This window comes from Bradyrhizobium rifense (assembly GCF_008123425.1).
GTDB classification, from domain to species: Bacteria; Pseudomonadota; Alphaproteobacteria; order Rhizobiales; family Xanthobacteraceae; genus Bradyrhizobium; species Bradyrhizobium rifense.
The window spans coordinates 107,655-165,325 of record NZ_VSSS01000061.1; the positions used below are offsets into that span (position 1 = coordinate 107,655).

The 57,671-nt window shown below is 63.8% G+C and carries 40 protein-coding genes (2 of these 40 cut by a window edge); 31 read left to right on the forward strand and 9 right to left on the reverse strand.

Features of this window, described 5'->3' with window-relative positions:
• From FXB40_RS36120 to FXB40_RS36180, 13 genes are all read left to right on the forward strand, one after another.
• Positions 1-1,006, forward strand: the 3' portion of a protein-coding gene (locus FXB40_RS36120; protein WP_148777049.1) for a type II secretion system F family protein. It extends 212 nt beyond the left edge of the window; the window shows 1,006 of its 1,218 coding nt (coding positions 213-1,218); its start codon lies off the left edge, out of view; its stop codon occupies positions 1,004-1,006.
• 16 nt (positions 1,007-1,022) lie between these two features.
• The gene (gene gspG, locus FXB40_RS36125; RefSeq protein ID WP_148777050.1) at positions 1,023-1,493 is read left to right on the forward strand and encodes a type II secretion system major pseudopilin GspG; all 471 of its coding nucleotides are present in this window, start codon (positions 1,023-1,025) and stop codon (positions 1,491-1,493) included.
• Positions 1,438-1,953 carry a prepilin-type N-terminal cleavage/methylation domain-containing protein gene (locus tag FXB40_RS36130; protein WP_148777051.1) on the forward strand — a complete coding sequence of 172 codons (516 nt, stop codon included), beginning with the start codon at positions 1,438-1,440 and terminating at the stop codon, positions 1,951-1,953. The genes gspG and FXB40_RS36130 overlap by 56 nt, the downstream gene beginning before the upstream one ends.
• The gene (locus FXB40_RS36135; protein ID WP_148777052.1) at positions 1,919-2,326 is read left to right on the forward strand and encodes a prepilin-type N-terminal cleavage/methylation domain-containing protein; all 408 of its coding nucleotides are present in this window, start codon (positions 1,919-1,921) and stop codon (positions 2,324-2,326) included. Before FXB40_RS36130 ends, FXB40_RS36135 begins: the two co-directional genes overlap by 35 nt.
• Positions 2,323-3,024, forward strand: a complete 702-nt coding sequence (locus FXB40_RS36140; RefSeq protein WP_148777053.1) for a PulJ/GspJ family protein — start codon at positions 2,323-2,325, stop codon at positions 3,022-3,024. The genes FXB40_RS36135 and FXB40_RS36140 overlap by 4 nt, the downstream gene beginning before the upstream one ends.
• Before the next feature lie 75 nt (positions 3,025-3,099).
• Positions 3,100-3,957 carry a type II secretion system minor pseudopilin gene (locus tag FXB40_RS36145; protein WP_246208187.1) on the forward strand — a complete coding sequence of 286 codons (858 nt, stop codon included), beginning with the start codon at positions 3,100-3,102 and terminating at the stop codon, positions 3,955-3,957.
• A complete protein-coding gene (locus FXB40_RS36150) occupies positions 3,954-5,027 on the forward strand; it encodes a PilN domain-containing protein (protein WP_148777055.1) in 1,074 nt (357 codons plus the stop codon). The genes FXB40_RS36145 and FXB40_RS36150 overlap by 4 nt, the downstream gene beginning before the upstream one ends.
• Positions 5,024-5,581 carry a type II secretion system protein GspM gene (gspM, locus tag FXB40_RS36155; RefSeq protein ID WP_246208190.1) on the forward strand — a complete coding sequence of 186 codons (558 nt, stop codon included), beginning with the start codon at positions 5,024-5,026 and terminating at the stop codon, positions 5,579-5,581. The genes FXB40_RS36150 and gspM overlap by 4 nt, the downstream gene beginning before the upstream one ends.
• A 139-nt stretch (positions 5,582-5,720) precedes the next feature.
• Positions 5,721-6,482: a general secretion pathway protein GspN gene (locus FXB40_RS36160; protein ID WP_148777056.1), complete on the forward strand. Its 762-nt coding sequence runs from the start codon at positions 5,721-5,723 to the stop codon at positions 6,480-6,482.
• 396 nt (positions 6,483-6,878) lie between these two features.
• On the forward strand, positions 6,879-7,091 hold the full coding sequence (locus tag FXB40_RS36165; protein ID WP_148777057.1) for a hypothetical protein: 213 nt from the start codon (positions 6,879-6,881) through the stop codon (positions 7,089-7,091).
• Between the two features lie 361 nt (positions 7,092-7,452).
• Entirely contained in the window at positions 7,453-8,631 is a 1,179-nt protein-coding gene (locus tag FXB40_RS36170) for a polysaccharide biosynthesis/export family protein (protein WP_246208191.1), read from the forward strand.
• 267 nt (positions 8,632-8,898) lie between these two features.
• Positions 8,899-9,243: a hypothetical protein gene (locus FXB40_RS49540; protein ID WP_246208192.1), complete on the forward strand. Its 345-nt coding sequence runs from the start codon at positions 8,899-8,901 to the stop codon at positions 9,241-9,243.
• Positions 9,243-10,118, forward strand: coding sequence for a lytic transglycosylase domain-containing protein (locus FXB40_RS36180; RefSeq protein WP_347339797.1), 876 nt, complete (start codon positions 9,243-9,245; stop codon positions 10,116-10,118). The genes FXB40_RS49540 and FXB40_RS36180 overlap by 1 nt, the downstream gene beginning before the upstream one ends.
• 62 nt (positions 10,119-10,180) lie before the next feature.
• On the opposite strand, the gene FXB40_RS36185 is transcribed toward FXB40_RS36180, so the two are convergent.
• A complete protein-coding gene (locus tag FXB40_RS36185) occupies positions 10,181-10,378 on the reverse strand; it encodes a FecR/PupR family sigma factor regulator (protein ID WP_187437387.1) in 198 nt (65 codons plus the stop codon).
• A 16-nt stretch (positions 10,379-10,394) separates the two neighbouring features.
• The gene (locus FXB40_RS36190; RefSeq protein WP_148777059.1) at positions 10,395-11,054 is read right to left on the reverse strand and encodes an RNA polymerase sigma factor; all 660 of its coding nucleotides are present in this window, start codon (positions 11,052-11,054) and stop codon (positions 10,395-10,397) included.
• 411 nt (positions 11,055-11,465) lie between these two features.
• Here FXB40_RS36190 and FXB40_RS36195 point away from each other — a divergent pair, with 411 nt between their 5' ends.
• The 9 genes from FXB40_RS36195 to FXB40_RS36235 all read left to right on the forward strand — a co-directional run bounded on the left by FXB40_RS36195 (position 11,466) and on the right by FXB40_RS36235 (position 34,611).
• Positions 11,466-13,124 carry a ShlB/FhaC/HecB family hemolysin secretion/activation protein gene (locus tag FXB40_RS36195; RefSeq protein WP_246208193.1) on the forward strand — a complete coding sequence of 553 codons (1,659 nt, stop codon included), beginning with the start codon at positions 11,466-11,468 and terminating at the stop codon, positions 13,122-13,124.
• Positions 13,125-15,080 (forward strand): DUF2341 domain-containing protein, encoded by a 1,956-nt coding sequence (locus FXB40_RS36200; protein ID WP_148777060.1) that lies wholly within the window; start codon positions 13,125-13,127, stop codon positions 15,078-15,080. It begins immediately after the preceding gene.
• Between the two features lie 4 nt (positions 15,081-15,084).
• Positions 15,085-15,489 (forward strand): ExbD/TolR family protein, encoded by a 405-nt coding sequence (locus tag FXB40_RS36205; RefSeq protein ID WP_148777061.1) that lies wholly within the window; start codon positions 15,085-15,087, stop codon positions 15,487-15,489.
• Positions 15,490-15,510: 21 nt separating this feature from the next.
• On the forward strand, positions 15,511-16,224 hold the full coding sequence (locus FXB40_RS36210; protein ID WP_148777062.1) for an energy transducer TonB family protein: 714 nt from the start codon (positions 15,511-15,513) through the stop codon (positions 16,222-16,224).
• Between the two features lie 77 nt (positions 16,225-16,301).
• Positions 16,302-18,107: a putative porin gene (locus FXB40_RS36215; protein WP_246208194.1), complete on the forward strand. Its 1,806-nt coding sequence runs from the start codon at positions 16,302-16,304 to the stop codon at positions 18,105-18,107.
• Positions 18,108-18,109: 2 nt separating this feature from the next.
• A complete protein-coding gene (locus FXB40_RS36220) occupies positions 18,110-18,703 on the forward strand; it encodes a hypothetical protein (protein ID WP_148777064.1) in 594 nt (197 codons plus the stop codon).
• The gene (locus FXB40_RS36225) at positions 18,700-19,710 is read left to right on the forward strand and encodes a peptidylprolyl isomerase (RefSeq protein ID WP_148777065.1); all 1,011 of its coding nucleotides are present in this window, start codon (positions 18,700-18,702) and stop codon (positions 19,708-19,710) included. Before FXB40_RS36220 ends, FXB40_RS36225 begins: the two co-directional genes overlap by 4 nt.
• Positions 19,711-20,078: 368 nt before the next feature.
• Positions 20,079-33,584, forward strand: a complete 13,506-nt coding sequence (locus tag FXB40_RS36230) for a filamentous hemagglutinin family protein (RefSeq protein ID WP_187437388.1) — start codon at positions 20,079-20,081, stop codon at positions 33,582-33,584.
• A gap of 40 nt (positions 33,585-33,624) precedes the next feature.
• Positions 33,625-34,611, forward strand: a complete 987-nt coding sequence (locus FXB40_RS36235) for a glycosyltransferase family 2 protein (RefSeq protein WP_187437389.1) — start codon at positions 33,625-33,627, stop codon at positions 34,609-34,611.
• A gap of 195 nt (positions 34,612-34,806) precedes the next feature.
• Here FXB40_RS36235 and FXB40_RS36240 read toward each other — a convergent pair whose 3' ends face one another.
• The 3 genes from FXB40_RS36240 to FXB40_RS36250 all read right to left on the reverse strand — a co-directional run bounded on the left by FXB40_RS36240 (position 34,807) and on the right by FXB40_RS36250 (position 38,517).
• Positions 34,807-35,829, reverse strand: coding sequence for an NAD-dependent epimerase/dehydratase family protein (locus FXB40_RS36240; RefSeq protein ID WP_148777068.1), 1,023 nt, complete (start codon positions 35,827-35,829; stop codon positions 34,807-34,809).
• Positions 35,826-36,971 carry a glycosyltransferase family protein gene (locus tag FXB40_RS36245; protein ID WP_148777069.1) on the reverse strand — a complete coding sequence of 382 codons (1,146 nt, stop codon included), beginning with the start codon at positions 36,969-36,971 and terminating at the stop codon, positions 35,826-35,828. The genes FXB40_RS36240 and FXB40_RS36245 overlap by 4 nt, the downstream gene beginning before the upstream one ends.
• Positions 36,972-37,062: 91 nt before the next feature.
• Complete coding sequence (locus tag FXB40_RS36250; protein ID WP_148777070.1) at positions 37,063-38,517, reverse strand: sugar transferase; 1,455 nt, start codon at positions 38,515-38,517, stop codon at positions 37,063-37,065.
• Positions 38,518-38,964: 447 nt separating this feature from the next.
• Here FXB40_RS36250 and FXB40_RS36255 point away from each other — a divergent pair, with 447 nt between their 5' ends.
• Together FXB40_RS36255 and FXB40_RS36260 are read left to right on the forward strand one after the other, a co-directional pair.
• A complete protein-coding gene (locus tag FXB40_RS36255; RefSeq protein ID WP_148777071.1) occupies positions 38,965-40,761 on the forward strand; it encodes a carbamoyltransferase family protein in 1,797 nt (598 codons plus the stop codon).
• 118 nt (positions 40,762-40,879) lie between these two features.
• Positions 40,880-41,902 (forward strand): methyltransferase domain-containing protein, encoded by a 1,023-nt coding sequence (locus FXB40_RS36260; RefSeq protein WP_187437390.1) that lies wholly within the window; start codon positions 40,880-40,882, stop codon positions 41,900-41,902.
• 76 nt (positions 41,903-41,978) lie between these two features.
• Here FXB40_RS36260 and FXB40_RS36265 read toward each other — a convergent pair whose 3' ends face one another.
• Positions 41,979-43,205: a glycosyltransferase gene (locus tag FXB40_RS36265; protein ID WP_148777073.1), complete on the reverse strand. Its 1,227-nt coding sequence runs from the start codon at positions 43,203-43,205 to the stop codon at positions 41,979-41,981.
• A gap of 212 nt (positions 43,206-43,417) precedes the next feature.
• On the opposite strand from FXB40_RS36265, the gene FXB40_RS36270 reads away from it, so the two are divergent.
• Complete coding sequence (locus FXB40_RS36270; protein WP_148777074.1) at positions 43,418-44,506, forward strand: thioesterase domain-containing protein; 1,089 nt, start codon at positions 43,418-43,420, stop codon at positions 44,504-44,506.
• Between the two features lie 190 nt (positions 44,507-44,696).
• Here FXB40_RS36270 and FXB40_RS36275 read toward each other — a convergent pair whose 3' ends face one another.
• Positions 44,697-46,304, reverse strand: coding sequence for a substrate-binding domain-containing protein (locus FXB40_RS36275; RefSeq protein WP_187437391.1), 1,608 nt, complete (start codon positions 46,302-46,304; stop codon positions 44,697-44,699).
• 761 nt (positions 46,305-47,065) lie between these two features.
• Between FXB40_RS36275 and FXB40_RS36280 the strand changes: the two genes are divergently transcribed.
• Entirely contained in the window at positions 47,066-48,007 is a 942-nt protein-coding gene (locus FXB40_RS36280) for a peptidylprolyl isomerase (RefSeq protein ID WP_187437392.1), read from the forward strand.
• 83 nt (positions 48,008-48,090) lie between these two features.
• Here FXB40_RS36280 and FXB40_RS36285 read toward each other — a convergent pair whose 3' ends face one another.
• On the reverse strand, positions 48,091-48,438 hold the full coding sequence (locus tag FXB40_RS36285) for a hypothetical protein (protein ID WP_148777077.1): 348 nt from the start codon (positions 48,436-48,438) through the stop codon (positions 48,091-48,093).
• 87 nt (positions 48,439-48,525) lie between these two features.
• On the opposite strand from FXB40_RS36285, the gene FXB40_RS36290 reads away from it, so the two are divergent.
• The 4 genes from FXB40_RS36290 (at position 48,526) to FXB40_RS36305 (ending at position 54,041) form a co-directional block, all read left to right on the forward strand.
• Complete coding sequence (locus FXB40_RS36290) at positions 48,526-49,509, forward strand: polysaccharide biosynthesis protein (RefSeq protein WP_148777078.1); 984 nt, start codon at positions 48,526-48,528, stop codon at positions 49,507-49,509.
• Positions 49,506-50,918 (forward strand): hypothetical protein, encoded by a 1,413-nt coding sequence (locus FXB40_RS36295; RefSeq protein ID WP_148777079.1) that lies wholly within the window; start codon positions 49,506-49,508, stop codon positions 50,916-50,918. The genes FXB40_RS36290 and FXB40_RS36295 overlap by 4 nt, the downstream gene beginning before the upstream one ends.
• Positions 50,919-51,175: 257 nt before the next feature.
• Positions 51,176-51,805, forward strand: a complete 630-nt coding sequence (locus FXB40_RS36300; RefSeq protein WP_148777080.1) for a class I SAM-dependent methyltransferase — start codon at positions 51,176-51,178, stop codon at positions 51,803-51,805.
• 43 nt (positions 51,806-51,848) lie between these two features.
• Positions 51,849-54,041, forward strand: a complete 2,193-nt coding sequence (locus FXB40_RS36305) for a glycosyl hydrolase family 28-related protein (RefSeq protein ID WP_148777081.1) — start codon at positions 51,849-51,851, stop codon at positions 54,039-54,041.
• A 79-nt stretch (positions 54,042-54,120) separates the two neighbouring features.
• Here the strand turns inward: FXB40_RS36305 and FXB40_RS36310 are convergent, their stop codons facing one another.
• The gene (locus FXB40_RS36310) at positions 54,121-55,422 is read right to left on the reverse strand and encodes a hypothetical protein (RefSeq protein ID WP_148777082.1); all 1,302 of its coding nucleotides are present in this window, start codon (positions 55,420-55,422) and stop codon (positions 54,121-54,123) included.
• A gap of 410 nt (positions 55,423-55,832) precedes the next feature.
• Between FXB40_RS36310 and FXB40_RS36315 the strand changes: the two genes are divergently transcribed.
• Positions 55,833-57,671: the 5' portion of an AAA family ATPase gene (locus tag FXB40_RS36315; RefSeq protein WP_210352217.1), read on the forward strand. Its footprint extends 348 nt past the window's final position; 1,839 of the gene's 2,187 nt are visible here — the first part of the coding sequence; its start codon is at positions 55,833-55,835; the stop codon falls past the right edge of the window.

The following is a 57,671-nucleotide window of genomic DNA, read 5'->3' on the forward strand; positions in this document are numbered from 1 at the left end:
CACCCGCGATCTTGCCTTATTGTTGAAAGCGGGCGCGCGCCTCAACGATGCGCTCGAACTGCTCGCCAATGACATGGATGTCGGCCGGCTGCGGCCTGTCATCAACGACATCAAGAATGCGATCATGTCCGGCGAGAGCTTTGCCGAGGCGCTCGGGCGCGAGCCGACGCTGTTTCCGGCAATGTATGTCGCCCTCGTCAGGGTCGGGGAGATGTCCGGCGGGCTCGATCACATCCTGGAGACGATCGGGATCGAGCGCACGCGGGCCGAGGCCTTGCGTCGCAAGGTGACAGGGGCGTTGCAATATCCTGCTTTCGTGCTGCTCGCGGCCGGCGGTGTCCTGATTTTCTTCGTCACATTCGTATTGCCGCAGTTTTCCGCGGTGCTGCGCGACTTCAACGCGAAGACGGACCCGGTCATCGAGGTTTTCCTTGCGCTGTCTGACGTGCTGCGCGGCCATGGCCCGGAGGTCGGCGCCGTGGTCGGCATCATCGTGATCGGCGGCTGGCTCGCCTGGCGCAGGCCAGCCGTGCGTGCGAGTGTCGTGACGCAGCTGGCGCGGCTTCCCGTGATCTCGACGGTCGTGGAATTTCATCGCGCCGCGCTGTTCTCGCGCAATCTTGGCATCCTGCTCGGCAGTGGCGTGACGCTGACCGCCACGCTACGCATCCTGATCGACATCATGACGGCCACCGGCGAGGTGCCGGCCTGGGCGGCGATGGCCGACCGCGTGCGTCATGGCGGCAGGCTTGCGGACGCTTTGGCCGCCTCGGCCGTTTTGCCGCCGGTCGCGGTGCGCATGCTGCGGCTCGGTGAGGAGACCGGCCAGCTGCCGACGTTGTCGGGCCGGGTCGCGGAATTCTACGAGGAGAAGCTGCAACGCCAGCTCGATCGTGTCGTGGCCATCATTGGCCCTGCGGCTATCATCCTCATCAGCGTCGTCGTTGGCGGATTGATCGTGTCGGTCATGACGGCGCTGCTGTCGGTCACGCAAGTTGTCGGATGAGCAAGGGAGGGCACGCATGATCCGCTTTTCGAGGAGGAGCCTGTTCGCTCCGCCGCGGCGGCGTCGACGCCGTCGCGGGGAAGAAGGTTTTACGCTGGTCGAGATGCTGGTCGTGATCACCATCATCGGCATGATCATGGCGCTGGTCGGCCCGCGCGTGCTCAACTATCTCAGCGAGTCCCGCGTGAAGGCTGCAAAAATCCAGATCCAGAGTTTTGGCAGCGCGCTCGACCTGTTTTACCTCGATGCCGGCCGCTTTCCGACGAGTTCCGAGGGGTTGGGTGCGCTCGCCCACGCGGTGAGCGGCGTGACGTCCTGGAACGGACCCTATGTGAAGGGCGCTAGCGTTCCCAACGATCCATGGGGCAATCCTTATGTCTACAAGCAGCCAGGGGAGAAGGACCCTTACGAAATCCGTTCGCTCGGTTCGGATGGCCAGGAAGGCGGGACGGGAACGGCGGGCGATATCACCTCGGCTGCGAAGTAGCGACGAGGCGGGTTTCACGCTGCTGGAGATGGTCTGCGTGCTTGCGATCATGGCACTGCTCGTTGCCATTTCGCTGCCGCGCATGCCGATATCGACGTCGCGGCCGAAGCTGGAAGCCTATGCGATCCAGATCGCGACCTTGCTCAAGGCCGATCGCAATGCGGCGCTCGGGCGACGGCTCGCGTTTGGCGCCGTCGTCGATGCGCCGGGACGAACCATCCGGGCCGGTTCGAGCGCGCGCTTCGTCAGGGTCCCTGATGACGTCGAGTTCGATGCGCTGCTGCCGCAGCGCTGCAATGGGCGCGACGTGCCGTCGACCATCACGTTTCTGCCGAGCGGGATGTCCTGCGGCGGAGCGATACGGCTGACGCGGTTCGGCAGCGGGTTCGATGTACGGGTGAACTGGTTGACGGGAGGGGTAGACATTGTCGCGCAGGATATCGTCCAGGCGTCACAGTGAAGCCGGCTTCACGATGATCGAGGCGGTGGTCGCGCTCGCGCTGGTGTCGATCGTGCTCGCCGCGATCGGCTCGCTCGTCGCCAGGAACGTGCGCGGCGCGCAGCAGCTCGAGCAACATACCGCATTGATGCAGACGGCGCGGCTGATCGCATCCCGTCTGCCGCAGGGCGGTCAGCCGCTTCCGACCGAGCTTGCGGGCAGGGAGGCCGGCTATCGCTGGCAGATGCGGATATCGCCGTTCGTGGATGACGAGACGGCGATTCCGGATTCGCCGTTCATTCCGCGCCGCATCGAGCTTCGCGTGCAATCGCCGACCGGTGCGATCGTCTCGCTCGAGACCCTGCGCCTGCAATACCGCGAGGAACGCCAATGAGGCCGCTCTGTCGCCGGGTGTGGAAATCGACTGCCGGCTTCACCATGTTCGAGGCCCTCGTCGCCATTGCGCTGATGGGACTGGTCCTCGGCGCGCTGGCGAGCGTGACGGGAGAATGGCTGCCGCCCTGGAGCCGCGGATTGGTCCAGGTTCAACGCAACGAGCAGGTCACGATCGCGCTTGACCGCCTGGCGGCCGACCTGTCTGCGGCCGAGTTCGTCATGCCGAACCGGGCGAGCACCGCTGCGCTGTTTCGCGGCGATCAATCGTCGGTCATCTTCGTGCGCTCGGCGCTCGGCCCCAACAATCGTGCGGGGCTGGAGATCGTGCGGATCGCGGAAGTGACTGATCGCGCCGGGAGGGCGCTGGTGCGGAGCCGCGCGCCGTTCGTTCTCCTTCCGAGCGGGGATCCCGCGATCGACCCGATCCCGTTTGCGGATCCGGTCGTGCTGCTGCGTGGCCCGCTTCGGATCACGTTTGCCTTTGCCGGCCCGCGTGGCGGGTGGACCGGCAATTGGCCCAACTGGGCGAGCCTGCCTGCCGTGGTCCGCTTCGACCTCCACGACGCCGAAGGCAAGGTCGTGCTGTCGACCGCGACGCGGGTCCGTGCCGACACCGGCCCGCCGCAATCCGAGCAGGCCAATGACGCGCCGCCGCCGGACACTCAGGCGCGCAACAGCAACGGGACCGGGGGTTAGGTGATTATGACCTATCCGAGGGCAGGCGGTTCGCGCGCAGGCGAGCGCGGATTCATCGTGGTTGCAGCCCTGTGGATGCTTGCCGCGCTGGCCGCACTCACCTTGGTGGGCTCGGTGTACATGACCCAATCGGCCATCGCGCTCTCCGCCTTCGATGCGACGACGCAGCTTCAGATGGTCGAGATGGCCGGCATCGAAATGGCGGTCTACCAGCTGTCTGGCGCAGCACCAGGCGCGCGCCCGAGCCATGGCAGTCTTGCATTCAGGCTGTCGAATGCGCGGGTGGCGGTCGAGTACCAGTCGGAGGCCGCCCGCATCAATCTCAACATGGCGCCACGGTCCATGATCGCCGGCTTGTTTGCGGCCCTCGGCATCGAGTCCGACGCCGCGAGCCAGCTCGCCGACAGGGTGGTGGCATGGCGGAGCGCGCCACGATCGAATGCGCAGGATGACGAAAACTCTCTTTACACATCCACGGGTCTGAACTATCTGCCCCGCCGCGCGCCCTTCAACAGCGTCGACGAGCTCTCGCTGGTGGTGGGCATGCCCGCGGCGCTGATGGAGCGGGCGCGGCCCTTCCTGACGCTGTACAGTGGCATCGCCGGGATCAACGTGCTGGAGGCGGCGCCCGAGGTCATGGCCGCGTTGCCCGACATGACATCGGTGAAGCTCGATGCATTCCTGAACCAGCGAGACTCGCTGCCGTCAACCGATCCGGAATTTGTCCTCGGCATCCTCGGCGGTAGAACGCTGGGTGCGACGGTCGCCGGGAGCGATGCCTACCGCATCCGCATGCGCGTCGTCCTTGCCGACGGAAGAGACAGCCGGTCGGAAGGCGTCATCATGCTTCCCGTAGCTGGGGTGAAGACCGCCTACCGCGTGTTCACCTGGCGGGACGAGATCGATCCATCGACAGGAGCGGCGCAGAGATGAGCATAGTGAGTGATATGACGGCCGCGCTGTCCTTGTGGATCGACACTGTGACCGGTGTCGTCAGCACCCGGCTGGCGCATGTAAAGCCGGTTCGACGGATCGAGGTCGCCGAGGATGAGACCGGCGTCTTCGCGATGCGCCTCGCGCCGACAACGAAAACTGCGGACGGCGATCTCGCGCCCTGTCGCGTCGATGTTGCCGATGGAGCGATCGCCAACGAGCTTTCTCCGCAATGGGCGGCCGCGGTTCGCGGCGGCATGGTCGAATTGCTGCTCCAGCCGTCCCGCTTCATCCTTCGCCCCATCGAGCTGCCGGGGCGCGCCGCCGAGTTCCTCGACGGGATCGTTCGGGCGCAGATCGATCGCATCACCCCCTGGTCTGCGAGCGATGCACTGTTTCACTGGACCCCGCCACATGACATTGGCGGCGATCGCATCGAAACCACCGTGATCACGACCGGGCGAGCGGCGGCGGCCTCGTTGGTGCAGGCGTTTTCGGATCTGGGAGCCGCTGGTGTCGAGATCTCAACGGTGACACCCGATCATGGTCGGATCGTCGTGCTGGATCAGCGCAGCGGCAAGCAGGCGGAAAACCGCAGACTGCGGACTGGGCTGGTCGCGGCGCTCGCGTCGACCGGCCTGCTCGCGATGCTTTCGTTCGGCTTCGGTGGGTTCGTCGCCGATTCCTATGATGCGCAGCAGCAGCAGATCCAGCAGCGGATTTCGGAGCGGCGCGCGATCATGCGCGGCAATGAGCCCGGCGCAGGCGGCAGCCCGCTCGAGCTATTGATCCGCCGCAAGCAGAGCTCGCCTGCCAGCGTGATCATCATCGAAGCGCTGTCGGCGTTGCTTCCCCAGGATACCTATGCGACCGAAGTCCGGATCGAGGGGGATAAACTGCAGATCGTCGGCGTCACCCGCGATGCGCCGTCGCTGATTTCGATCCTGGAGCAGTCGCCGCACTTTTCCAGTGCGGGCTTCTTCGCGCCGACGACACACGCCGCCAACGAGCCTGGCGAGCGCTTTCACATCGAAACCAAGCTCAAGCCATATTTCGGGTCCGGCACATGATCAGCATGCAAAGGGTCGAGGCTCTTCTCAAACGGTTTCCGATCGCGGCGGCGGCCGCCTATGTCGCGCTGATCGCCTTGTTTCTGTTTGTCACGATCGGCACGACGCTCGATATGTTGGAACGGCGCGGCGCGGTGGGGGCGGCCTCCGAGATCCTCGATCGCCTCGAGGCGCGCGGCCCGGAGCGGGCGCCGGCCCCGCAGGCCAATGTCAATGTCCCGCCTGGCTCACCCTTCCTCGAGGGGGGCAGCGCCTCGCTCGCTGGAGCCGCGCTACTCCAGCGCCTCGCGGCCGCGACCAAACGGGTGAACGGCAACACGCTGTCGTCGCAGGTCGATCTGCTCGGACCGAAATCCAAGGCGGGCTTCATCACGGCGACCTCGAGCTTCGAGATTGATCCTGTCCAACTGCAGCCGCTCCTGTACGACCTCGAGGCGGGCATGCCGTTTCTGTTCGTCGACGAGCTGGTTATCCAGGCGCCTTCGGCATCGACGCAGGGCGGCAAGCTGCGCGTCGTGCTTGGCGTGTCCGGACAGCGGCAGAGTCAGAAGTAGAGCGCGCGACCTGCACGCCGTTGCGATCATGTCACACTTGATCGAACCGCAACGATAGCATTAGTATCATTTCGTCACAGTTCCGAGAGATGCGAACGTTATTGCTCGCCTTCATGTCGATTCGGGGAAATGCGTGGGAATGCGCGCTCTTGCACTGCTGATTGGTTCGTTGCTGACCGGCAATGCCGAGGCGCTTGCCGCGAACACGCCGCTGACTGTGGATGCGCAGACCATCGATCCCGGTGGCGGTGATTTGTTTGCGCCGAGGCAAGCGGATCCGGCGCCGGTTGCGGCCGCGCCGGCCGCGGTGCCACCGGTCGCAGCGACGACCGCGCCGCCAGTCGAGCACATCACGAGCGGCAATCCGCTCTGGTCAATTCCCATGGTGCGTTTGTCCGCGACCCGCGATCAGCCGTTGTTCGCGCCTTCGCGACGGCCTGCGCCGCGCCCGGAACTGCTGGCGCGACCCGCCCCGGCGGTGGTTGTTGCGCCACCGCCGCCACCGGAGCCGGAGAAACCGCAGCTGTCGTTGTTAGGTACCGTTGCCGGATCGGGGGAAAGGATCGGATTGTTCATCGACTCCACCAGCAAGGCGGTGCTGCGGCTGAAGCGGGGCGAGAACCATCAGGGATGGACATTGCGCGATGTGCGGCCCCGTCAGGTCGAACTGGCGAAGGGGTTGGACAATACCGTTCTCGAGATGCCGTCTCCCGACATGAAGCCGGGACCGCCTGCGGCGCTCGCTGCGGCACCGCCACCGCCGCCACCGGCTGCGCTTGCCGTCAGTGCGAAGGCAGCCGGTGTGCTTCCGACGCTGACGAATGCGAACGTGCCGCGCGGACCGCAGCCGGCCCAGCCCGCCAATTTCGTAAACCCGTTCGCGCAGCAGAGGCCACGCTAGTCAGGCGAGCCAATTCGCATCGATGATGCTCGCCGCGCATCTTCGTGTGATCTGCGAGCGATCATTGCGCCGATCATGAATGGCATCGCGGCTGTCGCGGTGACGGGGAACATGACAGCCATACGCCGAACGAATGATATGGAACCGTCGCTACTTCCTTGCGCTCGGAGTCGGCGGCAAATCAATCGGAATTGGCGCCGTTGCCACGCAATGACCGCTTTTCGTCCAACATAACGATCGCTTTTCTTCGCAAATCTGAAATTGTTTTTAACATTGGTCACAGCAACGATAAGAAACATTCTTACAAGAATGGCAAATAAGCGTCGCTTGGCAGTGGGCTGCTGTTCTTGTGAACGCTCGAAGGCGAGCGTGTGTTTTTTGTTTTGGGGGGTTGAAATGCGCGCGACAAATGCGTTCGATCTGGCTTGTCTCAAGTCCGCGCAGCACGATTCAAACGAGAACGTGTACAATCTCGGCCTGAAGCAAGACGAAACCAGCCGGCTTCGCCGCATCGAAGACCTCAAGCGCGAGAATGCACTCCTGATGCGCATGGTCGAGGAAACCCAGTTGGAAGTCGTGCGCCTGCGCAAGCTGCTGTCATCTACGTGAAAATCGCGGCCGTTGCCGCCAGTCGATGCGCATCTAGCCGTGCGCATGAGCCGCCGCCATGATCGAAAATGGCCGGCCGCTGAGCTGATCGGAACGATCTGATGCTTGCAAGTCGGCGGTGTGGAGAGCACCGCCGGCTTCCCGCTGCCTCCGCCGATCTCCGTCCCACGGCTACGTCCTGAACGTCCTCCGACCCATTCTCCGAGCAATATCGCGCGCCTTGTTTTCGTAGTCGCCGCAGCAGCGGCGTCTATGAAGCAGGAACCACAAGCTGATCCGCGGTTGGTTGCGGAAAGTGTGCAGGCGCGCGCCGCGCCGTGCAGGCTTTGCGAGCGGTATGTGAGCTGAGTGCGAAACGATCATGCGATTGAGAAATTATTTGGCGATCGCATGCTCTCTCGCCTGCTCCTTTCTGCTCGGCGGCTGCGGGTTCATCTCGATGTCGGGGCCGGCGAGCGTCGACGTCAAGGCCGAGAATACCACTGTGCTGCCATTCGCCGTCGTCAAGCTCACACCCGACATCGTCCGCCAGCTCGAGAAGTTCGAGCCCAACGGGATGCCGGGCGCGCTTGCGGATAGCCGTCCACCCTCCAGCATCCGCTTCGGCATCGGCGACATCATCAGCGTCACGATCTTCGAGGCTTCGGCGGGCGGCTTATACGTCCCGATCGAAGCCGGTGTGCGGCCGGGCAACTTCGTGAGCCTGCCTGACCAGGCCGTCGACAACGACGGGAACATCACGGTGCCCTATGCCGGCAGGATCCGCGCCGCGGGCCGCACCAACGTGCAGATCCAGGACGACATCCTGGCGCAGATCAAGAAGCGTGCGATCGATCCGCAGGTCGTCGTCACATCCAGCCAGCAGCGCTCGTCGCTCGTCAGTGTGTTCGGCGAAGTGAGGACGCCGGTGCGCTTCCCGATGCCGGCTGCCGGCGCGCAGGACAGGATTACTGACGCGATCACGCGCGCCGGCGGCATCAGCGGCGCCGGCTGGGAGACCTGGGTAGTTCTCGAGCGCGCCGGCAAGCGCGCCACGCTGCCATTCGGAAATCTGGTCTACTTCCCGGCGAGCAATGTATTCGTGCAGCCGGGGGATCGGATCTATCTCTACCGCGAGCCGATGAAGTTCATCGCTTTTGGTGCGACCGGCCAGCAGGGCGAATTCAACTTTGACGCATGGCGCATCAACCTCACGCAAGCCGTTGCGAAGGCCGGCGGACTGCTTGATCTGCAAGCCGATCCAGCCTCGGTGTTTCTCTATCGCCGCGAGCCGCGTGACGTCGCCAAGCAGCTCGGCGTCGATTGCTCGAAATATGAGGGCGACACCGTTCCTATCATCTTCAACGTCAATTTCCAGGACCCGGCCGGCTATTTCGTCGCTACCAAGATGCAGATGCGGCCGTTCGACGTGCTCTATGCGGCCAATGCGCCACAGGTCGACATCACCAAGGTCCTGAACTTCATCAACACGGCGGTCGTGACAGCCGACGACGGGGTGAGCCTCGTCAACGACCTCAAGGTGGTTCGAAGCAGGCTTTGAGTGGAGGTGAGGGCAGCAGCGCTCCCGACGGGATTGCAGGCTGCCGCCGTTTTCAAATCGGGATGCGTCTGTTCCGGGGAGTTATGGTAACATGAGAGTCTCATACCGGATCGGGTGGCGGGAAATGATATCATCGCGCGGGTTGCCGGGATAAAGCGCGCTGGCTGAGGGAGGCTTCGCGGCATGGGCGATGCGCTATCGAGAGTTGGAGTTCCCCGTCGCGTATGTCTCGCGGCCTGTCTCGTCGCGCTCATGGCGGTCCCGGTGATGGCGCAGGCTCCTGGCCCGCTTGGTGTGCCAGTCAATCCGCCGGCTGGGCCGCGAGAGGGCACAATCATCGGCGGCGCGGCGGGTGGCGCCTCCGTTCAACGTTGCGTCGACGTCCAGATCGGAGGCGACAGTGCGTTCGGCTGTCTGAACGAGAAGCTTCGCCGTGAGGTGGATAAGGTCAATCCATCGCTCAACCTGCCTCCGATCGACGCGCGCTCGTCGGACGTGCGCGTCGGCCTTGGCAACGAGGCGTCCGTCCGCCAGCAATTGGGGCCCAACTACGGCCGCTCCATCACTCCCTATCGTCCACCACCTATCTCCAACGTGCTACCGCATCGCTGATGTCGAAATCCCCTCCGCAGACCAGGGCGCTGACGCCCGTACGCCGGCTGTTGTGGCCATCGATGGCGCTGTGCCTGCTCGCCGTCCTGAACGGAGAGGCGAGAGCGCAAGATGATGAGGATGGCCACGGGGCTGAGATCAGCAGCGCCGCCGCTCCGTCGACCGATGTGGCAGATATCGCGCCCGAGCCGCTGATGCTCGAGCGGTTCGCGCCGCGGCCGCTCACGGCTGCCGATTTTCCGCCGGCAAATCCACTCCTCGCCAACACCACGTTCCGGAGCAGCGCAGTGTTCGGCCGCGACTGGCGCGCCGGCCGTGCCGAGTATCGTCAGCTGATCGAGCGTGAATCGCTTTCCTTCGGCCTGCCGCCGGCGCTGGTCGATGCCGTGATGGCGGTCGAGAGCAGGTACAATCCAGCCGTGGTCGGTATGGATGGCGAGGTCGGATTGATGCAGGTGATGCTGCCGACAGCGCGGATGATGGGTTTCGCCGGCACGCCGTCGGAGCTCGCCACCCCCGAGATCAATGTCCACTATGGCGTCCAGTATCTTGCCGGCGCCTGGCGCCGCGCGGGCGGAGATCTCTGCACCGCGACGATGAAATATCGCGCCGGCCACGGCGAGACCCGCTTCTCTTATCTGTCGGTCGAATATTGCACGCGCGTCCGCGCACATTTGGCAGCCAACGGCGTTGCGGTCACCGGCTCCGTTCCGCCGCCGACGTTTGGAAGGTCGTCCACCGGTGGTGGCAGCAGCAGCGGTGGCGGCGCAGCCCGCGGCCGCATCCGGACAGCCGGCAGCACGATCAATTTCGCCGAACTCAACACGCGCCTGCGTAGCGCGGCCGAGCGAAAATCGCCGTCCGATTTGCGCTGATCCGATATCTGCCGTTCTGATATGTGCTGAGATGGGTCTGCGGCCTTGCCAGGCCCGCCGCATCATGCCCGCTTCTTGCTGCCCGTCGGACGCCGGCGCCGTACCGCGGGCGCGGGGCGGCTGGTCGTCAGCGCCTCGCCGATGGCGCGCCAGCATTTTACGGCATCGCGGAACGCGTGCTCATGGGCGGAGCTTTTGCCTCGCCAATCCATCAGTTGTTCGGCGTCCGCAATCGTCGCCTCACCCGATTTGAGGCGCATGATCCACGACAACGCCTCACGGGTTAACGGATCTAAGTGATCGACCTGATGGTTTCGTTTCGTCACGACCCAGCGCTTTCCCGCCCATGCCGGTCATGAGCGGATGGCCCCGATCGACATATCTCTGTAGGTGAGACGATGCGGCGCGCTGAAAACCGAATTTCCCGCGCACGGGTCTTTTGAGGCGCTCGGCGCAGTGCTCGACCGCCTGCTTGAGATCGGTCTCGACGGTCCGAACCGTGACGCCGAGGAGGGCGGCGATCTCGCGGTTGGGCAGGCCCTCGATCCGCGAGAGCATCAGGACGCGGCGCCGGCGCTCCGGAAGCTCGGCGATCGCACGCTTGAGTTGCTCGACGTCCGAGCGATCCTCGATCACGCGCGCGGCGTCCGGCCGATCGTCCGGAATTTCGAGCACGGCATCGACCTCGTCGGAGGTGAGGCGGCGCTTTTCGGCGCGGCGGCGGTCGGTGGCGATATTGAGGGCGATCCGAAACAGATAGGCCTTGGGGCTGCGCACGGTCCCGATCTCCCGCATGCCGGCGAGACGGAGATAGGTCTCGTTGAGGGCCTCGGAGGCGAGGTCCGGCGAGCCGAGGCGGCGCGTCAGTCGCCGGTCGAAGTCGGCATATTCGGCGAGCAGCAGGCTGCGCAGGTTGGAGATGATGTCGATCGTCATGTTACGCCCCACTTATTAAACCCCGAATTTTGCGGGACGGTAGAGAGGGCGCACAACGATAATGTGACGAACTGTTAGCCAATAACAGATGTCTAACGATAGTCGTGTTATGTTGCGTGGAATCACCACATCGATCATCGCGACGCATCGAACAGCGCGAGAATCTTTTCGCAGCGGCCGCGAGCGCGACGTCTATCGGATAAGGCCCGGAAAATCGGTGCGTCCTGGTTGGTTCGGGCTGTCCGAACATCACTGCGGGTCGGCACAGGCTGGCTGCAATGCGAGAACGATATCGAGGCTGTGGTGAATTCGCGTGGTCTGTATGAGAGGAGCGCGCGTCTTCGGTTGCGCGATGTGCGGAGAGGTCGATCGGCCACCGCATGCGCTTCGCAGCTTGTTCTCTGCGGTCTGTTGATCTGCGCGGTCTGTGCGAGGCCCGCGGCAGCGAAGCCCGAGGCCGGCGCCGCCAAACCTGCGCCGGCGAAGCCCGCGGAAGGCGCACCGGCAAAGAATGCGACGGAGCCGGCCAAACCGGCAGCTCCGGAGGCCCATTTCGACATCGACGAGTTTCGCGTCGAGGGCGCGGACAACCTGCCGCAGATCGAGGTCGAGGCGGCGGTCTATCCCTTCCTCGGTCCGAACAAGAGCGCGCAGGACGTTGAGAAAGCGCGCGCCGCGGTGGAGAAGGCCTATCACGACAAGGGTCTTCAGACCGTGAGCGTGGGCGTCCCGCAGCAGGATGCCCAGCGCGGATTCATCGTGCTCAAGGTCACCGAGAGCCGGGTCGGGCGTTTGCGCGTCAAGGGCTCGCGCTATTTCGACCTCAAGAACATCAAGGACAACGCTCCTTCGCTGAAGGAGGGGACGCTGCCGAATTTCCAGGACGTGACGAAGGACATCGTCGCACTCAACCGCTGGGCCGACCGGCGCATCACGCCGGCGCTGCGCGCGGGCGTGGCGCCCGGCACGGTCGATGTCGATCTCAACGTCGAAGATACGCTTCCGCTGCACGGCAGCGTGGAGCTCAACAACAAGCAGAGCCCGAGCACGACGCCGCTGCGGACCAGCGTCTCGATGCACTATGACGACCTCTGGCAGCTCGGCCATTCCATGACCTGGACCTACCAGTTCGCGCCGATGAATCCGAAGGACGCGATGGTCATCTCCGGCTCGTATCTGGCGCGCACGGAGATCGATTGGCTGAGCGTTCTCGTCTACGGGCTGGTCTCGGACAGTTCGGTCGCAACCGTCGGCGGCGCGAACGTAGTGGGCCCCGGCCAGGTGGTCGGCGGACGCGCGGTGCTGACACTGCCGTCGAAGGGCGATCTGTTCCAGACATTGTCGCTCGGCGTCGACTACAAGGATTTCAAGCAATCGCTGAAGCTCGGTACCGACGCATTTGACTCGCCGGTGACCTATGTGCCGCTCGTCGCCAGCTATGGTGCAACCTGGCAGGGTGAGGGGCATCTCACGCAGCTCAATGCCACGGTGACGACAGGCCTGCGTGGTATCGGCTCCAGTCGCGACGAGTTCGACGCCAAGCGCTTCGATGCCACGGCGAGCTTCATCACGCTGCATGCCGACATCTCGCACACCCAGGATTTCGCTGGAGGCTTCCAGCTCTACGCAAAACTCCAGGGCCAGGCCGCGGATCAGCCGCTGGTGTCGAGCGAGCAGTTCAGCCTCGGCGGCCAGGACACGGTGCGCGGCTATCTCGAATCCGAGGTGCTCGGCGATTACGGCGTCGCCGGAACGCTGGAAATGCGCACGCCCAACCTCGCGCAATACTTGCAGCAGAAGCTGCCCAATCCGATGGGCGAGCCGATCAAGTACAACGCGTTCGACGAGTGGCGCTTCTTTGCGTTCGTCGACGGCGGCAACGCCAGGATCCATGAGCCGCTGACGGACCAGCAGTCGCATTTCGACCTCGCCAGCTACGGCGTCGGCATGCGCATGAAGGCGCTTCGTTACTTCAACAGCATCGTTTTCGTCGGCATGCCGCTGACCAGCCAGCAGGCCACCGTCGCCAACCATCCACGGTTCAGTTTTAGGGTCTGGGGAGAATTCTAGATGTCGCTCCTTCGCTTTGGATCACGCCGCGGATACCGCCTGAGCGCACCGCTGATGCTGTTTCTCGTTCTGATGGCCGTGCTGTGGCCGAAGCCCGCGTCGGCGTGGTGGAACGATCAGTGGACGTTGCGCAAGAAGATCACGATCGATACCGGCCAGTCAGGCGCCGGGATCAGTGACGCCATCGGTACGGCGCCGATCCTGGTGCGGCTGCATGTCGGCAATTTCCGCTTCGGCGCAGCCAAGGAGGACGGCGGCGATCTTCGCTTCGTCGCTGGGGATGACAAGACGCCGCTGAAGCATCACGTCGAGAAATACGATTCGCTGCTCGGCGAGGCGCTGGTGTGGGTCAGCGTTCCCGACCTGAAGCCCGGCACCAAGAACGACATCTGGCTCTACTACGGAAACCAGAAAGCGCCGGCTGCGGTCGATGCCAAGGGGACCTACGATCCCGACACGCTGCTGGTCTATCATTTCAACGATCGCGGCACGCCGGCGCAGGACATCACGGCCTGGGCTAACTCGGCGCAGAACGCGGTGCCGGCGGCCGATGGCGCTATCATCGGGCAGGGCGCACACCTCGACGGACAGACCGCGGTCGCGCTTCCCGGCTCGCCGTCGCTCGTGCTTGCCGAAGGCGGCGAGCTGACCTGGTCGCTCTGGCTCAAGATGACCGCGCCGCAGCCGGGAGCCGTTCTGTTCGCCCGAGCCGAGGGCGCGAACGGTCTCACCGTCGGGCTCGACAATGGTGTCGCGTTCGTCGAAGTCGCGAATGGCGGTAACACCCAGCGGAGCGTGGGCGGCGCGGCGATCACGGCTGGCGGCTGGCATCAGATTGCATTCACGGCGAAGGGCGGACAGATCGCGCTCTATGTCGATGGCAGTCAGGCCGCGACGCTGGCCGCAAGCCTGCCCACCATGACTGGCGTGGCGCAACTCGGCGCTGCTGCGGCAGCGCCGGCCGCGGCCGCTCCGGCTGCCGACGCAGCGGCGGCGGCTGCCGCGGGGGATGCGACCCAGACGCCGGCGCCAGCGGCCGCACCTGCGGGCTCGGCTACGGGATTTGCCGGCGACGTCGACGAATTTCAGATCGCGAAGGTCGCGCGTCCCGCCGGCTTCATCAAGCTGGGTGCAATCGGGCAGGGACCCGACCATGCCAAGCTGATCTCGTTCAGCGTCGACGAGGAGACCTCGGGCTGGTTCAGCGGTGGCTATTTCGGCGTGATCCTGCGGTCGGTGACGCTCGACGGCTGGGTTGTCATCGGCCTGCTTGGGATCATGGCGCTCATCAGCTGGTACGTCATGGTCGATCGCATCTCGTATCTGAACCGGGTCTCTCGCGGCAACGAGCTTTTCCTTGGGCATTTCCGCGAGACCTCGACCGATATCGGTGGACTGCTCCAGCTCGACAGCGAGGAAAACGATCCGAGCTTCGGTGGCGAGATGGGCAAGAAGCAGCGCAAGTCCGTGCACGCCGCCCCGCTCTACTGTCTGTTCGCAGCCGGTGCGAAGGAGATCCGGCGGCGCTTTGCGGGTGGCGGCTATCGCCGGTTGTCGCCGCAGGCGATCCAGTCGATACGCGCCGTGCTCGACAGCGGCTTCGTGCGGGAGAGCCAGCGCCTCAACCGGCTGATGGTGATGCTCACCATCGCGATTTCCGGCGGTCCGTTCCTCGGCCTGCTCGGCACCGTCGTCGGCGTCATGATCACGTTTGCGGCGATCGCGGCCTCTGGCGACGTCAACGTCAACGCGATCGCACCGGGCATCGCGGCGGCGCTGGTTGCCACCGTCGCCGGCCTCGGCGTCGCGATCCCCTCGCTGTTTGCCTACAACTACCTGACGATCCGCATCAAGGACGTCTCCAGTGAGATGCAGGTCTTCGTCGACGAATTCATCACGCGGATCGCGGAATCCTACGAGCTTCCGGAAGAGCCGGTGAAGCAGGCGGCGGAGTGAACCCATGCAAGTCCAGTCTGACAGCAAGCCGTACGACGACATCAACATCACCCCGATGCTCGATCTCGCTTATGTGCTCCTGGTGATCTTCATCATCATGACCACGGCGACCGTGCAGGGCATGAAGGTGAACCTGCCGAAGGCGAGCGCGGCGCCGTCGCTGGCGCAGCAGACCACCAAGGCGATCACGGTCGCCAATGACGGCAAGCTGTTCCTCGACACTATCCCGGTGACGCTGCCGGAGCTCGAGCAAAGGCTGGTACAGCAGCGTGCGTTGACGCCGGAGTTTCCGATCGTCGTGCGCGGCGACGCCCAGACCCAGTACCAGAACGTCGTCGACGTGCTCGACATGCTCGGCCGCCTCAACTTCACCCAGGTCGGCATGGCGACCAAGCCGGTGGCGCGGTGAACCGGACTGCATGTGACGCCGATGGATCAGCGCGACACCACCGAGGAGAACGAAGGACCGGCCTGGTGGCGTTATCTGCTGCTGGGCGGTGGCGGTCTGTTGGTGATCGCGCTCGTGGTCGGCGGCATCATGGTTCTCTTGAGCGGCGACAAGAATCCGCCGCGCAAGGTGAACGAGCTCCAGGTGACGATGATCGTGCCGCCGCCACCTCCGCCTCCACCCCCGCCGCCGGAGCAGCAGCCCGAGCAGAAGATGGTCGAGCAGACTCCGGTCAAGCAGGAGATGATCGAGGAGAAGCCGGTCGACATTCCCAAGGAAGCGCCGCCGGATGCGCCCGATACGCCGATGGACAGTCCACCGTCGATCGAAGCCAACACCGCTGGTCCTGGAACACTGAAAGGCGGCAAGGGCGGGCTGATCGGCGGCGGAGGTGGCGGCGGTGGTGGCGGCAGCAGCAAATGGGGTTGGTACGCCAGCATCGTGCAGGCGCAGATCGAGGCGGCGCTGCGCGCCAACGACAAGACGCGTCACGCCGTGATGCAGGTCAGGGTGCGGTTATGGCCGGATCCGACCGGCCGGATCACGCGCGTGCAGCTGGTGTCCTCGACCGGCAACAACGAGCTCGACGCGGTGATCCGCGACCAGGTCCTCAGCGGCATGACGTTGCGCGAACCGCCGCCGAGGGAAATGCCGATGCCGATCGTGATGCAGGTCACGGCGCGCAGTCCGGGGTGAGAGACGGCGGCGCGAGCTGTCGGTGTGAACGAGTAAGAGAGACTGGAAGAAGGGTTGATGCCATGTGGCGTGCAGAGATGACAAAGCGACAGCTTGCGGGAACCGCAGCTATCCTGCTTGCACTTTCCGTTCCCGCCTCGGCCCAGGACGATACGCAGCCGGGCAAGCGCCCGACGGTGTCGCGCGGTGCGCCGCCGTCGTCGAACGCGACCGTCAACCTGATTAATTTGCTGGTAAAGCAGGGCACGCTCAGCGAGGACCAGGCGGCTGCGCTGGTCAAGCAGGCGGACGACGAGGCCTATGTCGCCCGCCAGGCCACGCGCGATGCGACGACGAAGGCGGAAGGCGCCGAGAAGGCGGCGACGACCGCGACGGACGCGGTCTCGCCGCCCGGCACCAAGCGCGTCACCTATGTCCCCGAGATCGTCAAGAAGCAGCTGCGCGACGAAATTCGCGCCGAGGTCATGGCGAAGGCAGAGAAGGAGAACTGGGCGTCGCCCGGCAAATATCCGGAATGGGCGCAACGGATCCGGTTCTACGGTGATATCCGTGCGCGATATGAGGGCGATCATTTCCCGGCCGGAAACGGGCCGCTGGAGAATTTCAATGCGATCAACACGGGCAATCCGTTTCTCGAGGATAACTTAAACGCGGTCAATCCTTATGCTCCGCCGAGCTACAACACGACGCAGGATCGCAATCGCTTCCGCTTCCGGGCTCGGCTTGGCGCCGATATCGACCTCTTCGACGGCTTCAGCGCAGGTCTGAGGATCGCGACGGGCGATAGCAGCTCACCGGTCTCCACCAACCAGACCTTCGGCGGCAATGGCGGCGATTTCTCGAAATACGCGCTCTGGCTCGATCGTGCGTTCGTCAAGTACCAGCCCGTGCAGGATTTCGTCGCCTCGGTTGGCAGGTTCGACAATCCGTTCTGGTCGCCGACCGATCTGGTCTGGTACAAGGAAATCGGCTTCGACGGCTTTGCAATCCAGGCCAAGCAGCAGGTCGCCGAAGGTTTCACGCCGTTTTTCGCCGGCGGCGCGTTTCCGGTCTTCAACACCGATCTGAACGCAGGCTTGAACACGTCCGATCCTTCGGGAAACATCAAGCTTCCTAGCCGCGACAAGTGGCTGTTCGGCGCGCAGGGCGGCTTTGGCGCGACGCTCGATCCCGAAACAAATCTGACGATGGCGTTCGCCTATTACGATTTCACCAACGTGCGCGGCAAGCTATCCAGCGCGTGCGTCGTCGCCGCCGCATCCGATGTTTGCGATACAGATATGCTACGGCCGACCTTTGCCCAAAAAGGCAATACGTATATGCGGCTGCGCAATATTCCCCTGGTGCTGCCCGCTGCGCTTCCGCCCACAGGCTCGGAGAACTTCCAGTTCTACGGCCTCGCCAGCGACTTCCGTCCGGTTGTTGCCAGCGCGCAGCTCGACTTCGCTCAGTTCAATCCGATCCACGTTATCCTCGATGCCGAATATATCTGGAACACGGCATTCGATCGTGCCGCGGTTGCGGCTGTCGCGGTGCGCCCGAACAACTTTGCGGGCACGCCGGACGGTAGCCCGGGTCCCTACAACGGCGGCAATCAGGGTTGGCTCGCGCGCCTGACCGTCGGCAACAAGGAGGTCAAGCATCTCTGGGATTGGAACGCTCACGTCGGCTACAAATATCTCGAGTCCGATGCGATGGTGGATGCGTTCGTCGACTCCGATTTCGGCCTGGGCGGCACCAATCTCAAGGGCTATTTCATCGGCGGCAATGTCGGCCTCGGCGAGAACGTCTGGGCCTCGGTGCGCTGGATGAGCGCCAATAACATCGCGGGTCTGCCCTATGCGGTCGATATCGTGCAGCTCGATCTCAATGCGAGGTTCTGATCATGCGGCTCCTGCGTCTCTCCTCCATTGTCGCATTGGCGTTGACGATTCCCGCGATTGCTCACGCCGACCAGGAAGGCGACCGCTTGCGCGAGGCGTTGCGATCGGCGACCGCGCAGGCGAGGGCAGCGGAAGATCAGCGCGCCGCGCTCCAGGCCAAGCTGACGGCGGCCGAGCAGGAACGTGAGCGTCTCCGCAAGCAGAACGAAGCGTTCCGCGCCCAGGTCAAGGAGGCGGAGCAGGCCTATCGCCAGGCCGTGAAGGACTTCAACGAGCGTCTCACCGAGCGCGACGATTCACTCGAGAAGTGGAAGGTCGCCTATGGCGAGGCGGCCGGGGTCGCGCGGGCCAAGGATGCCGAGCGCGCCAAGTTCGAGGCCGAAGCGACCGCGTTCAAGGCGAGCACCAAGGCCTGCGAGGCCAAGAATATTCAGCTCGCGAGGACGGCCAACGAGGTCGTGACCAAATACGAGGCGATGGACCCGTTCGAGAAGGTTCTCGACCACGATCCGGTGTTTGGATTGAAGCGGGTCGAGCACCAGAACGCGGCCCAGGACTACCGCGACAAGATCCTTGAACAGAAGGCCAAGCCATGACCCATCACGCCCTCAGGACCGTCATGCTCGCCGGCGCGCTGCTGGCTATGGCGTCCGCGGCCTTGGCCCAGACCCGCAATCCGCCGCAGCCGACACGTCCGGCGCCCGCCGCGACTGCTCCCGCTCGTCCGCCGGCTGCCGAGGATGCGTCGGCCGTGAAGAGCGGAGAGGTGATTGCGCGCGTCGGAGATAGCGATGTGACCGCCGAGGAGGTGCGTGCGACGCTCCAGCTTCTGGATGCGCGTCAGCAGGCCGCGATGGCGCACGATCCGGCGCTGCTCAGCCAAACCGTGCGGGCGATCCTCGCCAATCGCCTCGTGCTCAGGGAGGCGTCGGCCAAGAAATGGGAGCAGCAGCCCGCCGTCGTCGCCCAGCTTGCGCGTGCGCGGGAAAGCCTGATCGTCGAAACCTATCTGCAATCCGTGACCGCGCCACCCGACAGCTTTCCGAGCGAAGCCGAGATCAAGAGCGTCTACGACGCAAACGCCGGCGCTCTGCTGGTGCCCCGCCGCTTTCGCCTCGCCCAGATCTTGGTCTCGGTGGCGAAGGACGCGGACAAGGCCACCGAAGACACGGCGCGCAAGAAGCTTGATGACGTCGTCAGAAAGCTCAAACAGGCGGGCGCGGATTTTGCCGCGATCGCCCGCAGCTCGTCCGAGGATACGGCGTCGGCCGAGAAGGAGGGCGAGATCGGCTGGGTGACCGAGCCGGATCTTCGGACCGAAATCCGTGGCCAGGTCACCGGATTGCCGAAAGCAGGCGTCACCGATCCGATCCGGCTCGAGGATGGATGGCACGTGCTCAAGCTGCTGGACACCGAGGCGGCGCACTCACGGCCACTTGCGGAGGTCAGAGACGCCCTGGTTCAGCGCATGAGGGCCGAGCGCATCGAGGCCAATCGTCGCGCCTATGTCGCGGAACTCCTCAAGCAATCGCCGCCGGTCGTGAACGAGATCGCGCTCTCCAAGCTGCTCGAGGCGAAGCCTGAAGCGGCACCGTCGCGCTAGGCGAGGTTCCGTCCGAATAATCAGGCCGGGTTGCGCGAAGGTGCAGCCCAGCCGCGTTTTTTGGTTCTGCAGGACCGTCGCCAGCAGGAACCAGAATATGCAGCCCAATGCGTCGGTTACGACGGTTAATATCGTTAACCGTTAGTTAAATATCACATATATGTAACACATTATGTGATACCCGGAGGCACGTTGCGTGCTCTCAGCGGCGGCCTGAACCGGCCGGTGCGGTTCGTCGGCCGCCCTAAGCAACGCCCGTTCCCGCTGGAGTGTGCCGCGTGAATACTGATATGAGCCCGTCTGCCTTTTCGCTTCGCTGGCGCCGCATTCGGGCCGCGCTGCTGACCTCTACGGCGATCCTGCCTTGGATGGCTAGCCACCAGACGCAGGCACGCGAACTCGTTGCGACCGGTTCGTCGGTTGCTCCTGCGACTGCGGCCCAGCTCGCTGCCGGCATGGCGGCAATGCAAGCCACTGCCGCGGGAGCGCAGGCGCAAACCTCTCTCGCGCGTGCTGCAGCCGCATTGGCTGCTGCGCGTCAGGCCCAGCAGGATGCCGCGGCTGCAGCCGCACAAGCGGTCAAGTCGACGGTCAACGGGGTCGTCACCAACGGTCTGATGCCGCTTGGCGGCGTGAAGGACGTCACCGGCCAGAATGCTTGCGGCGATTCCTGTTCGTCGCTTCAGCTCAATACCCCGACCTCCTGGCAGAACGCCAACACGACCTTCACCCAGACCGTCAAGAACGGCCAGTATACGGTCGACATCACCCAGACGCAGTCGAAGGCGATCCTGAACTGGGAGACCTTCAATATCGGCCGCAATACGTCGGTGAAGTTCGAGCAGCAGTCGGCGGACTGGACCGTGCTCAATCGCGTGACCGACCCGACCGGGTCCCCGACGCAGATTCTCGGGCAGATGAGCGCGCTCGGCGGCGTCTATGTCATCAATCGTAACGGCATCATTTTCGGCGCCGGCGCGCAGGTCAATGTTCACGCGCTAGTGGCTTCCAGCCTCGACGTCGGTGCGCTGGGTTTGACGCAGAGCGCGCGCGACCAGTTCTTTCTTGGCACCGGAATCAACGGTACCAACGCCTTCTCCGTCGCGACGACACGCCCGCCGCAACTGGCGGGCACGCCGAATGACGGTGGCTATGCGGCGGAGAACAACAGTTGGGGCGATGTCAAGGTCAATGCCGGCGCCTCGATCACCGCGAGTACGGTCGACCTCGATTCCCCCGGTTTCGTCTATTTGTTCGGTCGCAACGTCTCAAACGCCGGTACGCTGACGGCGCCTGCCGGCGAGGTTGCGCTGGTCGCAGCGCGGACCATCGACCTGGTCTCCGGCGGCTACTGGAAACTGCCGTCCAACGTGCTCCCCAGCGGCGTCACCTACCGTGGCACCGATTTTTCCATCACCCAATTTGCCAGTCAGTATACCCAGGACCCCGGCGACGGGACCGGCGGCACCCCGCTCGGAAGCACCGCGCCGGGAACGGGCATCATCACCAACGACGGTGTGATCAATACGCCGCGCGGCATCACCCAGATGAACGGCGACCGGATCACGATCGGACAGGGCGGCGTCATCTCGGCGGACACCGGTATCACCCGCAACAGCATGGTGCTGCTGCGGGCCGCAACCAGTGTCGATCTCGAAGGCACGATCAGCTCGATTCCGTACGACGATCCATTGACCACCAGCCTGCCGCAAGGCGGGAGCGCGGGCAGCAATGTGCAGAGTTTCACGCCGGCCTATGTCGAGCTGTCGGCCCAGGGCTCTGTTACAGTTAGTTCGAGCGGTCTCGTCTCGGCGCCGTCGGCCAGCGTGGTGATGCGAGCCGTCGACCTGGGGCCGAACGTGAATGCTCAGGCCCTTTACAACAACTCCGCCCAGCACGTGTTTTTTGCCTCGGGCAGCCAGCAGGGCTCGCTCGGTTCCAGCCTGCCTGGCTCGCAGCGCGTGTTGCTTGAACCGGGCGCGACCATTGATGTGGCGGGCCTGCAGAACGTCGAGCTTCCGGCCAGCTATAATTTCATTCCGTTCGTGCCGCGCGGAAATGAATTCGCGGACATGCCGCTGCAGCGCAATGGCGCGCTGTACGGCCAGACGCTCTACATCGACATCCGTGCCTCCGGCACCCGCAGCGACGGCACGACCTGGGTCGGCACTCCGGTCGCCGATGCCAGCGGCACCATCCTCGGCTATGGCCGCAGCCTCCAGCAGTTGATGACCACCGGCGGGTCCGTCAGCCTGCAAACGGACCTGTTGGGGACCGACGTCAGCACCCCGGGTCGCAGCGTGATCACGCAGGCAGGTTCGGTGATCAATGTCGCCGGCGGCAACGTCACGTTCCTGCCGGGCACGGTGTCGACTACCAAGCTGCTCGGCGCCGACGGCCGCATGTACAGCATGGAGAATGCCGATCCCAACCGGGTCTACCTCGGCATCGCAGGCCGGTTCACCGTCAACCATTCCCGTTGGGGCGTGACCGAGACCTGGTCCACCGCAACACAGATTCAGGTGCCCGGCTACACCGAAGGGCACGACGCCGGCGGTGTTACGATCACCACCGTCATCCCGCAACTCGCGGGGCAGATGTATTTCGGCTCGGTCGCCGGCGAGCGGCAGATTGCGTTCGGTCTGAAACCGTCGGTGACCGGCGGCGTGACCAACACCCAGGCCAAGGGCGACGAGATGCCGTCGCAGGGCTATTTCTCTTTGACCACGCCGGGCAGCGTGGTGATCGGCACGAGTGCCGATCTGCCAACTGGTTCGCTGGCGACGACCGGCCAGATCGCGGCCATTCCGGGAGCGTCTAATCCTCCGCAGTTCGCAACTGCGATCCAAGGCCCCGACTTCACGACGACTAGTCAGTATCAAACCGTGCTCTCGGCATCTATACTGTCGGGCTACGGGTTGAGCCTGCTTAACGTCAATGCCAACGACCTGTTGGTGACTCACGATTCCGGTAACGGCGGCGTTGCGGATGCGTCGAGCACGCCGGACCTCGCGCTGGCTGCAGGCGGCAAGTTCTCTGCCACGGCGGGAACCGCCGTCAGCATCGCAGGTAAGATCTCGGCGGCGGGCGGACAGATCAATCTGCTGACGGATGCATATGCGGCGCAGAAGAACTTTGGCGGTACATGGTTCGCGCCAGCAACGACCGCGTCAGGAAAATCCGACATCTTCGTTTCGGGGGTCCTGGACGTCAGTGGCCGTTGGGTCAATGACACCCGACGGAGCGGATTGGATGCGGGAGGCCCGGCCTATACTGACGGCGGCTCCATTTCGATCGCGACCAACAAGAGCAGCAACTCAGGCACGGATACGACCGGCAGTATCCTGCTTGCGCAGGGATCGACGCTCGATGCATCGAGTGGCGGATATATTTCCTCGACCGGCTTTGCCAAGACCGTCTCGACGGGCGTGATGGCCGGGCGCGGCGGCAGCATCTCGTTGCAGCTCTATCAGGGCTACGATTATGTTGTGCAACAGAGTGGCTCGCCTGAGCAGCCGACGAAAGGCAATGTGGCCCAGCTTCAACTTGACGGAACTCTGCGCGCGTATGGCTTCCAGACCAACGGAACATTGACGCTCGGTGCCGCCAAGACGATTACAATCGACAGCACCGCACATGCCGATGCGAACTCCGGCATTGTAACGTCCACGCTCGGCGGGGGCCTGACGGCGACTACGCTCGCGGCGTCGCGGCTGACTGATGGCGGTTTCAGCTCCTATCTTATCCAGTCCGCGCCTGATGGCTGGACCGGTACCAGCGCGACAATTACCGTCGCGGCCGGGACGAACCTGACCTTGCAACAGAAGAATCTGTCGAGCCTCGCCGATTACAGCAAGCTCGGGACCGGCAACAAGGTCGCCAGCACGGCGGCCACTGCGATGCTCCCGGACGACCAGCGAAAATCGGTTGACCTCACCCTCAAGTCGGACGACATTTTGGTCGACACCGGCGCTGCGATCGTGACCGATCCGCAGGCGAAAGTGAGCTTCGGCGGCATCCCGGCGATTACAGACTCCACGCCGACGCGCGAGCGGGCAGCCCAAACCGTGCTGATCCGCGGCAGCGTGATCGATCACGCCGGCACCGTGACGGTGAACGCGCAGAGGACCTGGCTCGGTTCGCAGGCCAAGATCGACGTGTCGGGAACCTTTGTTGCGAATTCGAACTACGGAACGTCGAACGGCGCGAAAACCAGCGGCACGGTGCTCGGCGGCGGTGCCTTCATCGTCGAAGCGGCGAACCCCGTCGCGGTCACCGCCCAAGCGGGGACCTATGTCAGCGGCCTGGTGCCGGCGGGCAGCTCTGTGGTCGCCGAGACCGGCGCGGTGGTCGACGTGTCCGGCTATGCCACCACGATCCAGGCCCTGGACTCCGCGGGCAAGTCAGCGCCGTCGCAGTCCTGGAGCGATGCGGGCAGCGTGCAGATCGACGCGGCTGGCTTTGTCTGGGGCGGCACGTTCAAGGCCCTTGGCGGCCGCCTGGCCGACGGAACGCAGGTGCTGGGCGCCGACGGCAAGACTCCCGTCGCCAATGGTGGCACCATTGTTCTCGGCGGCGGCGCGATGCTGCTGCAGCAGGACTCGACCAACGTCACCGCCGCACTCTCCAACGTTGTTTCGGGCGGAGCGGCAACGCTCGCCAACATCGCAGCCAATTCGGGCTCGCTCGTTGGCCAGCTCAGGCCGGCCGGCGACGCGACATCCACGCTGTTTGCCGCCGTCGACAAGCTGGACGCGTTCGAGAACGTCTTCCTCTACAGCGGCACCGCGCCGAACGGTGCGGGACGCATTTTCACGGGGCTCTCGGGAAATACCTATGGCATCGCCGCACCATCGCTCAGCGCCCTGAAGATCGCGGGTTCAGTGAATTGGACCTCCGGTGACGGTTTGTCCCGGCTCTACGTCGCAGCCAGCACGATCGCCTCGACCACGCCGGGCAGCACCGTCACGCTCGCGGCACCCTATATGTCGCTCACCGGTGGCGGCGGCGGTGCCAGCACGTCGAACAGCTCGATCAATCTGGGCTTCGAGCGCGGCAAGGCGGGTGGTCCGGACCACATCATCGCGCAGACGATCGACATCGAGGGGGCGGATTTCGCCGGCTTCAACGACATCGAATTCAAGAGCCTCGGCGACATCCGCCTGAGCACGCCCAAGGTCGCGGACGGCCTCGGCGCGGACGCGCCCAGATTCACCGGCAAGCTTCAGGCCGCCGGCGCCAATCTGCTGCTCGATGCGCAGCGGATCTATCCCGTGTCGGCCGTCGACTTCACCATTCAAACGACCGGAAGTGTCACATTCCAGGCGACCGCCGGCGGAGGCAGCGCTGTGCCGCTGTCGGCCGGCGGTTCGTTGTCGGTCTTTGCAACGACGATCGATCAGGGCGGAAATCTGTTCGCGCCGCTCGGCAAGATCGCGCTCGGAGATGACGGGACGTTGAGCGGGATCAAGACCAGTTCGGTCACGCTCGAGCCGGGCAGTCTCACGTCGGTCACGCTCGCCGACACGGTCGTGCCCTATGGTGAAACGGTCGACGGCGTCAATTGGTACTACAACGCAAGCCTTCACCCGTTGCAGGCGGCGTCGAGCACCGGTGAGCCGGTGTTGCCCTCGAAGGGCCTTGTGCTCAACGGGAATAACGTCGCGGTCAAGCAGGGCTCGACCATCGATACCCGCGGTGGCGGCGATCTCCAGGCCATGGAATGGATCCAGGGCAAAGGCGGCTCCCGCGATACGCTGGCGACGACGCCGTCGGGCCAGACCGTCTACGCGCTGGTACCGAGCTACAACGATCCGATCGCGGCCTACGACATCCACTTCGCCACGTCGCGCAGCCTGGATGGCGGCCAGACCGTCAAGGCGGGCGACGCTTATCCGCTGGCGGGACAGCAGATCTATCTCGACGGCAGCACTGGCGTTCCTGCCGGGACGTACACGCTCTATCCCGGCCACTACGCCACTTTGCCGGGCGCGGTGCGCGTCGTCGACTACGGCAACAATCTCGGACGCAACCTCCCGTCGGGCACGACGTTGCCGGACGGCACCGTGCTGGTGTCCGGCCACTACACGCAATCGGCGCGGCCGGGCGCCTATTCGTCGGGCAGCGAGCTGTTCGCAATTCAGAGCAGCAGCGTCTGGCGTCAATACAGCGAATACAGCTTCAGCACCGCCAACAGCTATTTCACCGACAAGGCCAACCACGACGGCGTCGCGATCCCACGGCTTCCGGTCGATGCCGGCCGCATCGCTGTCGTTGCGCAGCAAACGCTCCTTCTCGGTGCGACCGAGCTGAGCGCGCCTGCCGCAGGAGGACGCGGCGGCGAGCTCGATATTTCCAGCGACAAGCTGGCCGTGCTGAGCTCCAGTGTGAATCAGCAGCCGTACGCGGCTGCCGGCTATGTCGTGGTGGCAAGCGACCAGCTCGCCAGCTTTGAAAGCGTCCTGATCGGCGGACTCCGTAGTGATACGTCGAAAGGCACGCAGATTACGGGGACCGCGTCCGAGCTCGTGGTCGATACGCCGGATGGCCTGGTGGTTCCGGAAATCATGCTCGTGACCCAGCCGGGAACGACGCAACAGACTGTCTCATCGTCGTTCCAGGTCAATGTCAGCGGCAATTGGCTCGACGGTACGACCCAATTCTCGGCCAATGCGCCGAAGGGCACCGGCACCATCTCGATCGCCACCGGCAGCGTGATCACGACCAGCGGGATCGTTCACTCCGGCGCGGGACGCAATTTCTATGTCGCCTCGAATCCGAGCAGCACCACCGCCCAGCAGGTGGCGGCCGCTCTCGGAGGAACGCTGGATTCCACCGGCACCGTGATCACCGGCGCAGACATCAACAAGCTGCCCGTCAGCGTTCCGGGCGCCGGCTACAGCAACGGCAGCCCGTCGTCCGCAGCCGTGTTGTCCAGCTACTCCACTCCGGGCCTGGGTGCCTTGTTCGTCGCGTCTCAGGATTCGACGGTTTCGGTCGCGGGACCCTCCGGATCGCCGCTGACGATCCAGTTCACGACGCTGGCGAGCAGCAACAACCCGGTGCGCAGCGCTGACGGCAGCAGCGGTCCGGCCGCGATCACTTTGCCGGGCGGCAATGTCGGTCATGTCGAGATCGAGGCGGGCGCGCACATTACGACCAACAGTCTGTTCATGCAGGCGACCGCGACCACCAACAACATCATCCTCAACAAGCCGGTCGCCGGCAATCCCAACGTGCCGGCCGCCACCATCACCGCCAACCAGGGCAAGATCGTCGGCCGCACCATCGGGATCGGCGCGAGCTCGAACGACAGCGTGACCCTGAGCCAGACCAATCTGGCTCAACTCGGCGGCGTGAAGAATCTCACTCTCGCTGCCATCAGCGGCGACATTACGTTCCACGGCTCGGATCTGATCCAGGCGACGATGCAGTCGTTGACGCTCGACGCGCGCGCGGTGACCGGGATCGGCGGCAATACAAGGATCGAGATCGGCGGCACCGTGAACCTGCTCAACAGCAGCGGCACGACCGGTACGTCGGCACGGGCCGGCCTGACCGGGACCCTCGGCATCGCTGCGGCCGACATCGTGTTCGGTGGCGGCACGCAGACGATCGCGGGATTCTCGCAAGTGAACCTCACGGCCGGCGACAAGGTTCTGTTCAGCGGTCAGGGCGGGCTGACGCTCGGGACCGGCAGCGACGTGGTCGGCCTCCAGATGGTCACGCCGCTGGTGTCGGTCGGCGGCAACACTTCGAAGGGCGGCGGATCGTTCGTCCTTGCGACCGCCGGCGTCGTCAACATCGGCGACGTCGCCAATGCCTCCGCCAGAACCAGTGCGCCTGCCGATAGCGGCGATACAGGCGGCAGCCTGATGATCCGCGGCGGCAGCGTCAGCCTCGGCGGATTTGTCGATGCTGAGAACAACCAGCACACGGGCAACGTCATCCAGGCGCAGGCCGGCTCGATCACGCTGGAAGCGACGACCGGGGATGTGACGCTCGACAACAATGCCTATGTGTCGGCGCGGGGCTACGCCAAGACCCTGGTCGACACCGTGACGTATCTCCCCGGCGGCAAGGTCGTGCTGAAGGCCGATGCGGGCAACGTGCTGACGCGCGACGCCAGCGTCATCGACGTGGCGCAGCCGGACGGCGGCGCGGGTTATGGCGGCCAGATCCAGATTCTCGCGACGACCGGCCGTGCGAGCGTGTTCGGGACCATCTACGGCAAGGGCGGCGACGGCCTCGGCGGCAGCTTCCTGATCGACACCAACAGTCTGCAGGTCGACTCGAGCCAGCCGTTCACAAAGCAGGTGATGCTCGATCCCTTGGCGGACAAGTTGCTGGTGGGCGGATTCACCGGTGCGATGGACATCCACACCCGCACCGGCAATTTGATCCTGTCGCAGGGCCACACGCTCAAGGCCAATTCGATTACGCTCACGGCGGACGATCCGACCTGGACCAGCGACGATCTGTCGGCGGCGTTCGGCCGGGTCATCATTGCCGGCACGCTCGATGCCAGCGGCTATGCAGGCAAGACTGCCGACGGCACCGGACAGGCCGGCGGCCAAGTCAGGCTTTACGGCGCCAACGAAGTGACGCTCGACACCACCGGTCTGATCGATGCGTCGACCGCGCACAGTGACGAGCGCGGCGGCGACGTGACGATCGGCATCAGCTGGAACGCCAACACGAACGGCGGCATCTATCTGAACCAGGGATCGGTCATCGACGTCCATGGCGGTACGAAGGGCGGCCTGAGCGGCGGCACCGTGCTGCTGCGTGCGCCCAACGACGGCAACAACGATGTCAACATCGCGCCGATCTCGACCAGGATCATCGGCGCCCGCGACGTGACGATCGAATCCTTCGTCAGCTTCAGCACCAACGGGCAGGGCGGCATCGATGCGTCCGGGCTCGGCTGGAACGGCATCCTCGATCCGGGCGGGCAGGTGACGACGACCAGCTTCAGGATCAATTCGGTCTACGTGCCGCCCGGCACCGGCGGTTCCTATAGCGGTGTCCCGGACGTGATCTTCTCGTCGCCCGCGACCGCGACGACCGGGCTCAAGAGCATCACGATCGCGCCGACGAGCAGCCTGTATCATCTCGATCCGAACACCTCGGGCACTTTCGTCATCGAAGCTCCCGCGGGCGGCACGGCCGCGACCGGTACCGTGACGACGGATGCGAACGGCGTTCCCACCCTGTCGATCACTAATCCGGGCAGCGGCTTTGCGGGCGCACCCGCGACCGTCCGCTTTTACAAGGATGGCGTGCTGCTGGCCTCGTATCAGACGACCAGCAGCGATTTCGCCAGCACGCAGTTTACGTCGGCGGGGCAGGCTGCGGGCACCGCGGTGATGGGGCTGAAGAGCATCTCCATCGCTACGAGCAGCAGCTGGTACCATCTCGACCCGAACGTCTCGGGCACCGTCGTGATCGACGCGCCCAATGGCGGCATTGCGGCGACCGGCACCGTGACGACGGACGCGAACGGCGTTCCGACCTTCACGATCACCAATGCGGGTAGTGGCTTCACCGGCGCGCCCGCCACCATCAGCTTCTATCGCGACGGCAAGCTCGTGCTCACCGGCCACATGAGCGCGAGCGATTTCGCCAGCAGTATGATGACCGTGGTCGGCATCAACGTGACCAATGCGGGCACAGGCTACGCCGGCGCGGCGACAGCCACCTTCTCCGGCGGCGGCAGCGGATCGACGCAGGCCGGGGCTGTCAACGCCGACATGGGCACGTCCACCGCCACAGGATCCGGCGCCTTCGCCAACGTCACGCTGCAGCAATATACGCAGGGCACGTTCACTTACGCGACCGCCACCGACTTCAAGAGCTACGGTTTCGGTGCGGCCGTCGACCGCCTGGTCAAGCCGCTCGCCGATCAGCTCGGCACGTCGGTGGTGCATCTGCGGCCCGGCGTCGACCTGGTGAACCCGTCGACGACGATCAACGGCGGCAACATCACCATTGCCAGCAGCTGGAATCTCGCGGCCGGTACGGCGTTGAACCTGCAGACGGGCCAGCGCAGCTCAGGGCAGACGTTCCAGTATTTCGATCCCACCACCAGCTACGTCGACTTCGTCTACCGCTATCTCGCCAACTATGGAACGGCGGCCTCCCCCTATTACGCAGCAGAGGCCGGCGCGCTCACGCTTCGCGCGGTCAACAACATCAACGTCAACGCCTCGATCTCCGACGGCTTCTTCCAGTTCGCGAACTATCGGGACAGCAGCTATCAGAGCGATCTCACGGCGTATCTAGGCGGCAACTCCCGATCGATCGATGGGTCCGGCGCTACCGCCGCCTATCAACTGAACGGCTACAAGACCCTTCCATTCGCACCGTACAACCCGACCGCAAATGGGGTTAGCCCGAGCTCGCTGGATCTCTCTGGGGCGGACCTGTTTCCGCATTCGCTGAACGTCTGCGTCAGCCACTGTGGCCCCGACACCGCATCCGACGTCACCACGACGATCACCAATCCGGGTTCATGGACCTATCGGCTGACCGCCGACGCCGACACGGCGAGCGCCAACCCGAACGCGATGCAATCGCTCGACAGCGTGAACGGCAGGAACGCCGGCGATGTGGTGTTGAACGGACATGTCACCAGCACGTTCAACGCTCAGAGCACCAACTTCACGGTCAATCTTGCGACCATGGTGCGCACTGGCACTGGCGACATCACAATTGAGGCCGCCCGTGACGTCTCACTCGCTGATACAGTCGCTCCGGGCACCATCTATGCCGCAGGTGTAAACACGGCTCCCTATGCCAATCCTTACGATGCGTCCGGCAAGGTCGTGGATCCAGACGGCTTCCTCGAACCTCAGGTGCTGAAGTACGGGCCGCAGAGCACGACTGCTGTTGTGAACGTTGCCACCGTGTACGGTCCGCCCACAGCTGCCGCATTCCCAACCCAGGGTGGCGACGTGTCGGTGACCGCGCAGCGCGATATCAAGGGGCGCCGGGATGTCACGACGACTCAATCGATTTTTGGCACCACCAGAACGACGCTATGGAATGCCTACTACACTCCATGGCTGATGGCTGATGCGGGGGTCGGGCAGTCCGCCACCTCCGCACTCGTTGGGGCAGGCGTGTTCGCGCCGACTGATCAAGGCATCGCCTCACAAACCGCCTGGTGGATCCAGTACGGCAGCTTTCACGATGGGATCATCAGTGCAGGCGGCAATGTGGCAGTTACCGCCGGACGCGACCTGATCGACGTGTCTGTGTCGTTGCCAACTACGGGGCGGGTGAGCGGGGGCCTTGCGTCCTTGACCAGCGGCACGATCAGCACGCCCCAAACGCATCTTTACGACAGTGGCAACATGCAGGTACGGGCCGGGCGCAATTTGCTCGGCGGCTCCTATTACGAAGGATCTGGCCATGCCAGCATTTTGGTCAATGGTGTGGTCGATCAGAACGGGACGGTTACGACCAGCAAGTTGGTGAATGGCGCTCCCATCACGTTGCCGAACTACACCCTGCTCGCGGTCGACACCGGCCAGATCAACATGGTTTCGGGTGGGTCGATGGCGATCGGAGGCGTGGTCAATCCCGCAGAGCTGCACCAGCAAAATGGTACTCAGGCCAATCCTGATCCTTCGAAGGCTGCCGCCTTCATTCTGATGAACACATACGGCCCGGATAGCGGAGTAAGCCTGACGGCGATCACCGGAAACCTGAACCTTGCTATGCCCCAGACATATGCCCTGACTACCTCGGCAGCGTGGAAAAGTGGGGTGACCTATCCCGCAAGCTTCACGGCGGTGGCGGCGGCAGGCGACATCACCACCAATGGGCTCGTGACGAACAATCCTCAGCTCACTCCCGCAATGCCGGGCATCGTGTTGACCGGCTCGGAAGGGGGCAAGTTCGAGCTGCTGGCGCAGGGGAGCATCGATCTGACGGGCGGCTTCGTGATGTCGGGTACCAATACGACGGCCCCCGCAATTTCAGCGGGACAGTCCCTGCTTGATGCTGCGTTCGATCCATACCAGCCCAACAACGGTATGACCGGTGCGTTCTCTTCTCCAATTCTCGCGCATCGAGACGACCATGATACGAATCCGGCGCGCATCTACGCAGTCACCGGCGACATTTCGGCGATCGCAACCACGACGACCAACGTCACCCGCCCGGCGGGGAAGATCGTCTCTGCCGCTCCGACTTCGTATACGAGGGTGGAGCTGAATCGGCCGGCGCAGATCTACGCTGGCCGTGACATCCTCAACCTCAATCTCATCTCCCAGAACGTCGCTGCCGACGATGTCACCACGATTCAGGCAGGTCGTGACATTTTGTACAATTACACGGGAGTATCGGCCAATCTGAGCGGCCAAGTCGTGACGCTCGGTGGCCCCGGCCTGCAGATCGCCGGACCAGGCTTCCTCTCCGTACAAGCTGGTCGCGACCTCGGGCCGTTCCTGCCGGTGACGCGCGACAGCAGCAGCTTCACGCAAGGACAGGAAGGCATCGCCTCGGTCGGCAACGCCAGTCTCTGGCCGGTCGGCAATCGCTATGTCAGCCAGGGCTCGTCCGGCCTCTACGACACCCAGCTGCTCGGCGCCTTCAGCGCGACCACCAAGAAGCGCAACGAGAAACTGCCAACCACTGGCGCGGACATCATCACCATGTTCGGTGTTGCCAACGGCATCAACTATGACGGCTATTCGACCTTGAATCCCGCCACCAAGCAGCCGGTCCTCCATCCCGGTGTGATCGACACCTACATCAATCCCGACAACGCCTCGACCGTTGCGCATAACTACATCAGCGAGCTGAAGGCCTTCCTCACCCGCATAGGCAAGCTCGCGTCTGCCGACGTCGATGACGCAGCCGCGTGGAGCATCTTCCAGTCTCTGCCGAAGGATCTCCAGCACGTCTTCGCCGACCAGGTGTTCTTTGCCGAGCTCAAGGCTGTCGGCCAGGCGCAGACCGGCACGTCGGGCCGCTACCAGCGTGGCTACGAGGCGGTCAATATCATGTTCCCGGCGGACTTCGGCTACACCCAGAACGCGCTCGGCGGCGGCACCAACGGCGCCAACACGCTGAAGCACACCGGCGATCTCGACCTGCTGCATGCGACGATCCAGACCAAGCTCGGCGGTGACATCTCGATCTTCGGCCCGGGCGGCACCATCCGCGTCGGCTCGCTGGCGCTCGAGCCGAACAATCTGCTCAAGCCGAATGATCTCGGCATCCTCACGCTCGGTGTCGGCGACATCAATACGTTCACCGACGGCAGCGTGCTGGTCAATTCGAGCCGTGTCATGACCCAGCAGGGCGGCGACATCCTGATGTGGAGCTCGAATGGCGATCTCGACGCCGGCCGCGGTGCCCAGACCACGCTGTCGTTCCCGCCGTTGCAGGTGGTGTTCGACTCCAACGACTATCAGAGCGTCGATCTCGGCGGCCTCGTCAGCGGCGCCGGCATCGCCGTAGTTCAGAGCTCGAAGGTTGCGAAGAAGTCCAACGCCTTCCTGCTCGCGCCGCGCGGCACCGTCGACGCCGGCGAGGCCGGCATCCGGGTGTCCGGCAATCTGGTCATTGCGGCGGTGCAGGTGGTCAACGCCGGCAATATCCAGGTCGGCGGCACCACGACCGGTGTTCCGACCGTCACGGCGCCGAACATCGGCGCGCTCAGCGCGGCCTCGAACACGGCCGGCGCTGCCGCCAAATCAGCGGAGCCGCCGACGGCTTCGGGCAACAACGACCGCGCCTCCGTCTTCATCGTCGAGGTGGTGGGCTATGGCGGCGGCGACAATGGCGGTCAGGACAACAACTCGTCTTCCGGCAACGGACAGGGGACCAAGTCCGACGACCAGGAGCGCAAGCAGCCGTAAGGCGGGCTTGCGCGATACAACAGGGGCCGGGGGGACCACGATGACCGACATCCACGCCATCATCCTGACGCTGGATGAGGAGAAGCACATCGCGCGCTGCATCGAGAGCATCCGCGCCCAATGCAAAAGCATCCTCGTCGTCGATTCCGGCTCGAAGGACCGCACAAGGGAGATCGCGGCGGGCCTCGGCGCGGAGGTGATCGAAAATCCCTGGATCAACTACGCGACCCAGACCAACAAGGCGATCGCGGCCAGCGCCGGCAAGACCGGCTGGCTGATGCGCATCGATGCCGACGAATATCTCACGCCGGAATCGGCGGCCGGCCTGCACGATCTGCTCGACCGGCAGCCGCACGACGTCGGTGGCGTCGTCGTCCGCCGCCAGATCGTGTTTCTCGGCCGCCGCATCAAATGGGGCGCGATCGAGCCGAGCTGGCAGCTGCGTCTCTGGCGCGCCGGGCAGGGCTCCTGCGAGCAGCGCTGGATGGACGAGCACATCATCGTCACCGGTAAAGTGGTGCGATCCACCATCGATCTCGTCGACGAGAACCTCAACTCGCTCGACTGGTGGACCGGCAAGCACAATCGCTATGCCTCACGCGAGGTGATCGACATCCTCGCCTCGCGCGGCCTGCTCGGCGAGAACATGGACATCCAGCGCCACAGCGCATCCTGGCAGGCCAAGCTCAAGCGCTTCGTCAAGGAGCGGATCTACGAAAAATTGCCCGGCGGCGTGCGGCCAGTGTTCTTTTTCCTCTACCGCTACGTCGCACGGCTCGGCTTCCTCGACGGCAAGCAAGGCTACTATTTCCACATCCTCCAGGGTTTTTGGTACCGCACCCTGGTCGATGCCAAGCTGGACGAGATCATGGCGCTGGCCAAGCGGCGGGGGATTCCGGTGAGCGAGGCGGTAAGGCTTGCGACGGGGTTCGATCCGAATGTTGCAGTTCCGGCGCTGGTGCAACAGCCGGCGCGGCCCGTTGTGCCAGAGATCGAGCGCAGCCGCGAGCGCGCCATCGCGCACTAGCCGCGGACAAGTTCGTCTGGAATTGCCCTTACGAGCGGCGAAAGCCGATCAATCGTCGACAATCTGATGATGGCACGCGCAACGTGCGGCGGAGTCGTGCACGGTCACATCATGCACAGGTGATCGCGAGTCAAAGCTGTGCCGCGTCCGTCATCCGGACGCGGCACGAGTCAACACCAACCCGTTTGACGGCTCTTATTCGGCGGCCTCGATTTCCGGCTGGCGGATCGCGGGCTTCGGCGCTTCCTTGGGACGCTGCGTCTTCTGCACCTGCAGGTCGATCCAGGCGTAGGTCTTGGCGAGGCCGCTCGCGAGCGGCTGCGACGGACGCCAAGCCAGCTTCTCGAAGATCAGCTTGTTGTTCGAGTTGCGGCCGCGCACGCCGAGCGGGCCGGGGATGTGCCGCGGGGTGATCGTCTTGCCGGCGATGTCGGCTGCGATCGCCGCGAGGCGGTTGATTGAGACCATTTCCTCGGAGCCGATGTTGACCGGGCCCGCCCAGTCCGACCGCATGAAGCGGATGGTGCCTTCCAGGCATTCGTCGATATAGAGGAACGAGCGGGTCTGCTCGCCGTCGCCCCAGATCTCGATCTCGCCGGGATTGCCGGCTTGAGCGACTTTGCGGCAGATCGCCGCCGGCGCCTTTTCCTTGCCGTCGTTCCAGGCGCCTTCGGGCCCGAAGATGTTGTGATAGCGCGCGACGCGGACCTCGAAGCCGTGATTGCGTGCATAGGCGGCATAGAGGCGCTCGCTGAACAGCTTCTCCCAGCCGTACTCGCTGTCCGGGGCTGCCGGATAGGCATCGCTCTCGGCGAGGCCGGCGTTCTCGGCCTCGAGCTGGCGGTATTCCGGATAGATGCAGGCCGACGACGAGTAGAAAATGCGAAAACTGTTGCGGCGGCGGCAGGCCTCGAGGATGTTGAGGTTGATCTGCGCCGAATTGTGCATCACCGAGGCGTCGTTCTCGCCGGTGAAGATGTAGCCCGCGCCGCCCATGTCGGCGGCGAGCTGGTAGACCTCGTCAAAGCGCGTATCGACGGCCTCGTGGCAGACCGCGAGATCCCGGAGATCGCCGACGATGAAATCGTCGGCCTGGGTCGGGCTGAAGCGGGGATATTTGAGGTCCACGCCGCGGACCCAGAAACCTTCCGCCTTCAGGCGCTTGACCAGATGGGACCCGATGAATCCGCCTGCGCCGCAGACCAATGCCTTCTTCATACGCTGCTCCTGACTAAACGTAGTTTCTTTGCTGACGATCCGTTCTCGATCGCAGCGAAATCTTCGAGTAACCGCGCGCATCGGTCGCTGTCGCCGACGTCGACGTGGAAATACGAGCTCGACTTGCGCTCGTCGCAGAGTAGGTGAACGTCGGAAGCCGTCGGGCCGATGAACATCACCGGCAGATCGGAATCGACGCAGGCATAGACCTTGGACGGCAGCACGTAGCCGACGAATGCGTTCTTCAAGGTGATGAGATGCGCGTCGGGCGTCCGGAGCAGCGATGCGAGCTGATCGAGCGGCACGAGATCCGTGCGAATGTAGGGGACCCCGGCCTTGTCGAACGCTTCGGCGACGGTGGCCGCACCCTTTCCGATGGCGTTGAGCCAGAGCAGGACCGTTCCGGATCCGTTTTTGTAATGCGCGATGTAGGCGTCGACGAATGTCGTCGTGTCGTGCGCGATGCCCCAATTGCCGGAATACAGCAGCAGAAACTTGCCCTCAGCCTGTGGCGGACGGGCGAGCGGGGGCGTGTTGGGGCCGATCGCGATCGGGGAGGGATCGCGCTTCAGCACGATGCGCTCCATGGTCACCCCGATCTCGTTCAGCCGCATCGCCTGGTCGTGTCCGAGCACCTCGAAGGTGTGGAGCCGCCGGCGCCAGAACAAAGTGAGGGTAAGGACGAATTTCAGGAACAGGCTGGGGCTGCCGCGTTCAGCGATCGCGCATTCGGGATGGAAATCGGTGATGCGATAGATCAGCCGCTTGCGCAGCAGCAAATTCGCCGGCGCGATCCAGTGCAGGAACAGCGGCGGGCTTCCGGTGAACAGGACCGTATCCGCCTTGCGAATGAAGGGTAGCGCGGCCCGCATCAGCTTGGTGTTGGTCGTGATGGTCCAGCGAATGCGCGCCGAGGTCCTGGCCTTGTCGTAGGCGGGGACCGGAACCTTGACGATCTCGAGCGCGCCGCGCTCGAAGTGCTCGATCGAGCTTTCGGCTTGCCCCGAGGTGAGCCCGACCAGCGTGACGTGAAGGCCGCGGTCGCGTGCGAGCTCACGGGCGAACAGTACGGAATATTGTCCCACCGCGCCGAAATCAGGCGGGAGCCAATCGCAGATGTAGACGAGACGGGAACCGGACATGATGATATGTTTCGTGTAACGTTATGATACTAACATGTCGCTGTGACGACACGTGAAGCTTCGCGGACGGCGGCGACCTCATGCGCCCGGTTCACGCTTGCGACTTCTCCAGCTCGCGCCAGGCCTGCGCGATCGCGTCGCTCTCGACCTTCTCGCCGAACAGGATCATGGGGATCGTGCCGAGGATGATCTTCACGTCGAGCATGAAGGACATGTTCTTGACGTACCAAACGTCGAGTGCGGCCTTGTCCGCCGGCGAGATAGCGCGACCGCCCTTGATCTGAGCCCACCCCGTGAGGCCCGGACGGACCAGGAGGCGCGCGGAATAATCCGCCGGCTGGTCGATCGGCAGCAGCGGTCGCGGTCCCACGAACGACATGCGCCCCATCAGGATGCTGATCAACTGCGGCAGCTCGTCGACCCGGGTGCGGCGCATCGCATTGCCGATCTGGGAAATGCGTTGCGACTCAAGCCTGCGGCGGCCTTGTGCATCGTGGGCGGCGGCCATGGTGCGGAACTTGAAAACCTTGAACGGCTGGGCACCGAGCCCGGGACGCTGTTGCCAGAACAGCACCGGAAATCCGACGTCCACGATCGTGACGAGCGCGGCCAGGCCCATGATAGGCGCCAGCATCACCAGCAGCACAGCCGCGCCGACAATGTCGAGGGCCCGCTTGACGGTGCGATAGGGCGAGCTGGCCAAACCCTCGCGGCTCTTTGCGTTCAATGCATAAGTCTGTGTCTGCGCTTCCGCGGCATCGCCGCTGCGCGCCGCCTGCCGGCTCGGACGCTCGGACGCAAACTTTTCGTCCAGGAATTCGAGCGGGATCGCGTTGGAGGCCTCGAGCGCAAACAAGGCCTCGCGCGCTTCGGCCGACAGCTCGCGAAGCGGAACGGCAAGCGCGATCCGGGTGATGACGACGCCGTGGACTTCGAGCGTCCGGACCACGTCGGCAACGGCTTCCGGCGTGCCGAGAACGCGATGCGACAGCAACGACTGCCCCCGCGGAGCCTGCGAGTCCAGCAGGCCCACGACGCGCACGCGATCGCGGGCGTAGCGGGTGATGCAGTGCAGATAGAGCTCGGCGAGCTCGTTGAGGCCGACGAGCAGGATGGAGTCGGCCGTGGGAACGATCACGTCCTGCTGCCAGTCGCGCGGCGAACGCCGCGCGTGCCAGAGCCGGCTCGCGATCCGCGCGCCGATCATCAGCGTGACGGTGATGAGTGCCTGGAGTAGCGGCAGGGCGCGCGGCACGCCTTCGAGCCGGTTGACGATGAAGGTCAGCACCGCAGCGCCAGCGACGATTGCGACGACGGCAGTGACGATGTCACGATAGTTTTGCGGAGAGCTGTATCGCCACACCGCCCGGGTGACACCGGACAGCGGTAGCACGATAGCGGCTGTGGAAATCGTCAGAAGACCGTACGGGATCAGTGCCAGAAGACGATCGAGCGAGAATTCCAGATTGTCGCGGAGTACCGAAGCGGCGACCAGCGCGAATGACACCAACGCCAGATCCGCCAGCAGAATGCGCAATGATCTCATGGCAATTCGCCCAATCCCTTGTCATTTCATAGCAATTCACCGCATGTGCCGGCGTTCCTGCGGGCATCGCGCGATTAACATTCAGTTAACATTCGTCTGTGACATCGGGGCGACATCACAACATCAGGTGGAAAGAGTTCCACAAGGTATGCGAGTTCGTTCCGAACTGCTGCAGTACTGCTTTCGGCCTGTGCAAACGTTGATTTGCCGGGCGGCGGTGTCGCGCGGCGACGATGACACGCGATCACGCCGCGTGGTGACGGCGCGGTGTGATCTCATGTCATCGTAACATAATATGACGTGGTGTATCCGTGCCCGCGTCGTCGAGACCGGATACGTGCCGGCGACCGCAAGGTGCGTGCCTGGGGCTCGCGCATGGCGTTACGCGCAACACAGGCGCCGCCGCAGCGAACCGTGCGGTGGGCGTTATAGGAGACGGGTGGATAGATGACCGCGATCCTGGGGCTGAACTTCAATCACGCCGATGCGTCGGCCGCGCTGATCCTGGACGGCAAGGTCGTTGCAGCTGTCGCCGAGGAGCGCTTCGGACGTCGCATCAAGCATGATCCATCGTTCCCGGAACACGCGATCAGGTCGGTCCTTGCGATCGGCGGCGTGAGTGCCAAGGACATCGATTTCATCGCGGTTCCGCGCGACGCCCAGCAAAATCGGCTGAGCAAGGCCTTGTACGTCCTGCAGAACCCCTGGCATGGCGCGCAGGCGGCGATGGAGCATCTGCGGCGCGCCAATGCCGAGAAGGGCACCGCCGACCGGGTTGCGGATGCGTGCGGCGAGGCGCCGGGCTCGCTCAAGGCCAAGGTCGTCAACGTGGAGCATCACATCGCGCATATCGCGAGCGCCTATTACTGCTCGCCGTTCGAAGGCGTCACCGCCGGCTTTTCGTACGACGCCAGCGGCGATTTCGTCAGTGCGATGGCCGCGCGATGCGAGGGCAGCCGGATCGAGGTGCTCGATCGCGTGTCCCTGCCGCACAGCCTCGGGTTCTTTTACACCGCCTGCTGCCAGTACATCGGATTCGACGGGTTCGGCGAGGAATACAAGGTCATGGGGCTCGCCCCCTATGGCGAGAACACCTACGCGGAGTTCATGCGCGAACTGGTGAGCTCGCCGGACGACGGCTGGTTCCGGCTTTCGCCCGGCTGGTTCGGAATGCATTCGGGCGGCGTCAGCGGCGGAACGGACGAGCGCAACGCGATCGTGATGGGCCAGCACTACACCGACAAGTGGCTGGAAAAGCTCGGCCCCCCGCGCAAGCGCGGCGACGAGTTGACGCAGCGCGAACGCGACATCGCCCGCTCATGCCAGGTAAGGTTCGAGGACGTCGCGATGGATTGCTTCCAGAAGCTGCATGATCGGGTTCGCAGCAACCAGATCGCCTATGCCGGCGGATGCGCGCTCAACGGCGTGGCGAACGCACGGTTGCTGCGCGACACGCCGTTCGAGAACGTCTATCTCCAGCCGGCCGCGTCCGATGACGGCTTGTGCATCGGAGCTGCGATGTGGGCCTGGCACAATGTCGCGGGCCGGTCGGAGCGCTTCTACATGAAGCACGCTTATTGGGGGCCGGAATATTCGGACAGCTTGATGCGCAAGGCTGCGGAAGCTGCCGGTTTCCCGGTCCACCGACTGTCGCCCGAAGAACTTCCCGACGCGGCCGCCCGACTGATCCGGGCAGGCCTCGTGATTGGATGGTATCAGGGCCGCTCGGAATGGGGCCCGCGCGCGCTCGGCAACCGCTCGATCGTCGCCGATCCGACACGGCATGACATCAAGGATCTCATCAACGCCAAGATCAAGCGCCGCGAGTTGTTCCGCCCGTTCGCGCCGACCATCGTCCGGCATGAGGTGAACAAGTATTTTGAACAGGATGTCTTCAGCCCGTTCATGATGCACGTCGTGAAGGTCCGTCCCGAGTGGCGCGAGCAACTCCCGGGCATCACCCATGTCGACGGCACTGGCCGTCTCCAGAGCATCGAGCGCGAGACCAACCCGCTGTACTTCGACCTGATCGAGGCATTCGGACGCCAGTCGGGGATCCCGATCGTCCTCAACACCAGCTTCAACGAGAACGAGCCGATCGTCGATACGCCGGAGCAGGCCGTGGCTTGCTTCGTGCGCACCGGCCTCGACGCGATCTGCCTTGGCAACTATGTCATCGCCAAGCCGGAGCACGAGGCGCTGGTGCGCGAGGCGTGCAAGGCGCAAGAGGTTGCGGCTGGGTAATCGCTCTGTCTGGCCGCTCGATCGACCCGCGTTGGGTCGCACGCCGCCGACGTCGGCATGGGCGCTACGCAAAGAGCCGCTGCGATCATCGCAAGCGACAACGAAGGATGACCGAATCATGTCACTGGAAAAAATACTGCCGAGCCTGCGCTGTCCAGTTAATGGAGACGAGCTCGAGCGGCGCGGCGACATGTTGATATCGGCGTCCGGCAGGGAATACCCGATCGTTCACGGCATTCCCGTGCTGCTGTCCAATACCGACGATCCGACGCTGTGGGTCGTCAAGGCTTCTTACGAAGCGGCGCGCAAGAATCCCGAGGATCCGTACCAGGCCGATACCGTGGCCGTCCTGCCGCACGAGTTGCCGGCTCTGAAGGAGCGTCTGCGTCGCGCGGGCGAGGAGAAGGTCGATCCCGTTATTTCCTTCCTGATTATCGCGACGAACGGCTATCTCTACGGCGATCTCGTCGGCACCCTCCAGGAGGTACCCATTCCGCAAATTCGTTTGCCGCAAGGCGAGGGCTTGCTGCTGGACATCGGCTGTAGCTGGGGGCGGTGGTCGGTTGCGGCCGCGCGCAAGGGCTATTCGGTCGTCGGTATCGACCCCTCGCTGGGCGGCGTCCTGGCGGCGCAGCGTCTGACACGGAAGCTCGGGCTCGACGTAACGTTCGTGGTCGGCACCGCGTTGCGGCTTCCGTTCGCTTCCGGCACGTTCGACCACATCTATTCCAATAGCGTGCTGCAGCACTTCTCCTACGAGAACGCCGAACTCGCCGTTCGGGAAGCCGCGAAGGTCTCCAAGAAGGATGCCTCCCTTCTGATGCAGATGCCGAACAAGTTCGGTATCCGCTGCCTCTACCATCAGGCGCGACGCGGATTTAGCTCCGGGACCGGGTTCGACGTCCGCTACTATTCGCCCGGAAATCTCAGGAACCTGTTCTCTTCGAGCTTCGGTCCGAGCGAGCTCAGCATCGACGGCTTCTTCGGACTTGGCATTCAGGCATCCGACCGCAAGTTCCTGCCGCTCTCGAAGAGGTTGGTCGTCGACGCATCGGAGTCTCTGCGCGGTGTATCCAGGGCGCTTCCCGGCCTCCTCAACGTTGCCGACAGCCTTTACGTGAATTCGCGCCGCGCGGCCTAAGGCCGATCGACGCCGTCCATCGTGAAAAGGCAGCTGCTGCCGGCATCACGCCGTGAAATACCCATGGAGCTCTCGGTCAGGATATCGCCCCGGCCGTCATCTCCATCGTCCGACCGTGAGTCGCAACGATCTCTGTCAGCGTTCTGCCAAGCTGCCTTGCCGGAATGCTGATTTCGAAACGTCGCAGAAAGCAGTCCCGCGCAGCTCTGCTCATCGCGTCCCTGGCGGGCGGGGGCAACGTCAAGAAACGCGCCAGCATGTCGTTGACGCCGGCCTCGTCGTCGGTCGCGACCAGGCCAGCCGCATCGGACACGATCTCGCGCCAGATGTTGACCTTGTCGGTGATCATGACCGGCTTGCCGGCTGCAAGGGCTTCGGCGACCGCGACGCCAAAATTCTCCTGATGCGAGGGCAGCACGAAAGCGTCGCAAGCGCGTAGCGCGCCCCATTTGACGTCGCCGAAAACAGTGCCCGGCCAGTGGATGCGTCCGTCGATGCCGGCCGCGCGCGCCTGCGCCTCTAGCTCATGGCGCCATCCGATCTGGTCGGGGCCCGCGATCACGAGATCAAGCCCGGGGTGTTGTGCTGCGATTCCTGAGAATGCGGTGAGCAGCAGGTCGCAGCCTTTCTTGGGATGAATGCGGCCGAGAAAGAGCAGGAACGGCCGTTCGCCGAGCGCGGGCAGGGATTTGCGGAAGGCGCCGATCTGCTGCTCGCCATCGCCGGCGATGTCCGCGGTCCCGTAGCCGACGATACGCTCGTTCACCCGGTACGGCCAGAACGTGCCGCGCGCCCGGATCATCTCGTCCTCGGTGGTGAACAGCACGGCGTTGGCGTGGCGCAGCAGCGGACCCTCGCTGAACAGCCAGAGCGCCTGCTTGAAGGCGTGCTTCAGGCCGCCGCGTGCCCAGGGATCAAGCATGCCGTGAGCGAATACGACGTAGGGAATGCCGGACCGCGGTAGCGCGCGCCGCGCTCCCAGAGCCGCATAATTCCAGAGTCCGTTGACCACCGCGATGTCGTAGCCGCCGATATGCCGCTCCAGCCATGGCACGAAATCCGGAACATAGCAGTAATGCGTCCACAGCCAGTTCAGCGCCGTCGTCGGGCGACCTATGTCGCCGTGGCCGAGTGCGAAGGTCGGCACGGGGCATTCGGCGACCCAGGGATCCCCGGGGGCGTCCAGGCAGACGATGTTCGTCTCCACGCCGAAAGCGCGGCGGGCTTCCGCCTGGCGCAGCAGCCCTTCGATGGCGCCGCCGTAACGCGGATCGACCGAGGCTATGATCTCGAGCACGCGCACCTGACGCTAGTCTCCCCTGAAAGACCTCACATGTAGGTGTGATATATAACGTTACTATGTAAGCTGCGTCGATCATTGTCGGACCGGGCAGGCGGGCTTCATCAACGTGTTAACAAAGGCTGCGATCACATCGCGTTCGCAGTGGTTTGCAGGCTCCCGGCCACGCATTCGAACGACGCCATGGAGCCGATTGCCGGCGAAGGAATGCAACGATGAGCAACGAGCAGATCGAGGCCGCGCCGCTCGTCGCGATGGATGCGCCGCCGCCTTCGGTCCGGGAAACGGTTCTTTCGATCTGGCACCGCGCCATGGGCCCGAAGGGGCGCCACCCGAACGCGGACCTCTGCCAGATGGGTGTCGGCGTCAAGCGCCTGTTCCGGATGCTCGACGAGATCGAGCAGACGCTCGGCAAGAGGATCCCGCCCGGCACCGCACTCCGGCTGCGCACCGCCGAGGCGATTGCGGATGCCGTCGCGACCGACAATTGGCCCGCTCCTTCGCCGTTGTTGCAGCTGAAGGACGGTGATGATCGTCCGCCGCTCTACATGATCGCCGGCGGCCATCGCATCGTGCTCGAAATCATCGCGCTGTCGCAGGCGACCCGGCACGGCGGCAAGACCTGGGGCCTTCAGGCTCCGGGGCTCGAAGGCGAGACGCCCGAGCTCGAGACTGTCGAGCAGATCGCCGCCCGCTTCGTCGCGCATCTCGGCGGCGACCCGGAGCAGCCGGTCAACATCGTCGGCTATTCGTTCGGCGGCGAGATCGCCTTCGAAATGGCGCGGATGCTGCATGCCCGGAATCGAAAGCTTGGCCTGGTCGGCCTGATCGATACCGGCCTTGCGGAGCGGCATTGGCCGCGGGCGATGCGTCTGCGTTATCTTGCGCAGAGCACGCTGTCGCGCGTGCGGACCTTGACCGGCGCACCCTCTGGCGGACGCATCGAGGCATTGCGCAGCCTGACGCGCCCCTTCGTCAACCGTCTGATGGGCGCGTTCTCCTACAATCCCGCCTTCTCCGAATCCTACGAGCCTGATCTCGATCCGAGGCTGCGGGTCCTGAAGGATCTCGCGATCCAGGCTCATGAACGCTACGCGCCGAAGCCCGTCGCGTTTCCGGTCGTCCTGTTCACGTCGCGGCGGAAAACATCCGATATCGCCGATCGCGTCAAAATGTGGGCGCCGAGCATTGCGAACCTCGAGGTGGTCGAGGTCGACGGCTCGCACACGACGATGGTGCTGCCCCCGCACGTCAACGGGCTCGCCGCGGAGATCTCGGCGCGTCTGGTGCCTTCGCGCACGTAGCGTCTGGCGAGCACGAGACCGGTCCGCTTCAGCCACCTCAAGTCTTCGGAAGCTGTGGTGCCGGACCCGCGGTCGCGGGCCCGCGCGATTCTGCGCCTGTCATCACGCGCTGCTTTTTGTTTGCCGACAGAAAAATGCACCCGGCAAAGCCGGGTGCATGTCTTGCTTGTAACAGTGTCGAAGGAGCCGATCAGGCGCCCGACTTGCTCGTGCAACCCGGGACCGACGGATCGCCCGCGGTGCCGAGCTGCGACGGGCCACCCGTCAGCATCGGAGCGATCTGGTCGCGCCAGGCGTTCGGGATCGTGGCGAAGCCAGCCGAGTTGATGATCGCCGCGGCGTGGCTGTCGTAGTAGTGGAAGCCGAGGTAGTTCTCGAAGTTGGAGAGCGTGCCGCCGCCGGAGCGGGAGGCATTGTAGCACTGGTACATGTCGATCCAGGTGAAGCCTGCGATCGGATACGAGTTGGGCGTACCCGGGTTCGGCACCTGGCCCTGCGAGCTCCAGTTCAGCGGATTGGCGCGCGCGTTAGCGTCCGGGAAGATCGGGTTGGCGGCGGCCATCGTGTTCAGGATGCGGGTGGGCGAGGGCCACTGGAACGCACCGGTGGCGTTGTCGACGTCGTACTGCGACTGGACGTTGGCAACCTTCATACCGGTCGAAAGAACCGGCTGAGAGTAGTCGGTGGTCGAGTAACCGATCGCACCGTTGGTGCTTTCGATCGCGCTCTTCATGCCGCCGTTGCCGTTGGCACCGACGAACTTGGAGCCGGACGGCGGGGTGAGGGTGACGCCGCAGCCATTGGTCGCGGTGCCGGTGAAGTCCGGCCAGTCGATCGTGTTCGACGCACGGAAGAACACGTCGGGGCAGGCCGTGTTGGCATGATCGGAGAACCGGAATTCCCACGAACGAACGCTCGGCGTGGCGCTGAGCGCGTCAGTGGTGTTGATCGGGCCGCTGATGCCCTGGCACTGACGGTAGAGCGCGTTGGTGAACAGGAAGTTGGTGCCGGAGCCGTCCGAGCGATGCTCGACGGTGATCTGGCCAGTGCCGAGAACGGTGTTGTTGTTGGCCTTGGTCAGCTCAGGGTCGTTCCAGGCGGTGATGTGGCCGGTGAAGATGCCGCAAACAGCCTTGCGAGTGAGGTTCAGGCCGCTGTAGGCACCCGGATAGCCGAAGGTCGTCTTGTCGGCGGTCGCACCGGCCGGCACGGCGTTGGCGATGTTGAGGGTGGTACCCGCACCGTCCTTGCCGTTGAACGCGATCACGACCGCGCCAGCGAGCGCGGGCATCTGGATCGCGTTGCCGCCGATGGCCTTCGCGGGGCCAGCAGCGTAGTTGGCCGCGTCGGTCTCGTTCCAGATATCGTCGCTGCCGATGAACTGCAGGTTCGGATAGCCATAGGTGGGCTGGAAGGACGAGACGAACGGAACGTTGTTGCTGGCAGACGGAACGCCGAGACCGGTGGCGGCGCTGGACGCGTCGTAAGCGATCAGAGCGCGCTTGCCGGCGCCCGAACCGACCGGCGAGTACAGGATCTGCATGTTCAGGCCGCTGGAGTCACCGCCAGCGTTGGCGCACTTCGGGGAGATCGGGTAGGCGGCGAGGAAGCTGGTGGGCCAGGTCGGGCCGGACGGATTGCCGTCGACCTGAACGGAATGGCAGTCCATCAGCTGACGGTACACCGGCGCGGGGAACGTCGCACCGCCACCGAAGACGAGCTGCGCATTGGCAGGCTCGGCTGCGGCGCAGCAGCCGACGGCGGCCGACGCCAGCAAATAGGCTTTCCAGTTTTTCATTGAACACTCCTGTCGAATTGTGATCCCGACCTCTTCCCACACGGGCCTCGTGTCAGGCGCGGCGGACCGTAGGGGCGACATGTTATGATTTAACGTTACATTTATGAAATTAACATTCGGCTTGTTGATGATGTGATATCGCGCGCCGCGATGCGCGAGCTCGGTGCGCCTGGAACGCATTGAGCCGCAAGACGTATGCAGAGTTGTCGCCGCGCCGTTTCGCTCGAACTCTTTGAGAGCAGCCTTGCGTCGTCGCGCAAGTTCGTGTCGCGTGCAGCCAATGAGACCAGGATCGTAGCCGTGGGCGCCGAGCCGATTCCGCCATTTGGCGCCTCGCGGCGCGCACGATATCATTCGTCACAAATCCTTCTCGCCTCCATCATGAGAGCGTTGCGCTTCGATTGTTACAGACGCCGCCGGCCCTGCTGCGCAGGATTTGCGGCAGCAGCCATGACGCCCGCAGCGGGGCGCGCGCAAAGCCCGCGCGAAATCGAGCGCCAAACAGAGAAGGACATGCGATGATCACGTGGCAGGAGGGACCTCCACCGTCATTCGATGATTGGGTGGAGATGCGGGAATTCTACCTGAGGCTACTCCGGCCGCGCAGATGAACGCTACGGCTGAGATGCAGGCTCAGCGTGGCCGCCGAGAAAGTTCCGGGCAGAGGACATCAATCGATGGCGCCGTGTCACTTCGCGCGAAGCACGAGGCGACATAAATTCGTGTAATGGTATGTATCGTAACATAGTCGAGGAATTATGATGGTTCTCAATCGTGACCGCCACCCGCTGTCGTCCGGATTGCCGGCCATGCCCGGCCGGACAATTGCGGCTCTCGTGATGGCCGCGTCCTTGTTCGCTGCGGGCGGACCGTGCCACGGCCAGGCCGCCGCAAGCGAAACCGTGATTGCCAAGGTCGACGAATTGGTGATCGACCAGACCGAATACGATCTGGCACTGCAGGCCTTTGCCGGCGACATGCGCGGACTTGACGAGAAATCCCGCCACGATTTCCTCGTCCAGTATCTGATCGACCTCAAGCTGATGGCGAGGGAGGCCCGCAAGGAGAACCTGGCGCTCGACGAGGCGGCCCTGCAGCGCAATTTCGATTTCCAGCGCAACAAGGCGCTGATGGAAAAATTGCTGGGCACCGTCGCTCAAGCGGCGATCACCGATCAGTCGGTTCGCGCGGCCTATGATCGGGCCGTCAAGGACGTGACGTCCGAGCCTGAGGTTCGCATGAAGTTCATGCACTTCAAGGTCGCCGACATCAAGGACGAGAACGCCGTCGCGGCCGTCGAAGCCAAGGCCAAGGAAGCGGTCGAGCGCGTCAAGAAGGGCGAAGATTTCGCCAAGGTCTCCGAGGAGATGACGGGCACGTCGGCTCCGGCCACGTTGATCGAAGCGAATTTCATGAACAAGCAGCAGATGGGACGCGATCTCGCGCCGGTCGCCGCCGACCTCAACATCGGAGCGGTCTCCGCGCCGATCAAGACCGAGCTCGGCTGGGACGTCGTCAGGATCGAGGACAAGCGGACGCGGACGCCGCCGGAATTTGGGGCCGTGCGCGACCGCTTCGTCGCGGTGGTCGGCCGGCAGGCTCAACTCGAGCTGATGGAAAAGCTGCGTGCCGCCGCAAAGATCGAGCGGTCCGCCAGTGCCCAACCATCCGAAGGCGAGCCGACCACGGCGGCGCAGAAGTGAGGGCCTTGCCAGGCTCGACGCCGGCGCTGCGCCGCAGCGAACGGGGTGAGTAAGTGTCACGGCCTTCCGGCGATGGAAGGCCGTCATCCCCGGATGAACGGAGGCTTGATCGACGGCGGGCTGGGCATTGCATGGACCGCGCCGGCGATTGTGACGGACTGTGGATGCCGAACTCCGGCATGCACGATCGATTGTTGAGCACGATGCCCGAACACGAATCCTCCGCAAGGCGCCCGTTCTCGACGATCGCCAATATCGGGCTTCTGCTCGGCGGCTTCGGGTTCGGACAAGGCTCGATCTTCGTCGCCCAGACCTGGCTCGTCGCAGCCGGCGATTACCATTTCCTGGCTGCCTTCGGCACACATTTTCTGTTTGCCGTGCTCGGGACCTTCCTCGTCGATGCCGGTTCGATCACCACGCTGGCGCGGCACGCGGCGGCGTCTCCGCGCGATCCGGCGTCGCAGCAGCGGCTTTGGCAGTTGTTCTGGAATACGGCGACGTTCCGCCTGGCCACGGCCGTGATCCTGATCGTCGCGACGATCGTCTATGCATTTTCTCCCATGGCGGACGGATTTTCGCGTTCCTATGCGCTGCTCGTGGCGCCGGCCTTTCTGTTCTTCGCAGGCAACGCCGCCGGGCTGCTGGATGGACTGAAGTTCAGCGGCATCAGCGGGATCTGTGGCGCGCTGCCATATGCGTCGTCGGCGTTCGCCTTGGTGCTGGCCCGCCATCAGTCGCCTGAAGTTGCCGGCGCCATTCTCGGCACCGCCTTCTCGGCGGGAAGCCTGCTCGCGATTGCGGCGCATTGGATCGTGCTGGCCAAACTGGGTTGGCAGCCCCGGCGGGGGACTGTGACAGTGCGCGGCCTGCTCGTCGCTGCGCGCGAAGGAGGGGCTATGCTTGGCGTCATGCTGCCGGGACAGCTCTATGGCCGGGCGCAAATGCTGCTGAGCGCGGCCTATCTCGGTGCCGAGACAACCGCTCTCTTCATCTATGTCAAACAGATCGTCTCCGGCGTCATCCAGGTCATTGCATTCGTTCAACGGGTCGAATTCCCGACGCTGGTCAGGCGGTTGTCGACGCCGCATGGGGGACTGTTCCGGACCATCGTCAGTGCCCAAAAACTGGTGGCTGCGGCCGGTATCCTCGCAACCTTGATTGTATTGGCGGCCGGCTTGGCGGTGGCCTCTTGGCCGGAAAGCCGGTTTGGCGCGGTCGCGCCGCTTCTGAGTGCGTTTTCCTCGACCATTCTGGCAATGACGGCGCTGCTGCTGGTAGCCCAGTCTCTTGCCGCGACCGGCGCCTATGAGGGTTTGGCGATCGACAATATCGTATTCAATGCGATGGGCTTGGCGGCCGGCTTCCTGTTCCTGAGCAGATTTGGCGTGTTCGCCTTCCTGGCGGGAGATCTGTTTTCGATCACAAGCGGCTTTCTGCTGATGGCACTCCGCCTCGGCAGGTTGAGGCAGGCCGATTTGCCGGCGGTAGGGCAGCAGCCGTGAGCGTCGCAGCCGATATCCGATTGCGCGACAGCGCCCACGCACTTTCGGAACCCGTGGGATACCGGCTCTTCACCGCGAGGTCTGCAAGGCTCACATTCTTCATCGGTTACTACATCTTGAACGTGCTGTTCGCGGCCGACACGTTCGTCGCCGCCCTGACGTTTCCCTCGTTCCTGCTGTGCTGCTTCAACGTCTCGCGGATAGCGGGCGCCTATGCGACCGTCGAGGACATGCTCTGGCTGCTGATGTACGTGTTCTTCGTCATCGCACCCTGTCAGACCCTCAGTTTCGGGCATTTCGAGAACGAAGGGCCGGTCAGCGGGTTCTTCTTCACCAATTCGGAGATCGCGACCGCGTCCGCTATTATCTTCATCTTCCTCCTGTTTGCGACCGTTACGACTGTTCTGGTCAGGCGGCTCGTCCCGACAGCGGCGCCTGTGCAATACCGGTTGAAGGACTCTGCGCTGCCTGTCCTGCTCGCGCTGAGCGTCATTGCCTTCAGTGTGTTCGTCGTATTCCAGGGCGGCCTCGGCAATGTGCTGGCGGATCGATATTCGAAAGAAGTGTCCGATGATGCCGCAGCAGGAATTCTCGCGACCTCCGCGCTCGCACTCGAGATGGTCGCCGGTCTCCTGATCTGCGTCTATCTGAAGTGCATGCCGTACCGGACAAGCACGGGCCGGGCCGTGGTCATAATTTCGTCCGTCGTCGCATTCGGCTTGCTGCTGGTTGCCCAAAATCCGTTCAACACGGCCCGTTTCTACTTCATCATTACCTGGCTGCCGATCATTCTCGTTCTCATTTCCGGCAAAGTCGGCATCAAGACGTTCTATCTGAGCGTATTGATCGGGCTCATCGTCGTTATGCCCATGCTGAACCTGACGACCCGATCCGGCGCTTCCCTGGCCGAAGCCGCTGAAACCGTCGACGTGTCGAGCGTGCTCACGATTCCCGGGCTCGATGTGCTGGACATGCTGGTCTACGAGCTGCGCTATCTGGAGCTGTCGGACTTCTTCTGGGGAACGAAGACGCTCGGTATCCTTTTCTTTTTCGTTCCGCGCGGCCTGTGGTCGGGAAAGGAAACGGTTCTGGCCAGCGATATGGGTGTTGTGCTGGCCGACCTCGGAATCGCGGGGACACCGAACCTGTCCGGCTTTGTCGCCGGAGATTTCTACGCCGATCTGGGCATGGCGGGTGTCGCGATCGGCGCGGTCGCGATCTCCTTTCTGCTGACGTTTTTTGGCAGCAAGCGCGCGGTCCTGGTGCACGGGATGGATTTGCGCGCCTTCATCTTCATGGCCTCGGTCCCGATTCTCGTTCGCGGGTCGCTCGGATCCGTGATCGCATTGACCTTCGTCGAGATGATTGCGCTGGCGGTCCTGACTCGCGTCTTGTGCCGGCGAGCCTGACCGATCCCGCGGGAAACGGGACGCCAAGTCTCGATCAATTGGAAGTCTCGATCAATTGGAGGTCTCGATCGATCGGGCGGGCATGGTCTCCAGGACGGTGCCTGTATGAGAGATGTTATCATATCGGGTTGCGGAATTATGATAGGAAACCAAGCCAAGTAACTTCTGTCATGTCCGCCGGGTAAGCGTAAACCATGGTTGTCCCCAGTCGATCTGTTGCTGCGACGGGCGTGGCCGTAACAAGACAGGAGGCTTCCATGGAGCAGATTGAATCGATCTCCGGATATGCGTACGAAGACGCGGAGCTGAATGACTCGCACAACATTCTCGTCCCGTGCCTTTTTGCCATCCTCAAATCACGCGGTGCGGCGAAAGGCTCCCGTGTGATGGATCTCGGATGCGGTAACGGCGCTATCGCCGAATTGCTCCATCGCGATGGTTTCGCGGTCGTCGGCGTCGATCCCTCGGAATCCGGCGTCCGCCAGGCCAAGATCAAGTATCCGCATCTCCAGATCGATCGGGGATCGGCCTACGATCCCGTCGCGGAAAAATATGGAAAGTTCGACTTCGTCGTCAGCCTGGAGGTCGTGGAACACCTGTATAATCCGCGCAAATACGCGGCCGCCGTCTACAGCCTGCTTGCGCCGGGCGGGACTGCGATCATCAGCACGCCCTATCACGGCTACTGGAAGAACGTCACGCTCGCCATCTCGGGCAAGATGGATAATCATTTCACCGCGCTATGGGACCATGGGCACATCAAGTTCTGGTCGTACAAGACGCTTCGCTTGTTGCTGGAAGAAGCCGGGTTTCGCGACATCGAGTTCCATCGTGTCGGGCGGATTCCTCCCTTGGCCAAATCGATGCTGGCCGTTGCCCGGAAATAGCGTGCAGGCAACGAGGCTGAGCCCACATCGGGAACGCAATTGCATGGTTCGGACGGCCTCAATCGCGCTCGCGCTAATTGCATTTACCGTCGTGAGCGCCTCCGCGGAGCCGAGCATCTTCTGGTCCAGCGATCCCGTCGGTCCCGATGAGACGGTGATCGTCACAGGCGACCATCTTGATACCGTCACCGCGATCAATATCGATCGCGTTCCCGACGGCGCCTCGAATGCGAAGCCGGCTGCGACACAGAGTGTCGAACTGCTCCAGCAGAACGCGCAGTCGGTGAAGTTCATCACACCCAGGGATCTTGCCGCCGGAATCTATCGCTTCACGCTGGTGTACCCGCAGGGCACGATGTCGAAGCGCCTCAACTTGCCGACGGTTTACTGGTCCCAGACCGCGCGCGGCGACACGGTATCGCCCGGCGGTACGATACAGGTATTTGGGCGCAATATCGTGCGTCGCTCAGCCGCGGCGAGGCTGGTGCTGGTGCCGGAAGCCGCTGGCCAGCCGGTCGCGCTGCCAGCCGCCAGCGGCGATCTCTGGCGCGGGAGCTTTCGCGTTCCTGATACGCTGCCGCTCGGCGATTATCGCCTGCGGCTTTCCAATGGCGATGGCGGCGACGATGAATTCGTCGATGCGGGACGCATTCATGTCGTCGTCGTGGCTGCGGAGAACGGCCGAACCTTCAACGTGCGTGACTACGGTGCAATCGGCGACGGCGCCGTCAACAGCGCCTTTGCCATTAGGGCCGCGGTCGACGCGGCCCAGCAGAGTGGCGGCGGCACCGTCTATCTTCCGCGCGGCCGCTACCTCATGACCGGAACGCTGATGCTGCCGCCCGGCGTCAGCTTGAGGGGCGAGCGCACCGATATCGTCAATCTGGTCTGGCAGGATGCGGAGAACCCGCCGGAAGCTCTCATCGCCGGGACCACGAATTTCGCCATCGAGGATCTCACGATCTACGCGTCCCGGCACGGTCCCATCGTCACGGGAGGGTTTCTGAAGGACCAGCCGCTGCCGAATGCGTCTGACATCGCGATCCGGCGCGTGCGGGTCCGGGCGTCGGCGTTTCGCGGTCACTTGACCCCGCTCCAGACCTATCAGCGCATGTTCTATCTGGAACAGCATTATGGCCAGTACCTTGATACGATCCGGTTGACCGGCGATCGCCTGACCGTATCCGATTGCGACCTGGTCGGATCGGGCAGGGCACTGTTTCTTCTCAAAGCGACCAACGCCGTCGTCTCCGGCAATGTGCTCAACAACGGCCGGTTCGGCTGGTACTCGATCACCGGGGCGAACCGGGTCATCTTCGAGAACAACATCGTTGCCGCTGCCGACCTTCAGGGCACCGGCGGCACGGTCAACAATCTCTGGACTGACGTCACCGGCTCCGAGAACGTGATCTTCGCCCACAATACGTTCAAGTCGATGTACGGCTGGGATCGTGAGGCGGTGGGGACTGACGGCGGCGGCGGCTTCTATTTCGGTCCGGTCTCGAGTCTCGCGCCGGATCGTCTATCGCTGCCGGGGCCTGCGAACGAGCAAATCATCGCAACGACCTGGGTCGGTGCCATCGTGATGGTCGCGGACGGGCTTGGGGCCGGCCAGTTCGCGCGCGTGGCCCGGTTCGATCCCGCCGGCGACGACAAGCCGATGTCGGTCTCGCTCGACCGCAAGCTGGCAGTGAACCTCGACGCGACGTCGGTGGTCACGATCGTCCAGATGCACCAGAACTATTTGGTCGTCGACAACACGTTCGAAGACACAGGCGTCGCGGCGGTATTCTATGGCACCGGCTTGAACCACGTGCTCGCCGGGAACGTGTCGGTGCGAACCGGCGGTTTCTTCGCGCGCGGGATGTTCTACCACCATTTCCAGCCGAGCTGGCAGATCCAGATCCTCAACAACCGCATCACCGAGGGCAATGCCTACCAGGCTGGTCCTGATCGGACCACCGCGTCCGGCGAGGCCCTGATCGCGGTTCAGGCCGTTCGCCCGGCGGGCTTGATGAAGCAGCCACCCCTCGTCCGCGGTGTGATCGTGCGCGGTAACCGGATGGATGAAGACTCTCATATCGAGATCAGCGGCGTATCGCCGGTGTTCCCGGGCGTCCGTGACGTCGTCGTGGAGGATAATGTCATCGGGGCGTCGCGTGTGGGGCTGGTGATCGACCGCGGGGTCCAGCTGACGACCGAACGGCGCAACACCGTCAATCGCATTCCGAGATAGCGTTCAGGCTAGGCCGCCGCCGTGGCACGTTCGAGCTCGCAACCTCTCTTGCGCAAGAAGGCGCGCTCAGCACCGCAAGCTAGCGGGTCAGCGCGTAGGGATCGATGATGCCGCTCTCGGCGATGGCAAGACATCCGGTCTGGGATTCGTGGAGATTGTCTTCCGCGGCGTAGTTTGTACAGCTCCAATCATAGTTGGACCCATTCTTCGAAACGATTGACGCGACGTCGAGGACGCGGACCTGGGGGTTCAATGGATCCTGGTCGCTCAGCCGGTGGTCATTCTGCCAGGTAACGCCCGCTCGAAGCGTGTCGACCACGGCCTTGATAAGGTCATTCGCCGCTTTTGCTTCACTCGGAGCGAATGGGAACGTGAGCGCTGACAATGATTGCGCGGACTTTCTAAGGCTGGTCCAACCGTTCCACAGTGTCGTCTTGTTCTTCCAGAAGTTCTCCATGAATTTGTCGTCGCCTGCATCGTTAATGCAATCCCTGCCTCCCAAATCCTCGATGAGGTTCGTGGTATATTGCCCGAGGCCGAAATGCGGAACCATGCTTGGGAACACATCATTGGGATATTTCGCAAACGTCCCACTCACATCGGCGAGCGGTTGGCCTGGTATCGCAAGATTGATGTACGCGTAGGCTGCACCGATGCTGCGTTCGACTTCGCCCCGATCGTCGCGGACGCCATCGAACGTGTCTCCAATTCCGCAGACGCGGGAGTCACCCCACAACGAGAAGGCTGGCTTTCGCGACTGCCCGAGAATGGCAAGAGGCCGAACAGATGCCCATTGGGCGGCACTGCTTCCGTAGATGAGACCGTTACCTGTAAATGCCCAGAAACCCAGAGTAGGGTCCTGCATCACAGGATTGGTGAGAAGCGACGCGTCGGCCGCACAGTTTGTTTCGCGGAGCGCCTTGTTGAAGCTGCGCGGGATGTTGCTTTGAAGATTGCCGATGTCCTGGCACAACAGCCCGGCTGCGCCTGTCGGATCCTTCTGCGCCAATCGCACCCAAAACAGGGCGTTGTCCGGGATCGCCACGTTCAGGGTGATTTCATCGGAAATCAGGAACAGCTTGAAGTCGGGGTTGTCCTCATGGGCACCTGTGCCAATCACCTCAGAAGCGCAATTCCATGTGACTTGCGTCAACGTATTGAGCGGATACTCGATCTGGGCTTGCCAGACCTTTCGCGTCTGCGGCAGGCTTGTGCCCCCACGCAGTTCGGCACCAGAATTCTGAGCGTTTGAAGCGTCAATCCCGAGCGGTTGAAGTGGGGAGAACGGGATAGCACCTGCGGTACACCGAGAAATTCCTTGTTCGGCGCGTGGCAGCCGGTTGCGACCTGCCGGAGAAAGGTCGGTATCGCAATGCCGCACCCCTGCGCTGGAGTATTCACAGCACAGCTCTGGGCCAATGCCGGGACTGACTGTCCGATCGCCATCGCCGGCACCGCGCCCAAACCCGTCTTCAAGATCGCGCGTCGCGACAGCAATGACATGGCAAGCCCCTGGTTCCCTGCCTCGATACCTACGGTTCCAATGTTGTGTTATGATAACAATGTTATGGTTGTTGAGATCGCTATGTCACGCGCGCGTGTTTTATTTCGCCGCGGCAGGGAGCGGGACGTCTCGTGGATAGAGACTGAACGAGGCCGGCAGGACGAGGATTTGGACGAGGTCGCGACAATGGCGCGAATCCTCGGCGGACAAGTATGGATACCCGAACGGTCTTACCAACCAAGGCAATCGATCAGGCCGAGCGCGATGATGCCGGTGGGACAATCTCCGTGTCCGATCTGGTCGAGCAGGTCTGGGGCTTCATCCGGCGTCAGTATCTCGTCTTCCTGATCGTCACGGCCTGTGCGATCGGCCTTGGCCTTGTCTATCTGCTGACGACGCCGGCGCGCTACACCGCACATGCGATGATGCTGATCGATTCCAGCAAGCTGCGGGTGTTGCAACAACAGCAGCAGCAGGCGTCATTCGCCGACACGCCGCTCGACACCACCCAGATCGAAACCCAGGTCGAGGTCCTGAAATCGGATGGCCTCGGGCTTGCCGTCGTCAAGGAGAAGCACCTTGCCGATGACGCCGAGTTCGCCGCGACGGGGGGACGCTTCTGGCGGACTGACGATCCCGCGCAGAGTGCGGACAGTCGGGAGTCGCAGGCGCTCGACGCGCTGTTGCGCCAGCGCGCCATCAGCCGCGTCGGCCGCACCTACGTGCTCGACATCGCCTTTACGTCGCTTAATCCCGCGCGCGCCGCCGAAATCGCCAATGCGATCGCTGAGGCCTACATCGACGACCAGCTGGAGGCGAAATACCAGGCCACGCGGCGGGCCAGCAAATGGCTCCAGGACCGGATCGCCGAGCTGCGCGAGCAGGTCTCCACGGTCGATCGCGCCGTGCTCGACTACAAGGAAAAGAACAAGATCGTCGACATTGCGGTCGCGTCGTCGGCCGGAGGTGCCAATACCAGCACGCGATCGCTAGAAGAGCAGCAGCTTGGCGAAATCACGAGCCAGCTGAGCACTGCGCGCGGCACCAGCACCGAGGCGAAGGCGCGGCTCGATCGCATCCAGGAGATCCTGAAAATGGATATCCCCGATGCGTCGGTAGTGGATTCGCTGAAGAGCGAGATCGTCATTCGCCTGCGCAATCAGTACCTCGACCTCGCCGCGCGCGAAGGCATCCTGTCGCAACGCTACGGCAGCGACCACCAGGCCGCGATCAACGTGCGGGCCCAGATGGCGCAGATCCGCCAGTCGATCACAGACGAGCTGCGCCGGATCGCCGAGGGCACCAGAAGCGACTACGAGATCGCGACCGCGCGCGAGCAGTCGCTCAAGAACAAGCTCGCCGACATGGTCTCGGACGCGCGGCTCACCAACCGCGAGCGCATCGGCTTGCGCGAGCTCGAGAGCAACGCCCAGGCAATCCACACCATCTACGACGCCTTCCTGCAGCGCTACATGGAAGCGATCCAGCAGCAATCGTTCCCGATCACGGAATCCCGAATCATCAGCCCGGCTACCGCGCCCAAGCAGAAGAGCAGTCCGCGCACGAGTGTCGTGCTGGGTCTTGCCACGGTGCTGGGCCTCGTCTTCAGCCTCGCGGCCGCGGCGTTGCGCGAGGCGCTCGACCCCGTGTTCCGCAGCACGCGGCAGGTACGGGAGACCCTCAACGTCAAATGTCTCGCCGTCGTGCCGCAGCTCGATGCGCCGCCGCGTGCGCATCTGCCGGCGTCATGGCGGCGACATTTCGGCGGCAACGCCGCCTCGCCGGCGCCGGCGGATCCGCTACTGGGCCGGGCCGTTCGCGATCCGTCTTCGCTGTTCGCCTCCGCCTTCCGCGCCATCAAGGTCGCCGTTGATGTCGGCACGGCCGGCGAGGGTAGCAGGGTCATCGGCGTGATCTCGATGCTCCCGGACGAAGGCAAGTCGACCATCGCGGGCAATTTTGCCGAGCTGATCGCCCATGTCGGCAAGAAGGTCATCCTGATCGACGGCGATCTGCGCAATCCGACGATCAGTCGGGCGATGGCCGCGCACGCCACCGATGGCCTGTTTGAGGTTCTCGCCGGAGAGGCCGAGCTCGACGATGCCGTTCGCGTCGTGCGCGGGTTC

Bases quoted from the DNA above. Each gene is read 5' to 3' on its own strand.
- gspG (WP_148777050.1), top strand. From the start codon at position 1,023: ATGATCCGCTTTTCGAGGAGGAGCCTGTTCGCTCCGCCGCGGCGGCGT.
- FXB40_RS36130 (WP_148777051.1), top strand. From the start codon at position 1,438: ATGGCCAGGAAGGCGGGACGGGAACGGCGGGCGATATCACCTCGGCTG.
- FXB40_RS36140 (WP_148777053.1), top strand. From the start codon at position 2,323: ATGAGGCCGCTCTGTCGCCGGGTGTGGAAATCGACTGCCGGCTTCACC.
- FXB40_RS36145 (WP_246208187.1), top strand. From the start codon at position 3,100: ATGCTTGCCGCGCTGGCCGCACTCACCTTGGTGGGCTCGGTGTACATG.
- FXB40_RS36150 (WP_148777055.1), top strand. From the start codon at position 3,954: ATGAGCATAGTGAGTGATATGACGGCCGCGCTGTCCTTGTGGATCGAC.
- gspM (WP_246208190.1), top strand. From the start codon at position 5,024: ATGATCAGCATGCAAAGGGTCGAGGCTCTTCTCAAACGGTTTCCGATC.
- FXB40_RS36160 (WP_148777056.1), top strand. From the start codon at position 5,721: ATGCGCGCTCTTGCACTGCTGATTGGTTCGTTGCTGACCGGCAATGCC.
- FXB40_RS36165 (WP_148777057.1), top strand. From the start codon at position 6,879: ATGCGCGCGACAAATGCGTTCGATCTGGCTTGTCTCAAGTCCGCGCAG.
- FXB40_RS36170 (WP_246208191.1), top strand. From the start codon at position 7,453: ATGCGATTGAGAAATTATTTGGCGATCGCATGCTCTCTCGCCTGCTCC.
- FXB40_RS49540 (WP_246208192.1), top strand. From the start codon at position 8,899: ATGGCGCAGGCTCCTGGCCCGCTTGGTGTGCCAGTCAATCCGCCGGCT.
- FXB40_RS36180 (WP_347339797.1), top strand. From the start codon at position 9,243: ATGTCGAAATCCCCTCCGCAGACCAGGGCGCTGACGCCCGTACGCCGG.
- FXB40_RS36185 (WP_187437387.1), bottom strand. From the start codon at position 10,378: ATGCGCCTCAAATCGGGTGAGGCGACGATTGCGGACGCCGAACAACTG.
- FXB40_RS36190 (WP_148777059.1), bottom strand. From the start codon at position 11,054: ATGACGATCGACATCATCTCCAACCTGCGCAGCCTGCTGCTCGCCGAA.
- FXB40_RS36200 (WP_148777060.1), top strand. From the start codon at position 13,125: ATGTCGCTCCTTCGCTTTGGATCACGCCGCGGATACCGCCTGAGCGCA.
- FXB40_RS36205 (WP_148777061.1), top strand. From the start codon at position 15,085: ATGCAAGTCCAGTCTGACAGCAAGCCGTACGACGACATCAACATCACC.
- FXB40_RS36210 (WP_148777062.1), top strand. From the start codon at position 15,511: ATGGATCAGCGCGACACCACCGAGGAGAACGAAGGACCGGCCTGGTGG.
- FXB40_RS36215 (WP_246208194.1), top strand. From the start codon at position 16,302: ATGACAAAGCGACAGCTTGCGGGAACCGCAGCTATCCTGCTTGCACTT.
- FXB40_RS36220 (WP_148777064.1), top strand. From the start codon at position 18,110: ATGCGGCTCCTGCGTCTCTCCTCCATTGTCGCATTGGCGTTGACGATT.
- FXB40_RS36225 (WP_148777065.1), top strand. From the start codon at position 18,700: ATGACCCATCACGCCCTCAGGACCGTCATGCTCGCCGGCGCGCTGCTG.
- FXB40_RS36230 (WP_187437388.1), top strand. From the start codon at position 20,079: ATGGCTAGCCACCAGACGCAGGCACGCGAACTCGTTGCGACCGGTTCG.
- FXB40_RS36235 (WP_187437389.1), top strand. From the start codon at position 33,625: ATGACCGACATCCACGCCATCATCCTGACGCTGGATGAGGAGAAGCAC.
- FXB40_RS36240 (WP_148777068.1), bottom strand. From the start codon at position 35,829: ATGAAGAAGGCATTGGTCTGCGGCGCAGGCGGATTCATCGGGTCCCAT.
- FXB40_RS36245 (WP_148777069.1), bottom strand. From the start codon at position 36,971: ATGTCCGGTTCCCGTCTCGTCTACATCTGCGATTGGCTCCCGCCTGAT.
- FXB40_RS36250 (WP_148777070.1), bottom strand. From the start codon at position 38,517: ATGAGATCATTGCGCATTCTGCTGGCGGATCTGGCGTTGGTGTCATTC.
- FXB40_RS36255 (WP_148777071.1), top strand. From the start codon at position 38,965: ATGACCGCGATCCTGGGGCTGAACTTCAATCACGCCGATGCGTCGGCC.
- FXB40_RS36260 (WP_187437390.1), top strand. From the start codon at position 40,880: ATGTCACTGGAAAAAATACTGCCGAGCCTGCGCTGTCCAGTTAATGGA.
- FXB40_RS36270 (WP_148777074.1), top strand. From the start codon at position 43,418: ATGAGCAACGAGCAGATCGAGGCCGCGCCGCTCGTCGCGATGGATGCG.
- FXB40_RS36275 (WP_187437391.1), bottom strand. From the start codon at position 46,304: ATGAAAAACTGGAAAGCCTATTTGCTGGCGTCGGCCGCCGTCGGCTGC.
- FXB40_RS36280 (WP_187437392.1), top strand. From the start codon at position 47,066: ATGGTTCTCAATCGTGACCGCCACCCGCTGTCGTCCGGATTGCCGGCC.
- FXB40_RS36300 (WP_148777080.1), top strand. From the start codon at position 51,176: ATGGAGCAGATTGAATCGATCTCCGGATATGCGTACGAAGACGCGGAG.
- FXB40_RS36305 (WP_148777081.1), top strand. From the start codon at position 51,849: ATGGTTCGGACGGCCTCAATCGCGCTCGCGCTAATTGCATTTACCGTC.